The organism is Halomonas litopenaei (assembly GCF_017303055.1).
In the GTDB taxonomy this organism is placed as follows: Bacteria; Pseudomonadota; Gammaproteobacteria; order Pseudomonadales; family Halomonadaceae; genus Halomonas; species Halomonas litopenaei_A.
In genome coordinates, this window is sequence record NZ_JAEKJT010000004.1 from 346,030 (window position 1) to 403,700 (window position 57,671).

The 57,671-nt window shown below is 62.6% G+C and carries 45 protein-coding genes (2 of these 45 only partly in view); 31 read left to right on the forward strand and 14 right to left on the reverse strand.

Annotated features, from left to right (window positions below):
* From ccoG to fnr, 6 genes are all read left to right on the forward strand, one after another.
* Positions 1-41, forward strand: partial view of a cytochrome c oxidase accessory protein CcoG gene (ccoG, locus tag JF545_RS08950; RefSeq protein WP_242520755.1) — the end only. 1,387 nt of this gene lie to the left of the window's left edge; only the last 41 of its 1,428 coding nucleotides appear in the window; its start codon lies beyond the left edge, outside the window; it ends in the stop codon at positions 39-41.
* A complete protein-coding gene (locus tag JF545_RS08955; protein ID WP_206941396.1) occupies positions 41-565 on the forward strand; it encodes a FixH family protein in 525 nt (174 codons plus the stop codon). The genes ccoG and JF545_RS08955 overlap by 1 nt, the downstream gene beginning before the upstream one ends.
* On the forward strand, positions 565-3,018 hold the full coding sequence (locus tag JF545_RS08960; RefSeq protein ID WP_206941398.1) for a heavy metal translocating P-type ATPase: 2,454 nt from the start codon (positions 565-567) through the stop codon (positions 3,016-3,018). Before JF545_RS08955 ends, JF545_RS08960 begins: the two co-directional genes overlap by 1 nt.
* Positions 3,015-3,254 (forward strand): cbb3-type cytochrome oxidase assembly protein CcoS, encoded by a 240-nt coding sequence (gene ccoS / locus JF545_RS08965; protein WP_206941400.1) that lies wholly within the window; start codon positions 3,015-3,017, stop codon positions 3,252-3,254. The genes JF545_RS08960 and ccoS overlap by 4 nt, the downstream gene beginning before the upstream one ends.
* Before the next feature lie 9 nt (positions 3,255-3,263).
* Positions 3,264-3,950: a sulfite exporter TauE/SafE family protein gene (locus JF545_RS08970; protein ID WP_206941402.1), complete on the forward strand. Its 687-nt coding sequence runs from the start codon at positions 3,264-3,266 to the stop codon at positions 3,948-3,950.
* A gap of 158 nt (positions 3,951-4,108) precedes the next feature.
* Positions 4,109-4,849, forward strand: a complete 741-nt coding sequence (fnr, locus tag JF545_RS08975; protein ID WP_206941404.1) for a fumarate/nitrate reduction transcriptional regulator Fnr — start codon at positions 4,109-4,111, stop codon at positions 4,847-4,849.
* 278 nt (positions 4,850-5,127) lie between these two features.
* Here fnr and ttcA read toward each other — a convergent pair whose 3' ends face one another.
* The 6 genes from ttcA to JF545_RS09005 form a co-directional block, all read right to left on the reverse strand.
* Positions 5,128-6,051, reverse strand: coding sequence for a tRNA 2-thiocytidine(32) synthetase TtcA (gene ttcA / locus JF545_RS08980; RefSeq protein WP_224851979.1), 924 nt, complete (start codon positions 6,049-6,051; stop codon positions 5,128-5,130).
* Between the two features lie 169 nt (positions 6,052-6,220).
* The gene (locus JF545_RS08985) at positions 6,221-6,460 is read right to left on the reverse strand and encodes a hypothetical protein (protein WP_224851978.1); all 240 of its coding nucleotides are present in this window, start codon (positions 6,458-6,460) and stop codon (positions 6,221-6,223) included.
* Positions 6,461-6,548: 88 nt separating this feature from the next.
* A complete protein-coding gene (locus tag JF545_RS08990) occupies positions 6,549-7,172 on the reverse strand; it encodes a 3'-5' exonuclease (protein WP_206941407.1) in 624 nt (207 codons plus the stop codon).
* Positions 7,173-7,237: 65 nt separating this feature from the next.
* Entirely contained in the window at positions 7,238-9,052 is a 1,815-nt protein-coding gene (locus JF545_RS08995; RefSeq protein ID WP_206941408.1) for a DUF294 nucleotidyltransferase-like domain-containing protein, read from the reverse strand.
* 86 nt (positions 9,053-9,138) lie between these two features.
* Positions 9,139-10,932, reverse strand: a complete 1,794-nt coding sequence (locus JF545_RS09000) for a sodium:solute symporter family protein (RefSeq protein ID WP_206941409.1) — start codon at positions 10,930-10,932, stop codon at positions 9,139-9,141.
* 38 nt (positions 10,933-10,970) lie between these two features.
* Complete coding sequence (locus tag JF545_RS09005) at positions 10,971-11,228, reverse strand: DUF4212 domain-containing protein (protein ID WP_206941410.1); 258 nt, start codon at positions 11,226-11,228, stop codon at positions 10,971-10,973.
* Between the two features lie 382 nt (positions 11,229-11,610).
* Here JF545_RS09005 and JF545_RS09010 point away from each other — a divergent pair, with 382 nt between their 5' ends.
* A complete protein-coding gene (locus JF545_RS09010; RefSeq protein WP_206941411.1) occupies positions 11,611-15,555 on the forward strand; it encodes a hybrid sensor histidine kinase/response regulator in 3,945 nt (1,314 codons plus the stop codon).
* A 156-nt stretch (positions 15,556-15,711) separates the two neighbouring features.
* On the opposite strand, the gene JF545_RS09015 is transcribed toward JF545_RS09010, so the two are convergent.
* Together JF545_RS09015 and JF545_RS09020 are read right to left on the reverse strand one after the other, a co-directional pair.
* Positions 15,712-17,193 (reverse strand): protein adenylyltransferase SelO, encoded by a 1,482-nt coding sequence (locus JF545_RS09015; protein ID WP_206941412.1) that lies wholly within the window; start codon positions 17,191-17,193, stop codon positions 15,712-15,714.
* A gap of 147 nt (positions 17,194-17,340) precedes the next feature.
* Positions 17,341-18,015: a GntR family transcriptional regulator gene (locus JF545_RS09020; RefSeq protein WP_206941413.1), complete on the reverse strand. Its 675-nt coding sequence runs from the start codon at positions 18,013-18,015 to the stop codon at positions 17,341-17,343.
* Positions 18,016-18,223: 208 nt separating this feature from the next.
* On the opposite strand from JF545_RS09020, the gene dctP reads away from it, so the two are divergent.
* The 12 genes from dctP (at position 18,224) to JF545_RS09080 (ending at position 35,722) form a co-directional block, all read left to right on the forward strand.
* Complete coding sequence (dctP, locus tag JF545_RS09025; RefSeq protein WP_206941414.1) at positions 18,224-19,321, forward strand: TRAP transporter substrate-binding protein DctP; 1,098 nt, start codon at positions 18,224-18,226, stop codon at positions 19,319-19,321.
* A gap of 67 nt (positions 19,322-19,388) precedes the next feature.
* Positions 19,389-19,940 (forward strand): TRAP transporter small permease, encoded by a 552-nt coding sequence (locus tag JF545_RS09030; RefSeq protein ID WP_206941415.1) that lies wholly within the window; start codon positions 19,389-19,391, stop codon positions 19,938-19,940.
* On the forward strand, positions 19,940-21,289 hold the full coding sequence (locus tag JF545_RS09035) for a TRAP transporter large permease (RefSeq protein WP_206941417.1): 1,350 nt from the start codon (positions 19,940-19,942) through the stop codon (positions 21,287-21,289). The genes JF545_RS09030 and JF545_RS09035 overlap by 1 nt, the downstream gene beginning before the upstream one ends.
* A gap of 28 nt (positions 21,290-21,317) precedes the next feature.
* Positions 21,318-22,673: a malonyl-CoA decarboxylase gene (locus JF545_RS09040; protein WP_206941418.1), complete on the forward strand. Its 1,356-nt coding sequence runs from the start codon at positions 21,318-21,320 to the stop codon at positions 22,671-22,673.
* A complete protein-coding gene (locus JF545_RS09045) occupies positions 22,670-24,202 on the forward strand; it encodes a malonate--CoA ligase (protein WP_206941419.1) in 1,533 nt (510 codons plus the stop codon). Before JF545_RS09040 ends, JF545_RS09045 begins: the two co-directional genes overlap by 4 nt.
* A gap of 131 nt (positions 24,203-24,333) precedes the next feature.
* Positions 24,334-25,359 carry an AraC family transcriptional regulator gene (locus JF545_RS09050; RefSeq protein WP_206941420.1) on the forward strand — a complete coding sequence of 342 codons (1,026 nt, stop codon included), beginning with the start codon at positions 24,334-24,336 and terminating at the stop codon, positions 25,357-25,359.
* An 83-nt stretch (positions 25,360-25,442) separates the two neighbouring features.
* The gene (locus JF545_RS09055) at positions 25,443-27,266 is read left to right on the forward strand and encodes a GMC oxidoreductase (protein WP_242520756.1); all 1,824 of its coding nucleotides are present in this window, start codon (positions 25,443-25,445) and stop codon (positions 27,264-27,266) included.
* A complete protein-coding gene (locus JF545_RS09060) occupies positions 27,263-28,702 on the forward strand; it encodes a coniferyl aldehyde dehydrogenase (RefSeq protein WP_206941421.1) in 1,440 nt (479 codons plus the stop codon). Before JF545_RS09055 ends, JF545_RS09060 begins: the two co-directional genes overlap by 4 nt.
* 72 nt (positions 28,703-28,774) lie before the next feature.
* Positions 28,775-30,730 (forward strand): acyl-CoA synthetase, encoded by a 1,956-nt coding sequence (locus JF545_RS09065; RefSeq protein WP_206941422.1) that lies wholly within the window; start codon positions 28,775-28,777, stop codon positions 30,728-30,730.
* 59 nt (positions 30,731-30,789) lie between these two features.
* Complete coding sequence (locus tag JF545_RS09070) at positions 30,790-32,679, forward strand: DUF1302 domain-containing protein (RefSeq protein WP_206941423.1); 1,890 nt, start codon at positions 30,790-30,792, stop codon at positions 32,677-32,679.
* 67 nt (positions 32,680-32,746) lie between these two features.
* Complete coding sequence (locus JF545_RS09075; protein ID WP_242520757.1) at positions 32,747-34,771, forward strand: alkyl/aryl-sulfatase; 2,025 nt, start codon at positions 32,747-32,749, stop codon at positions 34,769-34,771.
* 87 nt (positions 34,772-34,858) lie between these two features.
* Positions 34,859-35,722 (forward strand): SDR family NAD(P)-dependent oxidoreductase, encoded by an 864-nt coding sequence (locus tag JF545_RS09080; protein ID WP_206941425.1) that lies wholly within the window; start codon positions 34,859-34,861, stop codon positions 35,720-35,722.
* 26 nt (positions 35,723-35,748) lie between these two features.
* Here JF545_RS09080 and JF545_RS09085 read toward each other — a convergent pair whose 3' ends face one another.
* Positions 35,749-37,056 carry a DUF2252 domain-containing protein gene (locus JF545_RS09085; RefSeq protein WP_206941427.1) on the reverse strand — a complete coding sequence of 436 codons (1,308 nt, stop codon included), beginning with the start codon at positions 37,054-37,056 and terminating at the stop codon, positions 35,749-35,751.
* 448 nt (positions 37,057-37,504) lie between these two features.
* Between JF545_RS09085 and JF545_RS09090 the strand changes: the two genes are divergently transcribed.
* A complete protein-coding gene (locus tag JF545_RS09090; protein ID WP_206941429.1) occupies positions 37,505-38,053 on the forward strand; it encodes a methylated-DNA--[protein]-cysteine S-methyltransferase in 549 nt (182 codons plus the stop codon).
* Positions 38,054-38,125: 72 nt separating this feature from the next.
* Here JF545_RS09090 and JF545_RS09095 read toward each other — a convergent pair whose 3' ends face one another.
* A complete protein-coding gene (locus tag JF545_RS09095) occupies positions 38,126-38,479 on the reverse strand; it encodes a DUF427 domain-containing protein (RefSeq protein ID WP_206941431.1) in 354 nt (117 codons plus the stop codon).
* A 749-nt stretch (positions 38,480-39,228) separates the two neighbouring features.
* Here JF545_RS09095 and JF545_RS09100 point away from each other — a divergent pair.
* Both JF545_RS09100 and chrA read left to right on the forward strand, forming a co-directional pair.
* Positions 39,229-39,951 (forward strand): hypothetical protein, encoded by a 723-nt coding sequence (locus tag JF545_RS09100; RefSeq protein WP_206941433.1) that lies wholly within the window; start codon positions 39,229-39,231, stop codon positions 39,949-39,951.
* A 281-nt stretch (positions 39,952-40,232) separates the two neighbouring features.
* A complete protein-coding gene (chrA, locus tag JF545_RS09105; protein ID WP_206941434.1) occupies positions 40,233-41,516 on the forward strand; it encodes a chromate efflux transporter in 1,284 nt (427 codons plus the stop codon).
* A gap of 107 nt (positions 41,517-41,623) precedes the next feature.
* On the opposite strand, the gene JF545_RS09110 is transcribed toward chrA, so the two are convergent.
* Positions 41,624-42,340 (reverse strand): DUF3581 family protein, encoded by a 717-nt coding sequence (locus tag JF545_RS09110; RefSeq protein WP_206941436.1) that lies wholly within the window; start codon positions 42,338-42,340, stop codon positions 41,624-41,626.
* 345 nt (positions 42,341-42,685) lie between these two features.
* Here JF545_RS09110 and nhaD point away from each other — a divergent pair, with 345 nt between their 5' ends.
* The 5 genes from nhaD (at position 42,686) to JF545_RS09135 (ending at position 49,982) form a co-directional block, all read left to right on the forward strand.
* A complete protein-coding gene (gene nhaD, locus JF545_RS09115) occupies positions 42,686-44,161 on the forward strand; it encodes a sodium:proton antiporter NhaD (protein WP_206941438.1) in 1,476 nt (491 codons plus the stop codon).
* Positions 44,162-44,470: 309 nt separating this feature from the next.
* The gene (locus JF545_RS09120) at positions 44,471-44,923 is read left to right on the forward strand and encodes a hypothetical protein (protein WP_224851969.1); all 453 of its coding nucleotides are present in this window, start codon (positions 44,471-44,473) and stop codon (positions 44,921-44,923) included.
* Complete coding sequence (locus JF545_RS09125; RefSeq protein ID WP_242520758.1) at positions 44,892-46,202, forward strand: hypothetical protein; 1,311 nt, start codon at positions 44,892-44,894, stop codon at positions 46,200-46,202. The genes JF545_RS09120 and JF545_RS09125 overlap by 32 nt, the downstream gene beginning before the upstream one ends.
* Positions 46,202-49,069: a bifunctional diguanylate cyclase/phosphodiesterase gene (locus JF545_RS09130; protein ID WP_206941440.1), complete on the forward strand. Its 2,868-nt coding sequence runs from the start codon at positions 46,202-46,204 to the stop codon at positions 49,067-49,069. The genes JF545_RS09125 and JF545_RS09130 overlap by 1 nt, the downstream gene beginning before the upstream one ends.
* A gap of 103 nt (positions 49,070-49,172) precedes the next feature.
* Positions 49,173-49,982 (forward strand): PEP-CTERM/exosortase system-associated acyltransferase, encoded by an 810-nt coding sequence (locus JF545_RS09135; RefSeq protein ID WP_206941442.1) that lies wholly within the window; start codon positions 49,173-49,175, stop codon positions 49,980-49,982.
* On the opposite strand, the gene JF545_RS09140 is transcribed toward JF545_RS09135, so the two are convergent.
* The 3 genes from JF545_RS09140 to nanR all read right to left on the reverse strand — a co-directional run bounded on the left by JF545_RS09140 (position 49,950) and on the right by nanR (position 53,029).
* Entirely contained in the window at positions 49,950-51,008 is a 1,059-nt protein-coding gene (locus JF545_RS09140; RefSeq protein ID WP_206941444.1) for a DUF3541 domain-containing protein, read from the reverse strand. The two genes, JF545_RS09135 and JF545_RS09140, sit on opposite strands and share 33 nt — an antisense overlap.
* 459 nt (positions 51,009-51,467) lie before the next feature.
* Entirely contained in the window at positions 51,468-52,289 is an 822-nt protein-coding gene (locus tag JF545_RS09145) for a trimeric intracellular cation channel family protein (protein WP_224908485.1), read from the reverse strand.
* A 32-nt stretch (positions 52,290-52,321) separates the two neighbouring features.
* Positions 52,322-53,029 (reverse strand): transcriptional regulator NanR, encoded by a 708-nt coding sequence (gene nanR, locus JF545_RS09150; RefSeq protein ID WP_206941446.1) that lies wholly within the window; start codon positions 53,027-53,029, stop codon positions 52,322-52,324.
* A gap of 163 nt (positions 53,030-53,192) precedes the next feature.
* Between nanR and JF545_RS09155 the strand changes: the two genes are divergently transcribed.
* The 4 genes in view from JF545_RS09155 to JF545_RS09170 are tightly spaced (at most 55 nt apart) and all read left to right on the forward strand, a layout consistent with a single transcriptional unit that may run on beyond the window.
* Positions 53,193-54,023, forward strand: a complete 831-nt coding sequence (locus tag JF545_RS09155) for a phosphogluconate dehydrogenase C-terminal domain-containing protein (protein WP_206941448.1) — start codon at positions 53,193-53,195, stop codon at positions 54,021-54,023.
* A gap of 39 nt (positions 54,024-54,062) precedes the next feature.
* Complete coding sequence (locus JF545_RS09160; protein ID WP_206941450.1) at positions 54,063-55,328, forward strand: ribulose-bisphosphate carboxylase large subunit family protein; 1,266 nt, start codon at positions 54,063-54,065, stop codon at positions 55,326-55,328.
* Positions 55,325-56,686 (forward strand): four-carbon acid sugar kinase family protein, encoded by a 1,362-nt coding sequence (locus tag JF545_RS09165; RefSeq protein WP_206941452.1) that lies wholly within the window; start codon positions 55,325-55,327, stop codon positions 56,684-56,686. The genes JF545_RS09160 and JF545_RS09165 overlap by 4 nt, the downstream gene beginning before the upstream one ends.
* A gap of 55 nt (positions 56,687-56,741) precedes the next feature.
* Positions 56,742-57,671: the 5' portion of a TRAP transporter substrate-binding protein gene (locus tag JF545_RS09170; RefSeq protein WP_206941454.1), read on the forward strand. It continues 123 nt past the right edge of the window; 930 of the gene's 1,053 nt are visible here — the first part of the coding sequence; its start codon is at positions 56,742-56,744; its stop codon lies off the right edge, out of view.

The window sequence follows — 57,671 nt, forward strand, 5'->3', positions numbered from 1 at the left end:
CGGTGGAACGCGAAAGTCGATTCATAGGAGTCACCCCCTGATGTCTTCGTCCGATCCCCAGGTGCCGCCCTGGTACAAGCAGTTCTGGCCCTGGTTTCTGATTGCTTTGCTGCTGTCGTCGGTCACCTTCAGCATGGTCTACCTGGCGCTGTCGATCCGCTATTTCGATGGCTCGGTACCGGACGACTATTACAAGGAGGGGCTGGCGATCAATGTTCAGCTGGAAAAGCAGCAGCGCGCCGAAGCCCTTGGGCTGGCAGCCGATCTGCGGATCGATGCCACCACCGGGGACGTGGTCGTCCAGCTGCTCGGCGAAGAGCGCCCCGAGCGCCTGCAGCTGGAGCTGAAGTTTCCCACCGATGGGGATCGCGACCGCCTGCTGACCCTGAGCCATACCCGTAGTGGGCAATATGTTGGCACCCTGGAGCGCAACCTTCGCTACCGCTGGTACCTGCAGCTCCAGCCATGGATCGAGGACGGCAGCGGCGATGATGCTGCATGGCGCTTGACCGGCGAGGCCGAATTCCCGCGAGACGGCACCATTCACCTGACGCCAGGTCTGTGATGCCGGCTACCGATACTCCGCGGTCCTGCTACCACTGCGGCGCCACGGTGGAAGCAGGAGCCCCCTGGTCGATCACCATCGATCAGCAAGCGCACCCCCTGTGCTGTCCCGGATGCGAAGCCGTGGCTCACGCCATTGTCGACGGTGGCCTCGATAGCTACTACCGCTTTCGCACCGCCATGCCTGAGCGTCCCTCGGCCACGCCCGCGGACGCCGAACGCTACCAGGTCTTCGATGACCCCGGCCTGCAAGCCCGATTCGTGCGCCAGCGCGACGGGCATCAGGTCGCCACCCTGGCGGTGGACGGCATCACCTGCGCCGCCTGCGCCTGGTTGATCGAGCATCGCCTGAACGCTCTCGATGGTCTGGCCAGCAGCGCCGTCAATCTGTCGCAACATCGCCTGCAGGTGAGCTGGGACCCGAGCCAGCTGACGCTGTCACGCATTCTTGCCGAGATGGCGGCCATCGGTTACCCCTCGCAACCCTACGAACCCGACCAGGCTCAACTGCGCCTCAAGCACCAGTCGCGCCAGATGGTTCGCCGCTTGATAGTGGCAGCGGTAGGCATGATGCAGGTGCTGATGTTCTCGATCCCCCACTACGTCGACAGCGGGGACCTCAGCGCCGATTTCGACCAGCTGTTTGCCTGGCTATCACTGGCGCTGACGACGCCTGTCGTGCTGTATGCCGCTCAACCGTTCTTCCTGGGCGCCTTGCGGGACGTACGCTCGCGCATACTCGGCATGGATGTTCCCGTCTCCCTGGCCATCGGTGGCGCCTACCTGGCGAGCTGCTGGTCGGTGGTCAGCCAATCGGGAGATCGCTACTTCGATTCGGTCAGCATGTTCACCTTCTTCCTGCTGTTCGGTCGCTACCTGGAATCCCGCGCCCGCGCCCACTACGGGCGCCAGGGCAACGTTCTGGCCAGCGCCTTGCCCAGCGCTGCAGTGCGCGTCGAGGCCAATGGCGACGAACGGGTCATTCCCGCCAGCAAGCTCGAACCGGGTGATCGCGTGCGCGTCAGTCCTGGCTCACTGATTCCGGCTGACGGCGTCCTGACATCAGGCGTGGCACAGATCGACGAGTCGCTGCTGACCGGTGAGTCGCTGCCCTCACTACGACGACAGGGCGATATCGTTCACGCTGGCACGCTGTGCATCGACAGCCCGGTGGAGCTCGACGTCCTGCGTGTCGGGGACGCGACCCGCGCAGCTGGCATCCTTGACCTTACCGACCGAGCCTTTGCCCATCGCCCGCGTATCGCCAAGGTGGCAGAGCAGGTGTCTCACCGCTTTGTCCTGAATCTGCTGATCATCACCACCCTGGTCGCCATGGCCTGGTGGTGGATCGACCCCAGTCGCAGCCTGTGGGTCACTCTGTCGGTACTTGTCGTCACCTGTCCCTGCGCCTTGGCACTGGCCACGCCTACCGCCTTGACCGTCGCCCACGGGCGTCTGCGTCGCGCCGGCGTGCTGGTCGCTCGCGCCGATGCGCTGGAAACCCTGGCCCGCCTCGACCGCATCATCTTTGACAAGACCGGCACCTTGACTCGAGGTCAGCTGCGCCTGGCCGAGCACCGACGCCTCACGGCAGACTGCCTTGCAGACATCGACCCTCGTCAGCTGGCCGCTGCGTTGGAAGTCGGCTCGGAGCACCCGGTCGCCCATGCCTTCCGGCCCTGGCGCGACGCCCGAGTCACGGCCAGCGACATTCGCAACGTCCCCGGTCAGGGCGTGGAAGGTTACGTGGCTGGGCAGTGTTGGCGCCTTGGACGCCCGGACTTTGCCCTGGCCAGCCAGCCCCCCCTCGACATACCAGGCGACGGCCTGTGGCTGCTGCTGGCATGCGAGGGGCAGGCTGTCGCCTGGTTCCAGCTACACGACCAGCCCCGCACAGACGCCGCCATGACCCTTGCGGCTATCCGCGAAGCGGGTATCGAGATCGAGATCCTGTCCGGCGATCGCCCCGGCAACGTTCAGCCCCTGGCCGATCAGCTGGGGGTAGCGCAGTGGCACGGCAACGCCAGTCCCGAGGACAAGCTCACATTGGTCCGCAAGCGTCAGCAAGCGGGAGAGGTCGTTGCCATGGTGGGAGATGGCATCAACGATGTGCCCGTTCTGGCCGGGGCGGATCTCGCCATTGCCGTTGCTGGCGCCAGTGACCTGACACGCACTCGCGCCGACCTGATCTTGCTCGGCGAGCCGCTGGAGCGTATCGTCCAGGCTATCCATAGCGCACGCCAGACGCGCCGCATCATTCGCCAGAACCTCGCCTGGTCAGTGCTCTACAACGTCGTCGCGCTGCCCGCCGCCGCGTTGGGCTTCGTGCCTCCGTGGCTCGCCGCCATCGGCATGTCGATCAGCTCGCTGCTGGTCATAGGCAATGCCCTTCGCCTGAGACGCGCGGCGCCGCCATCACCCTCACGTCTTGCCGTAGCGGCGCATGCTCAATGAACATTCTCTATCTGTTGATACCGCTGTCGCTGATCCTGTTGAGTCTGGCGGTATGGGCGTTTTTCTGGGCGGTCCGCAACGATCAATTCGACGATCTGGAGGGTCCTGCCTATCGCATCCTGTTCGAGGACGAAGACCCGCCGACATCGAACCCATCCAGAAAGCCGGCAAAAGAGACACCGGTCGATGACACAACAGCCGACGAACATGATTCCACGCCACCCCCTGGATCCTGAGCAGAACGCATGAACCCAGTAGGTCTAGACCTGCCGCCCGCGATGGCGGCTTTTGTCTTCGGGCTGCTTGGCGGAGCACATTGCATCGGCATGTGCGGCGGTATAATGAGCGCCCTGACCTTTGCCATTCCCCCGAGCATGCGCCACCCTGTTCGTGTAGGAATTTTACTACTTGGCTACAACTCGGGACGTCTGTTCAGCTACTGCCTGGCAGGCGCTATGGTCGCAAGCCTAGGCTCTGTGGTGGCGCTGGCACCGGGCATGCGGGACCTGCTGCAGGTGGTTGCCAGCCTGATGCTGATCACGATGGCGCTTTACATTGCCAACCTGTGGAAAGGGCTACGCTGGCTGGAGGCATTGGGCCAGCGCCTGTGGAGGTACCTGGAGCCAGCAGGACGTCGCCTGTTGCCAGTGGTCAAGCTACCTCAGGCGGTTGCACTCGGGGCCATCTGGGGCTGGCTGCCCTGTGGCCTGGTGTATTCCATGCTGGCATGGAGCATGGCCATCGCAGACCCTGCCCGTGGAGCACTACTCATGCTCTGCTTTGGCCTGGGGACGCTACCGGCACTGGTGACAACAGGGATTGCTGCGCGTCAGCTGCAGAGTTTGCTGGCACACCCTGCCACACGATTTATGGCAGCGGGCATGATTGTCGGTTTAGCTGTGTGGAATATCCTACAAATTGTAGGAAATTGACGATTATCATATCGCCGCCAGATTATTGAGGCAAAAGAGGTATATGCTCCTTTGGCCTAATATCTGTGTGTAGAATAGCGACAATAGCATGCAGCAAGGGAAAGCCAGTTTCCTACATGCTTTGCTCATCATAAACCCCAGACCCACAGGAGCTGCGAATGAGTCCATCGGCCCAAGATCGACGGCGCCCCATGCTACACGAGACTCGTTGCGAGTCCTGCAGCTTGAGCTCCCTGTGCCTTCCGTTGTCGCTGGAGACCGCTGACCTCGAGCGCTTCGATTCCATTATCCGCCGTCATCCTCCGATCAAGAAGGGCACTCGCCTGGTCGAGCAGGGAGATCGCTTCACGAGCGTCTTCGCGGTTCGCTCCGGTAGCCTCAAGCAGATCACCACCGAAGGTAGTGGCGAAGCGCAGCTGACCAACTTCTTCTTGCCCAGTGAACTGGTCGGCCTGGACGGCATCGACGACGGCAGATACCCCGGCAGCGTGGTGGCACTCGAGACCACGACCGTATGTGAGATTCCCTTCGATCGCCTTGACGCCCTGACCCAAACGCTGCCGGAACTACGCGCGCAACTGTTCCGCACCCTCAGCAAGGAGCTGCGCGAGGATCGCCGCATGATGCAGCTGCTGTCGCGCAAGACCGCTGACCAACGACTGGCCTGCTTCTTCCTCGGACTGTCGGACCGTTTCCGCCGCCGCGGCTACTCGCCGTTCAGCTTCCGCCTGTCCATGTCCCGGGCAGATATCGGCAACCACCTGGGACTAGCCGTCGAAACGGTCAGCCGCATTCTGGGGCGCTTTCAACAGCAGGACCTGGTGGCCGTCTCTGGACGGGAGGTCAATATCCTGGACCTCGCCTCACTGTCGAACCTGGCTGACACCGACGCCAGCTGATCCGCGGCGCTGACAGGGCCTGCGGCCGACAGCGACCGATAGACGTCGTGCCACGCCACGAGCCCAGCCCCCCTAGGTAGGGCGACGATATACCGACTCCATCAACAAAAGAGGCCGCATCCCAGGATGCGGCCTCTTGCTATCTTATCGGGACGAGCGTTCAGACATTGAAGAGGGCCACTGCGTGATGTAGCCCTAGCTCGCTTCGCGCTTCAGCAGTGCCTTTTCAGCAAGGCATGTTCAGCAGGGGCTCTTCAGCTGGGCTTGTTCAGGCGAGCTTAGTCGGCGTCAACGATATCAATACGCCGAGCCTGGCGATGCGCCTGCACGGCCTCCAGACCTTCAAAGTCGAACAGCTCCCGGTCCGCCAGCTGCGAGGGTGCCACGTTGGTCACGGCCTTGAACATGCTCTCCAGGCGCCCTGGGTGCTTGGCCTCCCACTCTGCCAGCATTTCCTTCACCACCTGGCGCTGCAGGTTGGGCTGCGAACCGCAGAGGTTGCAGGGAATGATCGGAAAGGCCATGGCATCGCTGTAGGCCTGGATGTCCGCCTCGCGGCAGTACGCCAGCGGCCGGATGACAATGTTCTTGCCATCATCGGACAGCAGCTTGGGCGGCATGGCCTTGAGACTTCCCCCGAAGAACATGTTGAGGAACAGCGTCTCGAGAATATCCTCGCGGTGGTGTCCCAGGGCAATCTTGGTCGCACCGATCTCTTCCGCAAAACCGTACAGCGACCCTCGGCGCAGTCGCGAGCACAGCGCGCAGGTGGTCTTGCCCTCGGGGGTCTTTTCCTTCACCACCGAGTAGGTGTCACGCTCGAGGATGTGGTAGTCCACGCCAATGCTGTCCAGGTAGTCCGGTAGCACGTGCTCGGGAAAGCCGGGCTGCTTTTGGTCGAGGTTGACCGCCACCAGGGAGAAGTTCACCGGCGCATTGCGCTGCAGGCTGCGGAGAATCTCGAGCATGGTGTAGCTGTCCTTGCCGCCGGACAGGCATACCATGACCTTGTCGCCTTCCTGAATCATGCCGTAATCGATGATGGCGTTGCCGGTCTGACGCCGCAGACGCTTCTGCAGCTTGTTGAACTCGCGCTTGGCCTTGGCCTGGGCGCGCTCGTCGTCAGCTGCCGGGGACGCGGCATCACGACGGTCGAGGACACGGGGATCAAACAGGGAGGCGGAAGCGGGCTGAGCAGACATGGGCAGGGCACATCACGGCTGAAAATGAAGACCCGCTAGTCTATCACTCACGTCCGCCACAGGCGAAGAAGTCAGCAACCACTCACCCCTGCGATTACGCTGGTTCACAACCGCATGTCCTGGGCCAAGGTGCTTTTGATTAGCCGCCCTGTGACAAGACGACCTGTGGCTAGACGACTTGTAGTGCCAGCAGATAGCGCGCCACCACACCAAGCAACAGCAGCAAGATGCCGAAGCGTTGCCAGGCGTGCTCACTCACCGTCAGCGTCAGACGCTTCTCCCAGAACTTGACCATCCCCCACAGGTCACGGGTGCGGCGATAGTACTGGCAGTAAGCCACCATCACAGCCAACAGGCCAAGCGATAGCAACGTCGGCTCAAGCAACATCATCAGACCATGAAGGCTCATGCAAAGATCTCCCCATTACGGTGACTGTTACGGCACCTGACACGCCGCTCGTCCCAGGTCACGCGTGGTGACAGCGGCGTGGATGGCATCATCGAGACGACTCGGCCAGCGCGTCGGCGTCCAGCCGCAAATGCATCAGTGCCGTAGTGACGGCATCACCCAATGCGGTATGCCGTCCCATGATCGGCACTCCCAGGCGCTCTGCCAATTGTTCGAAAGTCGGCTGCAGCTCAAGTTCGGGGTGGCTGCGCCGCATCCGCTTGCGGTACTGCTGCGCCACATCGATGGTGGCGTTAGGCAACGAGAAGCCAAACTCCGCCTTGAGATAGCGATCGAGCATGGCCAGGTCAAAGTCGATGCACCACCCCACCAGCGGACGGTTGCCGATGAATTCCAGCAGCGTCTCGAGGGCATCACGCACCGGCATCCCACCCTCAAGATCGACCCCACGCAGGCGGTGAATCTTGATGGAATCACCATCCAGGCTGGCCGGGGGCTCCAGCCGCAGATCAAGCGACTCGCTGGTCAACACGCGCCCATCGTGGATCCGCACTGCCGCAATCGACACCAGTTCGGCGCGACGCGTATCCAGGCCGGTGGTCTCGCAGTCGATGGACACCAACTCATCACCGGTGTAGGGATTGAACAGCCAGGCAAAATCGCCATCGGCTTGACGACGGCGGTCGGCCGCACGTCTGATCGCTCGCAGCATGGGGTACTCTCCTAAACGAAACCACTGACGCCAGGTCAGTTTTCCCTGAGGCGATGCCTCGACGCTCATGCATACTCCAGGTGATAACGATGGGACAGACTGCCCTTGAACTCCTTCACTAGATGAAGTGCCTCCCGCAACAGGTCACGCTCCAGGGAGTTGAGGGACTGCACCACCACGTTGTCGCTGGCCAGGAGATCATCGCGCTGGCACCTGAGCTGGGCCTTGAGCCTCAGCTCACTGAATAGTGACAGCGCCTCACCGAGGTCTTCCGCCACCTCTGCATCGAGGCGACCGAGCCTAGCCAGAGCGGACAGGCGATCGTGGGTCGAGGTCTCGCGCAGACCAGCATCCAGCGCCATGGTGCGAACCCCATGAACGATCGGGAAGATGCCCCCTTTCTTGATGTCGATGCCGTGTGCGGGCTTCTTGAGCGAGCCGAACAGCGTCAATGGCGTAGAGAACCGCAGTACCGCGCGGGCCAGATGGGTCAGCAACAGCGCGTTGCCCCTGGTCTCCTCGATCAACACATCACGCAGGCGGTCCACCAACGCCATGTCACCTGCCACGCCAGCGACATCCACCAGAATCGCCAGGCTCATCAAGCTATTGCCATCCGGTTCCGCGACCCATCGCCGAATACGCCCGCGCCACTGCTCCAGCGTTCCTGTCCATTGGGGATTGGACACCATGATATTGCCTGGGCAGCGCGGATAGCCCAGGTCCATCAGCACCTCGGTAAAACGACGACTGTCCGCGGCCAGGTCCGGCCACTCGAGGTCGTCCGGGAGAATCAGCGCGTTGTCCTGATCCGTCTTGAGGATCTGTTCGCCCCTGCCCTCACTTCCCAGCACGACAAGACAGACCCGGTCGCGCTGAGGGGCGGGCATCGAAAACTGCCATGCCTTGCCAATAATGCGACCGTTAAGCGCTGACAGCATGCCCATGGCAAAGCGCATGCGAATTCCCTGCGCCATCAGTGCATCGATCAGCTCAGGCGTGCGCTGGCTGGCCTCGTTCAGTTCCGCCAGGCTGTCAGCCTGCTCCACCTGAAGACTGACCACATAGCTGCGACTGGAGAAATAGCTCAGCACATCGGTCAACTCGACCACGCCTTCCAGCGCGCCTTCGTGATAGACCACCACCCTGGCCACCTTGTGGCGGGTCATCTCGATCAGCGCTTCGAACAGGTACTGGTCCCTGGTGACGCTCACCAGTGCCAGGCCAGCGATACCTTCCAGGGCATCGCCCCCTCCCCGCTCCTGCATCACCAGCGCATCGAGCAGGTCGGTCTTGGTCAGCATTCCGGGGCCTTCCGCGGTATCCACCAACAGACTGTCGGCGCCCTTCTCCTTCAGCGTGAGCACCGCCTGACGAATACTGATGGACGGGTCCACCAGCAGGGGTGGCCGCATGCATTCATGCACCTTGGCCAGCATGAAACCGGCCAGCGTCACGCCGCCATCGGAACGCCGCTCCGCCAGCAGCCGCGTCTTGCTGACCAGACGCTGGTGAAAGTAATCGGAGAAGTCCTCGGACTGTTCGCACAGCGAGAGGAACAACGCCCTGGGCATCAGGTAGCACAGGGTTTCCTGTTCGGCGACAAAACGATAGCGGCTCTGGCCGTTGATGACGCTGATCGCGCCAAACAGATCGCCACTGGTGTAGTGGCCGATACGTCCCCCGGTGGAGGACTCGTTCATGTCCAGTTCGGCGACTTCGCCCTTGTGAATCACAAAGACGAACTCGCCGGCCTGTCCAGCCTCGAGAATCACTTCATCCCGCGCGTAGTACGCCAGATCAAGCCCTGCGCGAATACGCTCGCGTCCGGCATCATCCAGCAGCGCAAAGGGAGGTTCTGTGACATTGATGTCGATCATCGTTCGCTCCGTGCTCAACCCCGGCTGTCCCGGGGCTGAGCAGGTTGGCGAAGAGGAGCCCACGGCGCTGGGCCCCTCGTCTCGTTCTAGTGTGCGTGGGCCACACCAGCACCTCTTGGCACCCGCACGTTCTCGACCAGTTCCTGGATGTGTTCCGGCGGAGCAGCAGTTGCCCGCGACACCACGAACGCCACCACAAAGTGCAGGATCATGCCGAGCGTACCGATACCTTCCGGCGAAATACCAAACCACCAGATCGACGGATCCGTGTTGATGAACTTGGTATAGACGATATAGGTAAAGGTGAAGCTGAGACCCAGCACCATGCCGACGATGGCCCCCTCGCGGTTCATGCGCTTGTCGAAGATGCCAAGCAGAATGGCCGGGAAGAAGGACGACGCCGCCAAGCCGAAGGCAAAGGCCACCACCTGGGCCACAAAGCCCGGAGGATTGATGCCAAAGTAGCCGGCCACCACGACTGCCACCGCGGCAGCGCCACGAGCAGCCAGCAGCTCTCCCTTCTCGCTGAGGTTCGGGTTGATCTGCTTCTTGATCAGGTCATGGGACACAGCCGCCGAGATGACCAGCAACAGCCCGGCCGCGGTCGACAGTGCTGCCGCTACACCACCGGCCGCCATCAGCGCGATCACCCAGGCTGGCAAGCCACCGATCTCGGGGTTGGCCAGCACGATGATATCGCGATCGATATACACCTCGTTGGCGCTGTCGGTGGGTGCATTGGTGACCACCCGCTGACCGTAGCTACCCGTGGAGGCTTCTTCCAGGGGACCGCTCTCGAAGGTGGGCTTGCCCTCGAACGGCGCGCCTGGCCCCATCTGCACCCTGCCATCGTCGTTCTTGTCGAGCCAGCCGATCAGGCCAACCGTCTCCCAGCTCTTGAACCAGCCAGGAACCTCCTCGTAGCTTGTCTCGTTCACGGTCTCGATGATGTTGGTGCGAGCGAATACCCCCACCGCCGGTGCAGTGGTATACAGCAAGGCGATGAACACCAGGGCCCAACCGGCGCTGACCCGCGCATCACGAACCCGCGGCACGGTGAAGAACCGCACGATGACGTGAGGCAGACCCGCCGTACCACACATCAGCGCAGCGGTGATGAAGAACACGTTGATCATCGGCTGACTACCGTCGGTATAGGGCGTGATACCGAGATCTGTCAGCAGGCCATCGAGACGATCAAGGATGTATTGACCGCTATCGTTACCTGCTGCATCAACGAAGGTCGCACCGAGGCCGGTCTGGGGCAGCACGTGACCGGTCATCATGATCGACAGAAACACTGCCGGTACGATGAAGGCGGTGATCAGCACGCAATACTGAGCCACCTGGGTATAGGTAATGCCCTTCATTCCCCCCAGTACCGCATAGAAGAAGACGATGACCATGCCGATGACAACGCCGAGGTTCACATCCACTTCGAGGAAGCGCGCGAAAACGATGCCGACACCTCGCATCTGTCCGGCCACGTAGGTGAACGAGACGAAGATGACGCAGATGACCGCTACGGTCCTCGCGATATTCGAGTAGTAACGGTCGCCGATGAAATCTGGCACCGTGAACTTTCCGAACTTGCGCAGGTAGGGAGCCAGCAGCATCGCCAGCATGACGTAGCCACCGGTCCAGCCCATCAGATAGACGGAAGCGTCATAGCCCAGGTAGGCGATCAACCCTGCCATCGAAATGAACGATGCCGCGGACATCCAGTCAGCTGCGGTCGCCATGCCATTGGCTGCGGGGTGAACACCTCCCCCCGCGACATAGAAGTCCTTGGTGGAGCCGGCCCGCGACCAGATCGCGATACCGATGTAGAGAGCGAATGACGCCCCTACAAAGAGATAGGTAAGCAGTTGTACATCCATGGAATCAATTCCCGTTCATTGACGTTATTTTGCGGGCTTCACTGTTCGTGGACGTCGTACTCTTCATCGAGTCGATTCATCTTCCAGGCGTAGAAAATAATCAGCACGATGAAGGTGTAGATGGATCCCTGCTGTGCAAACCAGAAGCCTAACTTGAAGCCAAAGAAGCGGATGTTATTGAGCACATCCACCAGGAGAATGCCGAAGCCATAGGAGACGACAAACCAGACGGCAAGACAGCCAAGAATGGTTCTAATATTTCGTTTCCAGTAGGCCTGTGCGCTCTTGTCTAGCATAAGGCTACCCTCAAGAAGTGGTTTGTTCGCCAAATGCCCTGTCAGGCAGAGCTAAAAGGCTCGAACAAAAGACTAGTCAAAAGGGCTTTTAGAGGAACGATAACTTTAGTCGAAAATCATAAATGCAGTGCACCATGTTATGAAAAATTTCTTTTAATTCAACAAAATAAAAACATTCAACAAATATTAGCCGTTGGTCTATCACTACAAAGGTGCATTCCACCTTAGTCGCGATTCTCTGCCTTATTTTCCGGTAATCGACGTTGGTCGATACCACAGAAATCCATCGAGTCTGTGATATTCGCCTCAAGAGACAGCCTGCGCCCCCTGCCTGGCGGCCTTCCGATACCCTAGAATGGCAGCTGACATCGAGGAGGTGCCCATGTTTGCCGGTTGGCTGTTGATCGTCGTTTCACTTCTCTACATTGCCGTGCTGTTCGCCATTGCCTGGCGCGGCGACCGGCGTGCCCGGCATCAGGGCGCAAGCCAGCGGCGCCCGCTGGTCTACAGCCTGGCTCTGGCGATCTACTGCACGTCGTGGACGTTCCACGGCGCCGTCGGACAGGCCGCCACCTCAGGCTGGTCGTTTGCCAGCATCTTTGTCGGTCCGGTGCTGACCTTGCTGCTGTTCTGGCCTGTCCTGGCCAAGATGGTGCGCGTGGCCAAGCATCAGAACATCACCTCGATTGCCGACTTTATCGCCTCACGCTATGGCAAGACCCAGTCCCTGGCTGCTTTCGCGAGTCTGGTCGCATTGATCGGCACGCTGCCCTATATCGCTCTTCAGCTGAAGGCGGTGTCGACCTCCTTCGCGGTGCTGACCGACGCATCCGATATCACACGAGCCCCGCTGTTCGGAGACACGGCGTTTTATGTGGCGGTGGTCATGGCGATCTTTGCCATCCTCTTCGGCACTCGCCATACCGATGCCACCGAGCATCATGAGGGCCTGATTCATGCGGTGGCCTTCGAGTCACTGGTCAAGCTGGTAGCCTTTCTGGTACTCGGCGCCTATGTGACCTGGGGGATGTTCGACGGCCTGCAGGACCTGCTCACCCGCGCCGATATACACTTGCAACTCCAACGCCAGCTGGCCCAGCAGGACTTCGGCCAGAGTTTCTGGGCCCAGACCTTGCTGGCGATGCTGGCCATTCTATGCCTGCCTCGACAATTCCATGTCACCGTGGTGGAGAACACCCACCGCGACGACGCCGCCCGCGCTCGCTGGCTGTTCCCGCTGTACCTGGTACTGTTCGCGTTCTTTGTACTGCCGCTGGCGGCGGCTGGCCTGACCACCTTTACCGGCACTGACGTCGCGCCCGATACCTACGTCCTGTCGCTGCCGATGGCAGCGGACCAGGGCTGGCTCACACTGCTGACCTTCATCGGTGGATTCTCGGCCGCCACCGGCATGGTGATCGTCGCGGCGGTCGCCGTCTCCATCATGATATCCAACGAAATCGTGATTCCCGCCCTGTTCCGCATGCGCTGGTTTGACACCAAGCCGCGGGACTACGGACGTCTGGTGCTCAGGGCTCGCCGGATCACCATCGCGGTGATCCTGGCGATGGCCTACGGCTTCTATCAGCTGATCGGTGAGTTCACCTCGCTGGCCTCGATCGGCATGCTCTCCTTTGCTGCTGCGGCGCAGTTCGCGCCGGCACTGATCGGGGGACTCTACTGGAAGCGTGGCAACCGTCTTGGCGTCATCGTCGGCATGAATGCCGGCTTCGCCATCTGGGCTTACACGCTGCTGCTGCCCGCCATGATCAACGCCGGCGTGCTCCCGGCTGACTGGCTCAGTGGCGGGCCGCTGGGGATTGCCTGGCTGTCGCCCACCTCGTTGTTCGGGCTGCATGTGGGCGATAACTTCACCCATGGCGTCATGCTGTCGCTGGGAATCAACCTGGTGGCCTACATCTTCGTGTCCCAGGTCACGCCCCAGCGCGTGGTGGAGCGCATTCAGGCCTCGCTGTTCGTGGACAGCGTCGAAACCCGTCAGACCTCGGTCAATCGTCCCTGGACCGGTGCCACCACGGTGGGCGACCTCAAGGTGCTGTGCCAGCGATTCCTCAGCGCCGGCCAGGTTGACCGTGCCTTCAGCGACTACGCCCGTCGCAACGGCAAGGCACTGGAAGACAGCGCACGAGCGTCCATTGACGTGATCCAGTTCACCGAACGTTTTCTGGCATCCGTACTGGGTGCGTCGTCCGCCCGTATCGTGGTCAATTCCGCCCTGCAGGGACGCGGCATCGGTATTTCCGACGTGATATCCATCGTCGATGAAGCGTCCCAGGTGCTGGAATTCAACCGCGCCCTGCTTCAGGCCACCATCGAGAACATCAACCAGGGCATCAGCGTGGTCGATCAGAACCTGCGCCTGGTGGTCTGGAATCAGCGTTACCTGGAACTGTTTCGCTTCCCGGACCATCTGATTCGTGTCGGCGCGCCCATCGACCGCATCTTTCGCTACAACGCCCATAATGGCGAATACGGCCCAGGTGACCCCGAAGAGCATGTCGAGCTATTGCTCGACAACATTCGCGAGGGACAACCACATCGCTACGTGCGCTACCGCCAGGACGGCAGCGTGCTGGAGGTCCAGGGCAATCCCATGCCCGGTGGAGGCTTCGTCTACACCTATCAGGACATCACCCAGCAGAAACGCACGGAAGAGGCGCTGATCCGTTCCGAGAACAACATCCGTATCTACACGGACAACGTGCCGGCATTGATCGCCTACTTCGACCGTGAGTGCCGCTACCTGTTTACCAACCGGGCCTACGAGCAAGCCTTCAGCATCAACCGCAACGAGGTGATCGGCAAGAAGGTCACCGACGTGATCCCGACCGACATGGCAGAGGAGCGCACGCCCTGGTTCAAGCGCACGCTGGCCGGAGAACGGGTCAGTTTCGAGGTCTCGCTGGACATCAGCGGTGAAGGGCTTCGCTACATGCTGGTGACCTACACCCCCCACTTCGGCGACAGTGGCGCCATCCTCGGTTTCTTCGCCCTGTACCAGGACATCACTGAACGCCGCCGAGCCGAGATTGCCCTGAAGGAAACCAACGAGACGTTGGAAGAGCGCGTGCGCTCCCGTACTCTGGCGCTGTCCGAGGCCAACTCGGCACTGCGCCAGGAAAACCGGGTCAGGGCCGAGGCGGAGCAGGCGCTGCGCCAGGCCAAGCAGGTGGCCGAAGATGCCAATGCCTCCAAGACCCGCTTCCTGGCGGCGGCCAGCCACGACCTGCTGCAGCCGCTCAATGCGGCGCGGCTGTTCACCTCGGCCCTGTCCCAGGACATGGGGGCCGAGGACATGAAGCGCACCATCGGCCACATCGACAGCTCGCTGCAGTCTGCCGAGGAGCTCCTCGGCACCCTGCTGGACATCTCGAAGCTGGATGCCGGGGCGCTGACGCCGCGTCGCAGCCACTTCGCCCTGACCGATATCCTGCGGCCCCTGCAGGCCCAGTTTGCGGTAATGGCCGAGGACCGAGGTCTTGACCTGAAGGTGGTGGGCTCACGCCTGTGGGTCGACAGTGACAGCCAGATGCTCAGGCGCATCATCCAGAATTTTCTGTCGAACGCGATTCGCTACACCCAGGAGGGCCGCGTGCTGCTGGGTATCCGGCGACGGGGCGAACGTCTGTTGATCGAGGTGTGGGACAGCGGCCCTGGTATTCCAGAGGCCAAGCAAGCGGAGATCTTTCAGGAGTTCCGCCGGCTGGACCAGGCTTCCCGACACAAGGAAAGCGAAAAGGGACTGGGACTGGGGCTGTCGATTGCCGACCGCATGAGCCGGGTGCTCGATCATCCCATCCGCGTGCGCTCCTGGGTCGGTATCGGCACCGTGTTCTCGGTCAGCGTGCCGCGGGTCGAGGCCAAGGCCGAGGTCGCCGAGTCGGACAGCAAGCCCTCACGCAAGGTCGCCAGCAAGCTCGATGGCAAGCGCATTCTGTGTATCGACAACGAGTCGCTGATTCTCGAGGGCATGAAGGCGATGCTGTCGGGCTGGGGCTGCGAGGTCTTCACCGCCACCTCCATCGGCGGCGCCAAGTCGGTACTGCGACACCTGGATGGCGATCCTGACGCCATCCTGGCCGACTACCATCTGGACAATGAAGTCACTGGACTGATGGCACTGGATGCCCTGAGCGAGCGCCTCGAAGGAGAAGTGCCCGGCATCGTGATTACAGCAGACCGTACCGAAGAGGTGGCAGAGGAGGTCCGTCGCGGTGGCTTCCAGCTGCTGCTTAAGCCAGTGCGGCCCGCGGCCCTGCGGGCGCTGTTGACGCGGACCCTGCAGGCCAGCCAGGCCCCTTCATGAGGTGCAGCAACGTGCAGGCAGCCTTGCCGCCGACATCCTTTACGGCGTTTGCCTGGACGCACAGCCCCCGCCCATGCGGCGCGGGGGCTGGTCTCACGTACAGATATTACCTACAGCGCCCAGGCACAGATCGCAGGGGCGAGTAGCAGCAAAATGTCAGGTACCACAGAAGGTTCTGAGCACGCGCTCGTCTCGCGTCGGGGGTGCCATCAGCCAGGCCTCGCTTGGCGCCTCATGGGGGCGCGTCACGGCGGCCAGCACTGAGCTAAAGACGCTCAGGTCATCGTCGTCCACCGCAGCCCGAATGGCCTTTTCGACCAGGTGGTTGCGAGGGATCACCAGGGGATTGGCTGCGCTCAGCCGCTGCCTCAGCGTTGGCGCGTCCGCACCCTGTTGCTGCAGCCGCTGGCGCCAACGCGGCAGCCAGTCGTCAAGGCGATGACGTCGCTCGAATCCTTCGGCCAGGGTCTCGTCACCATCTTCCAGCGCGGCCGACAGACGGGCGAAGCCAAGGGTAAAGTCGGCATTGCCCTCCTCCATTGCCTTGAGCAGGTCCTCGCCCAGGGCAAGATCATGGTCACCTGACTGGTCGTCTTGGCTATCGAGCCCCAGCTTGGCGCGTAGCACGGCGGTCCAGGCAGCATCATGCTGTTCGGCAAAGTTCTCGATCGACGCCGTGGCCAGCGCAACCGCACGCTCCTGGTCGTCATCGATCAACGGCAGTAGCGTCTCGGCCAGGCGCGCCAGGTTCCACTGGGCGATGGCGGGCTGATTGTCCCAGGCATAACGGCCTCGCTCGTCGATGGAACTGAACACCCGGTGGGGATGAAAGGCGTCCATGAAGGCGCAGGGCCCGTAGTCGATGGTCTCACCGGAGATCGCGCAGTTGTCGGTGTTCATCACTCCATGGATGAAGCCAAGCCCCTTCCATTGGGCGATCAGACTGGCTTGACGCTCCACCACCGCGTCCAGCAGCGCCAGCGCTCTGCCTCCTCCCGTACTCTCGGACAGATGTGGATAGTGACGCTCAATGCAGAAGTCCACCAACAGAGACAGGGCCTCGGTATCCCGCCGCGCGGCAAAATACTGGAAAGTGCCCACGCGGATGTGGCTGGTTGCCACCCGCGTCAGTACCGCACCCGGCTCCACCATCTGGCGCACCACGGAATCGCCGCTGGCCACCGCTGCCAGTGCGCGTGTGGTAGGAACCCCCAGGGCGGCCATGGCCTCGGATACCAGGTATTCCCGTAGAACCGGCCCCAACGGGGCGCGGCCATCGCCTCCACGGGAGAACGGCGTGCGCCCGGCTCCCTTGAGTTGCACCTCCCGCAGCGTGCCATCCCGGTGCGTGAGCTCGCCCAACAACAGGGCGCGGCCGTCTCCGAGTTGAGGCACGAAGTTACCGAACTGATGTCCAGCATAGGCAGTCGCCACAGGGCGGGCCCCCTCCGGCACCAGGTTGCCTCCCAGCACCTCGGCAAGATGGTGATCATCCAAGGCATCCAGGTTCAGCCCCAACGCCTCGGCCAGGGGGCGATTGAACGCCAGCAAGCGTGGTGACGACACCGGCGTCGGTGCCATCTCGGCTCGCATGCGATCCGGCAAGGACGCATAGTGCGCGGAAAAAGCGGGAAACATGACATACCCTCAGGCTAGCAATGACGCTGGGACCACCCTCGACCCCAGACGCGCCGTCGTCAAGCCTAGGACAGACGCTTCGTGGTGGAGAGGATCAGCAAGACAGGCCGCATTGTGCTTGATCATTGGCCAGGCTCACCAGCAGGATCAGCGATCCGCGGTGGCTTCAAGCTTGCGCACGCTGGATACGAAGTCGCTGAAACGCTCGCCCTGAATCAGCACGTGATCGCGCAAGATGCGCTCAGCGGCCTCCGCATCGCCAGCCGTAAGAGCGTCCAGCACAGCGCGATGCTCCTCCAGAGAACTCTGCATTCTGGAGCGCACCTGCAGCTGCAGCCGACGATAGGGTTTCAGCCTCTGCTTGAGCGACTGAGCCTCCTCGGACAGGAAGGCGTTGTGACTGGCCGCATAGATAATGCTGTGAAAGGACTCGTTCTCATAATAGTAGGCGTCGCTGTCGCCGGTCTCGCTGGCTCTTTGGCAGCCCTCGAAGGCGGCCTGCAGCGCCTCAAGTTCCTCCGGGGTCATGCGCCGGGCAGCAAGACGGCCACACATGCCCTCCAGCTCTGCCATCACCTCGAACATCTCGATCAATCGCTCAAGCCCGAGCCGTGCCACAAAGGTGCCCTTCTTGGGATAGACGGTCACCAGACCACTGGCTACCAGCTGCTGGATGGCTTCTCGCACCGGCGTGCGCGATACCTTGTAGGCCTCGCACAGGGCCTCGGGGTCCAGGCGCTCACCCGGCGCGCGTCGACCGTTGATGATGTCGTCCTCTAGAGAGTCTCTCAAGCGCTGAGCGTTGGAGGTCTTGTTGCTCATGTCATCATCCTCGCCGGCAAGCCTAACTCTGCCAGTTCATCGATTCATCGGCCCAACCGCCACCTTGGTCTAAGCCTGCCGCATTGACAGGAATATACCTGAGGGCTATTGATGTATACATCATAGCAAATGAAACATTTTTTACACCCTTTATCACCCGCCGTCCGCGGCACCCATCGCCACAATAACAACTCCTCAAGGAGACACCATGACACGCCACGCCTCCCCCGCTCATCCCGCTCGCTCGGCTGATTGCGATTGCACGACTCAGGACGCTCCCTCACTCCAGCAGGCTCGACCACGCTCAGGCACCAAAGCGCTGACGGTCGCCGCTTGCGTTGCGCTGTCGGCACTGGCCGTCAGCGCCTCGGCCAGCGCGGAAACCACGCTGCGGGTCTCTCACCAGTTTCCTGGCGGCCAGGGAGATGTCCGCGATGAAATGGTGCAACTGATGGCCAAGGAAGTGGAAGCTGCCGACGTGGACCTGGCCCTGCAGGTCTACCCCGGCCAGTCCCTGTTCAAGGCCAAGGAACAGTGGGGCGCCCTGGTGCGCGGTCGCCTCGACATGACCTCACTGCCGCTGGACTATGCCAGCGGGCGCCATCCTGAGTTCTCCGCCACGCTGATGCCTGGCCTGGTGCGCAATCATGAACGCGCCCAGCGACTCAATGACTCGGCGTTCATGGACATGATCAAGCAGGTCATCCAGGACGCCGGTGCGCGGGTGCTGGCCGATGCCTGGCTGGCCGGTGGATTCGCCTCCAACAAGCAGTGCATCACCTCACCTGACACGGTGGCGGGGCAGACCATGCGCGCAGCAGGCCCGGCCTTCGATGAAATGCTGGCAACCGCGGGTGCTTCCATCGCCTCGATGCCATCGTCAGAGATTTACACTGCCATGCAGACCGGTGTCCTGGACGGTGCCAACACCTCGTCCGGCTCCTTCGTGTCCTACCGCATCTACGAGCAGGTCAGCTGCCTGACAGCACCGGGGGAAAACGCCCTGTGGTTCATGTACGAGCCGATCCTGATCTCGGAGCAAAGCTGGAGTCGACTCGATGAGGCCCAGCAGCAGGCGTTGCTCGAGGCCGGTGAAAAGGCCGAGGCCTACTTTGCGGAACAGGCCGCCCAGCTGGATCAGACCATGGTGGACGTGTTCGAGGAAAATGGCGTGGACGTCGTGCAGATGTCCCAGGCGGACTACGATGCCTGGCTCGAGGTGGCCAAGGAGAGCGCCTACAAGAGCTTTGCCGAGAACGTGGACAACGGTCAGGCGCTGATCGACGCCGCCCTGGCCGTGGAATGAACCGAGGAAGGCGCGGCGTGATGCCGCGCCTTGCTGCTCGTTGTCGTCATGTCACCTCGGAGGCTCCATGTCCCATACTCACTCTCCCCCCCACGTCGAGGCCGCGACTGCTGCCTTATCACGCCGCCACAGCGCCGGACCCATCGGCGCGTTCTGTCGTGGCATGGACAGGCTCTCCATCGCCTTCGCCGTTGTCGCGGCGGCTGCACTGCTGCTGGGCGTGCTGGCCGTCTGTCATATGATCTTCGTGCGCTATCTGCTTGGCGAAAGCACCACCTGGCAGACCGAATTCGCCATCTTTTCGATCACCGGCGCCATGCTGCTGGGTTCCCCCTATGTGCTGCTCACCGGTGGCCAGGTGGCAGTCACCGTGCTGCCCGACGCCCTCAAGGGAGGCCTGAAGAGTGCCATGAACCTGGTCGCTGCACTGTGCGGCCTGGGGTTCTGTATCGCCCTGGCTTACGGCTCGTGGCTGTATCTGCTTGAGGCGTTCCACGGCGGCTGGACCACCGGCACGGTATGGAATCCTCCGCTGTGGCCAGCGCTCGTTCCGCTGGCCCTTGGCTCGACCCTGCTGGCAATCCAGTATCTGGCAGACATTCTGGGAGGAGCGCGCTGATGGACCCCGTCACCAGCGGTATCCTTATTGTCACCGCACTATTCGTGCTGATGGCCATCGGCACCCCCATCGCCTTCGCCCTGGGCGGGGTCTCATTGGCCGCCCTGGTGCTTGATCAAGGCATGGGCGAGCTGACCTACTTCGGCGAGACCTTCTTCGGCAGCCTGGCCTCATTCGGCTTCGTCGCGATACCCATGTTCATCCTGATGGGGGCGGCCGTGGCATCGTCCCCCACCGGACGAGACCTCTACCGTTCACTGGATCTGTGGCTCGGCAAGGTGCCCGGTGGGCTGGCCATCTCCAATATCGGCGCCTGCTCGATCTTCGCAGCGCTATCAGGTTCGTCTCCGGCCACCAGCGCAGCCATCGGCAAGCTGGGCATTCCCGAGATGCGCAAGCGCGGCTATCCGGATGGCGTCGCCGCGGGGTGCGTTGCGGCAGGGGGCACCCTGGGCATCCTGATTCCGCCTTCGGTCACCATGATCGTCTACGGGATTTCCACCGAGACGTCGATCGGCCGCCTGTTCATCGCCGGCGCCTTGCCCGGTGTCATGCTGGCGCTGCTGTTCATGGCCTGGACCCTTATCGCCTGCAAGCTGGCCGGTGGCTATCACGCCCCCAACCCAGTAGCGGAAGCCGCTCGCGAGCTCAAGGACAAGGTCGCCAGTAACGTCGAGCACAACCTCAAGGCACTGGTGCGGGTGCTACCCTTCCTGGTCGTGGTCAGCGGCATCCTGTTCGCCCTCTACGGTGGTGTCGCCACGCCCTCAGAGGCCGCCGGAGCGGGTGCCTTCCTGTGCCTGGCTCTGGCCATCGTGGTCTACCGCATGTGGCAGGTGAAGCCGCTCACCACCATCATGCGTGACGCGCTGCGGGAAAGCGTCATGATCATGCTGATCATTGCCTGCGCCGAGATCTTTGCCTATGCGCTGTCGTCGCTGTTCATTACCCAGACCGTGGCCGAGGCCATCGCCAGTCTTGAGGTCAATCGATGGGTGCTGATGGGCATCATCAACGTCTTTTTGCTGGTGGCCGGCTTCTTTCTGCCTCCAGTGGCAGTCATCGTCATGACGGCGCCGATTCTGCTGCCCATCATTCTGGCGGCCAACTTTGATCCCTACTGGTTCGCGGTCATTCTGACCATCAACCTGGAGATTGGCCTGATCACCCCGCCGGTAGGCCTCAACCTGTTCATCATCAAAGGGATAGCCCCAGATATCGCGCTCAAGGACATTCTGCTCGGTAGCCTGCCCTACGCTCTGTGCATGGTGCTGGGCATCATCCTTCTATGCATCTTTCCGGGCATTGCCACCTGGCTGCCGGACCTGATCATGGAAACCGCCGGCTGATCGGCTCGGCCCCAACGAGGTGTTTCTGATGAACTTCAGCTTTCTGCAGGAACTGTTGTCCAACATCACCCAGCGCGACGCCCTGCTGCGCAGGCGTAGCGATGGCCCACCGCTGGACCATTCCCAGGTCATCGACGCCTGTCATCGACTGCTGGCAAGCGACGGCGAAGCATCGAGCATTACCCTCGCCTGCCAGGCCCTGGATGCCTATGGGCGCCTGGGCGACGAAGAGAAGACCCGCTTCTTCCTGACCCTGACAGAGGAGTTCACCGCAGACCCCGACGCCGTGGATCGCGCCTACCAAGACTACCGTGTCGAGCGCGGCAACATGGCACTTCAGCGTTTGTTCGAGGCCTGCGAGCCCAGACGGCAGGAGCTGCTGCGTCGCCTCAACCTCACCACCGGCGGAACCCATGATCTGGTGCGCATGCGCGAGGATCTGCTGCCCAGGCTCAAGGACAACCCGGATCTCAGGGCGCTCGATGATGACTTTGCCCACCTGTTTGCCTCCTGGTTCAACCGGGGTTTTCTGGTCCTCAAGCGCATCGACTGGAACACCCCGGCGGCAGTGCTGGAGAAAATCATTCGCTACGAAGCGGTACACGAGATCTGCGACTGGAATGATCTGCGCCGCCGCCTGGATGCTCGAGACCGACGCTGCTTTGCCTTCTTTCACCCGGCCATCGGCGACGAGCCGCTGATCTTCGTCGAGGTCGCCTTGACCAAGGGTATGCCAGAACGCATCCAGCCGATTCTCGATGCCAACCACGAGGCCATCGAGGCGGAAGATGCCGATAGTGCCGCCTTCTTTGGCATCAGCAACTGTCAGGTGGGACTGCGCGGCATCTCCTTCGGTAACTTCTTGATCAAGCAGGTGGTGCAGGAGCTGAAGGCCGAGCTGCCCAGGCTCAAGCATTTCGTCACCCTCTCTCCCGTGCCTGGATTTCGCGCCTGGCTGGACGCCGAGCGCCAGCGGGAAGATGGCCGGCTGGACGATGACACCCAGACGCTGCTCAAGGAGCTCGATAGCGAAGGGTGGGAGGCAGACCCGGAGCGCGCCAAGACCCTGGGCGAGGCCATTCGCCCCCTAGCGGCCCACTACCTCACGAAAGAGCGCAACCCCAAGGGGCTGCCCCTCAACTCGGTCGCTCGCTTTCATCTCGGCAATGGCGCCGAGCTTCACCGCATCAACTGGCTAGGCGACACCTCTCGCCGCGGCCTGGCCCAGTTCGGCGGCCTGATGGTCAATTACCTTTACGTCCTCGATGACATCGAGGGCAATCACGAACGCTACTCCAGCGAAGGCAAGGTCGCCTGCTCTTCCCAGGTCAAGGACCTGCGTCGGCGAGCACGCAAGCATCTCAAGGGAGATCCCGTCACATGAACCACAACCTCTTTGCCACCTTTGAAAAACGCATGCACGAGCGTGGCGATGCCCCCTTCATCACCACCCGGGAAGGTCGGGATTACCGTTATTCGGACGCCCTCGACATGGTGGCACGGCTGGCTGGCGCGCTGGTCGAGCTTGGCGTCGGCCCGGGGGACAGAGTCGCCGTACAGGTCGACAAGAGCCCCGAGGCCATTTTGCTCTACCTGGCCAGCCTCAAGGTCGGCGCCGTCTACCTGCCGCTCAACACCGGCTATACCAGCGAGGAAATACGCTATTTTCTCGGCGACGCCGAGCCCGCGCTGTTCGTGTGCCGTCCGGCCTCACTCGACGCCGCCACTCAGGTTGCGTCATCCTGCGGCGACGTGCGTGTGGTGTCGCTGGGCACTGCCGCCGACGGCGGACTGATGGACGTGGTCGCCGCGGCCTCCCCCGTCACCGACTGCCTTGAGCGCGACGCCAACGATCTGGCCGCCATCCTGTATACCTCCGGCACCACGGGTCGTTCAAAGGGTGCCATGCTCAGCCACGGCAACCTTGGGTCGAATGCCGAGGCGCTGGTGTCTGCCTGGCGCTTTAGCGCAGACGACCGCCTCATCCATGCCCTGCCGATCTTCCACACCCACGGCCTGTTCGTGGCCTGCAACGTGATCCTGATGGCCGGTGCCAGCATGCGCTTCCTGCCCAAGTTCGATGCGGATGTGGTGTTCGAGGAAATGGCACAGGGCACCACCATGATGGGGGTGCCGACCTTCTATACGCGCCTGCTGAAGGACCCTCGACTCACCCGTGAAGCCACCGCCAATATGCGCCTGTTCACCTCTGGCTCGGCGCCGCTGACCGCCGACACCCATGAGGCCTTCGAGGCGGCCACGGGCCATGCCATTCTCGAACGCTACGGCATGACCGAAACCAACATGAATACCTCGAACCCTTATGACGGCCAGCGCATCGCCGGCACCGTCGGGATGCCCTTGCCGGGGGTCGAGGTACGCATTACCGATCGCGAAGGCAAGCATCATGACGCGCTGCCCCAGGGCGAGATTGGCATGCTCGAGGTGCGTGGCCCCAACGTGTTTCAGGGATACTGGCGGATGCCGGAGAAGACCGCGGAGGAGCTGTTGGACGATGGCTTCTTCATCACCGGCGACCTGGCGTTGATCGACGAGCGAGGCTATGTGCAGATCGTCGGACGGGACAAGGACCTGGTGATCTCCGGGGGCTACAACGTCTACCCCAAGGAGGTCGAGGGCCATATCGACGAGCTCGGCGGCGTGCTCGAATCAGCGGTCATCGGGCTACCCCACCCGGATCTGGGCGAGGGCGTCACCGCCGTGGTCGTCCCGGCAGAAGGCGCCACACCGCAGGAAACCGAGATCATTGCCGCGCTGGCCGACAAGCTTGCGCGCTACAAGCAGCCGAAGCGGGTGTTCTTTGTCGACAGCCTGCCACGCAACACCATGGGCAAGGTGCAGAAGAACCAACTCAGAGAGCGCTTCAAGGATACCTACGCGGCCAGCTCATAGGCGCCATCTGTTCCCCTATGCTCGTTCATTCATAACACCCCACAACGGCGCCCCATTGGGCGCCGTTGAGCGTTCGCGGGAGTCTCGGCGCCCATATATACTCACACCCACCAACGTTGTGGAGACCCTCCATGCAGCCTATGGTGCGTGCTGCTGCTCTGACCGGCTATCCGACCCTGCTCAGCGAGTTGGGAGGCAGTGCCCATCAGGCGCTGGCTCGCCTGTCCTTGCCTGGCGACTACCTTGACCGCCCCGACCGCCTTATTCCGGTGGCGACCAAGATCGACTTGCTCGAGCTGGGCGCTCAGCTCAGCGGCTGTCGCCATTTCGGCCTGCTGCTGGGACGCCACCAGAACATTTCCATGCTGGGCATGGTGGGTCTGCTGATTCAGCAGTGCGACACCCTGCGTGAGGCCATGGTCACCATTGCCGATCAGATCGGTCGGCATGTACAGGGCCTTGAGGTCAGACTGGAAGAGCGCGACGACCAGGCCCACTATCACTTCACCTATCGGGTTCCCGGCTACATCAGGCCATCACGCCAGCATAACGACAACACCCTGATGGGGGCCTACAACATCCTCACCTTCCTGTATGGCGAACCGATCAAGCTGCGCGCCGTCTACCTGTGTGGCGAAGAGCCCAAGGACCTGGAACCCTACACCCAGCAATTCCATGCCGCCCTGCGCTTCAACCATCCGGAGAACACCCTGGTCTTCGACCGGCATTGCCTTGACCACGCGATTGCCGGGGGCAGCCCCGCGCTGCGCAGACTGATCAACTCCTTGCTGCATCGTCACCGCTGGGACGATATCGAAAGCAAGGTGGAGTGGATCATCACCAACCTGCTGCCGCTGGATCAGGTCAGCCTGGAGGCGGTGGCCACGGCGCTGGATGTCCCACCGCGCACGCTGCAGGACCGGCTGCTCAAGCGAGGCCTCAGCTTTCAGCACTTGCTGGACCGGGTCCGCATGCGCAGCGCTCAGGTGTATATGCTGGACACCCACCTTAGCCTCACCGAGATCGCCGACCTGCTGGGCTATAGCCAGCTCAGCGCATTGACTCGCAGTTTCAAGCGCGTCATGGGCGAGAGTCCTGCCCAATGGCGACGAAAGCATAAGGCTGAAACGGCCAATATTGCGTCATTTGTCAAGTAACACGCGCCTTCGGTCAATCTGTGGCCTCCCGCCTTCACTATGCTCGGGCATGACAATAACGAGACGAGCAGGGGGACCCGGCCATGTCTGCCAGCGAGCAAGCGCACTTCGACTTCGACCAGATCATCATCGGCACCGGCTTCGGTGGTTCCGTCAGCGCCCTGCGCCTGTCGGAGCAGGGACATCGGGTCTTGATGCTGGAAAAAGGACGGCGCTGGAAGGACCAGGAGTTCTCGGATAACTCCTGGAATCTCAAGAAGTTTCTGTGGGCTCCCAAGCTTGGGCTGACAGGCAACCTGCAGATCAGCCTGACCCGCAAGATCACCGCCCTGCATGGCGTCGGGGTGGGCGGCGGCTCACTGGTCTACGCCAATGTCCATCTGATTCCCAAGGATGAGGTCTTTGCCGCCGAATCCTGGACCCGGGTGCATCACGACTGGAAAGATCGCCTGATGCCCTACTACGGGCTGGCCCAGCGCATGCTCGGGGTCACCAAGAGCCACTACGAGAATGCCGCGGATCACGCCCTCAAGGAAACCGCCAGGCGCATGGGCCGTGAGGCCACCTACCAGACCGTCAACACGGGTGTGTTGTTCCCTGAAGACCCCGCCGATGGCAGCGGTGCCGGACGTGGCGATCCCTACTTCTCCGGGGACGGCCCCACACGTAACAGCTGTCGCTATTGCGGTGGCTGCACCATGGGCTGTCGCCACAACGCCAAGAACACGCTGGTCAAGAACTACCTGTGGTTTGCCGAGCGTAACGGCGTCGAGATTCGTGCCGAGAGCGAAGTCACCCGTATCGAGCCGCTGGCCACCGATCGCGGAGAGCGTGATGGCAGTGCCGGCTACGAGATCACCGTACAATCCTCGACCGCCCGCTTCGCCAAGAAGCCCTATCGACTGAGGTGCCGAGGGCTGGTGCTATCCGCCGGGGTGTTCGGCACCATCCCCCTGCTGCTCAAGGCCAGGGATCAGGACAAGACTCTCCCCCGGCTATCGTCGCGGCTGGGACGGGAGGTGCGCACCAATTCCGAGACCCTTATCGTCAACACCGCCCGGTTTGCCGATGGGCAGGGCCAGCCCCAGGAAATCTGCCATGGCCCGACCATCACCTCGATGTTCGACCCTGACGACGAGACCCGCATCGAGATCAACCGCTTTCCTCGCTACGGTGACGCGACCTTTGCCCTGCAGAGCGCCGTGCCGCTGACCGACGCCCAAGGCCAGGTGCCACGCTCTGTCAGCATGTTGATCAACATCCTGCGCCAGCCGCTCAAGACGCTGCGCATGCTCAACCCGGTGGGCAAGTCCCGCCACTCGATCATCTTTCTGGTGATGCAGACGCGGGATACCTACGTCCACCTGAAAAGCCATCGTCCCTGGTATAGCGCCTTTGCCCCAGGCTGGTCGGTCTACCAGGACAAGGGCGATCGGGCCCTGACCAACTACTTTCCCATCGCCCACAAGGCCGCTCGGCACTATGTCGCCGCCGCTGGCGGCGGCGATGCCGGCAATGTGGCTACCGAGGTCCTGTCCGGTGCTCCCAGCACGGCTCACCTGATGGGCGGCGTCGCCATCGGTACCGATGCCGACAACGGGGTGGTCGATGACCGTGGCCACGTCTTTGGCTATCACAACCTGCGCGTCATCGACGGCTCGCTGATTCCCGGCAACCTGGGGGTCAACCCGTCGCTGACCATCCTCGCCCTGGCCGAGTACGCCTGGGCCAACGCCCCTGTGTTTGATCAGGCGCGGGCCGCCAGCGTTCGGCGCGTCCATTTTTCAGCTCCCCTGCCGGGTTCCAGCTCATCCCTGGACGGTAGCGGGGACCTGCACGACCTCATCGCCAGCGACGGCGCCAGCCCTTCCCCTACGACGAGCGAACACGCCGGAGCCGACCTATGAACGCGCCACTCGCCTCCCACGACGATGCGACCCAGGATGACCTGAACGCGGCCTTCACCCTGCAGCGGCAGGCCTATTTGGCAGACCCTGTGCCCGACTATCAGGCACGCGTGCAGCACCTGCGCGCCCTGGCCAGGATGATCCAGGACCACCAGGAGGCCATTGTCCAGGCGATCAGCGACGATTTCGGCAATCGCGCTCGGGAAGAAACCCTGTTCTGCGAATTTGTGGTGGTACTCAGCGACATCAAGGATGCCATCAAGCATCTCAAGTCATGGATGCGGCCCCAGCGTCGACGGGTCGATCACAGTCTCTACTTTGGCGCCCGCAACAGGGTCATCCCTCAGCCGCTGGGGGTGGTCGGCGTGCTGGTACCCTGGAACTTCCCGCTCAACCTGAGCCTGGCCCCGCTGATCGGCATCTTTGCCGCCGGCAATCGCGCGCTGGTCAAGATGTCGGATCGCTCGCCTCGCCTGACCCAGCTGCTGATCGATATCTGCCCAAGCTACTTTGCCGCGGACAAGCTCAGATTCTTCGCCGATGATGGCATGCTTGGGCCACATTTTAGCCGGCTGCCCTTCGATCACCTGGTCTTCACCGGCTCCACCGCCACCGGACGCAAGGTGATGGCCAACGCCGCCGAGAACCTGACACCTGTCACCCTGGAGCTGGGGGGCAAGGCTCCGGCGATACTCGCCCCGGATTTTCCATTGGAAGAGGCTGCCAGACGGCTGCTGTTCGTCAAACTGCTCAACGCAGGTCAAATCTGCACCACGGTGGACTACCTGTTTGTGCCTGAAGGGACGCTGGATGCCCTGGTGGATGCTGCCAAGGCCATCGTTCACCAGCGTTACCCCGACCTGGCAAGCCCGGACTACACCTCGATCATCGACGAGACCTCCTATCAGCGTCTTCAGGCCACCCTGGACGATGCCGAGGCCAAGGGCGCGCGAGTCATTCGACTGTCACAACAGGGCAGTGATCCGGCCACGCGCAAGTTCGCCCCCCACCTGGTGCTGGACGTGGCCGATGACATGCAGATCATGCAGCGCGAGATCTTCGGCCCGCTGCTGCCCGTGATGACCTACCGCGAGCCACAGGAGGTCATCGACTACATCAATGCTCGGCCTCGCCCTCTTGCGCTCTATCCCTTCTCCCGGGACACGGCTCTGGTGGATCGCTATATCGAGCGAATCCAGTCGGGAGGGGTCTCGGTCAATCATGCCTTGCTGCACGTCGGCCAGCATGACCTTCCCTTTGGCGGCATCGGCGACAGCGGCATGGGCCACTATCACGGGCGCGATGGCTTCATCACCTTTTCGAAACTGCGCCCGATGTATCGCCAGGGGCCCTTCGACAGCATGAAACCGCTGATACCGCCCTACACCAAGACCACCCACAAGGTCCTCAAGCTGATGCAATGGCTGGCGCGCTAGGGATGACCCCATGCAGCGCAGGCTTGTGATGACGGTATTACCTGCCCCGTCGAAACGATCTGGAGCCCCGACATGACCACCGCTGGCATCCCTGAGCTGCCCTCCTACCTCGCTCACATCCAGGGCTTCCCGTTGATCCGGGACCGAGGCGACATCGAGGTCATCGAGCAGACGCCCTGGGAATCCCTGGGCCTGCCCGAAAGCACGCTAGATGTGATTGCCGACAGCGCTCGCCGAATGCCCGACGCTGTCGCCCTTCGCTTCGTCATGACGCCCGATGACGACAGCAGCCACTGCTATCGCTACCGCGACTTTCTCGCCCGCACCCTGCAGGCGGCCAATGCCTTTCATGCCCTTGGCATCGACCGGGACACGGTCGTCTCGTTCCTGCTGCCAAGCCTGCCGCAGACCCACTTCACCCTGTGGGGGGCGGAAGCCGCAGGAGTGGTCAATCCGATCAACCCGATGCTCGAGCCCGAGCACATTGCCGGCATCATGAAGGCCGCGGGCACCCGCGTTCTGGTTGCCCTGGCCCCCTTTCCCGGCAGCGACATCTGGGCCAAGGTCGAGGCCATCAGGGACCAGGTCCCTACCCTCACCAAGGTCCTGTATGTGGACGCGGCGCAGTTTCTGCCCGAGGCAGAGGCCGTCGCCTTGCGTCAGACGCTGCCACTCCCCGATGAGGACTGGTGTGCCGACTTCGACGCCTGCCTCGAGCGTGCCCCTGATGACCACCTGGTCAGCGGACGCCGGATTCGTGCCAGCGACCGTGCCTCGTTGTTCCATACCGGGGGCACCACCGGGCTGCCCAAGCTGGCGCCTCACAGCCACGCCAACGAGGTGGCCAACGCCGCCATGATGCAGATGCTGTTCCGCCATGCCGATGATGCGGTGATCCTGTGCGGGCTGCCGCTGTTTCATGTCAACGCGGTGCTGATCACCGGGCTAGGCCCGCTGATGATCGGCGCTGAGGTGCTGTTGGCAACGCCGGCAGGCTTCCGCACGCCAGGGCTGGCCGAGGGCTTCTGGTCACTGGTGGAGCGTTACCAGGTCACCTTCTTCAGCGCGGTCCCGGCGATCTACTCACGACTGCTTGAGGTGCCCTTTGGTGACGCCGATGTGTCCAGTCTCACCAGCGCACTCAGCGGTGGTGCGCCCTTGCCCCGAGCGGTTCACGGGCACTTCGAGGAGTTGACGGGGATCGTCCTGATCGAGGGCTTCGGCATGACCGAGGGCACCTGCGGCAGCATGGCCAACCCCCTGGCAGGCGAGCGCCGCACCGGGTCCGTCGGCCTGGCCCTGCCCTACACCGGCGCCAGGGTGGTCACGCTGGACGACCACGGCCGCTACCTGCGTGACTGTGAGGTCGACGACATCGGCACCCTGGTGATCCGAGGCCCCAACGTCTTCGCTGGCTATCGCCAGCCTGAACAGAACCGTGGCATCTGGGTCGAGGAGGGCTGGTTCAACACCGGTGACCTGGCCCGCCAGGATCGGGATGGCTACATCTGGATCACCGGCCGCGCCAAGGACTTGATCATCCGAGGCGGCCACAACATCGACCCACAGCTGATCGAAGATGTCCTCTACCGTCACCCCTCGGTACAGATGGCTGCCGCAGTGGGCAAGCCCTGCGACCGGGTCGGTGAACTCCCGGTGGCCTATGTCAGCCTGCAGCCAGGTCGAGAGGTCGGCGAAGAGGCCTTGCTCAGTCACTGCCAGGCGCACCTGGCAGAGAAGGCCGCGATCCCCAAGAACATCTGGTTCATGGACACGATCCCGCTGACCGCCGTGGGCAAGGTGTTCAAGCCTGCGCTGCGCCAGGATGCGGTCGCACGGGTCTACCAGTCGGTCGCCGATACTCTGCTCGGCGCGGGGGTGGCCCGGATCAGCGCTCGCCAGGACGCCGCCCTTGGGCTGGTCGCCGATGTCCAGCTGCCCGACAACGTTGACGCCAGCGAGCTTGAACAGCGACTGGCAGCCTACCCGATTCCCTGCCTGTGGCGTCGCTATCCTGCCCGGGAATAGCCACGACATGACGGTATCGCAGCTCCCATAACGATAACGACAAGACCAAGAGGCGAACCATGCCACTCACTTCTGCAGCGCATGCCAGCGGCATGCGCCGGACGGCCCTGTGCCTGTCCTTGGCCACCCTGCCGGGCCTCCTGTGCGTCCCTGACGCTGACGCCCTGGAGGGCGACGTCGGCGAGATTCACGCCAAGCTTTCCGGCTCGCTCAGTGTCGGCGCCATCTGGCGTGCCGAATCTTCCGACCAGGACTTTCTGTTCCAGGGTAACGCCGAGGCAGCCGACCCTGGCGCCACTGGCTACAACCCCACGGGGGCACGCAACATCGATGATGGTCGTGCCAACTATGCCGATCGCGAGCTGGCCTCCACACCGGTGATCCTGGCGACCCAGCTGGATCTCGACTATCGCAACGTCGGGGCTCGGATTGCCGGCAAGGCCTGGTATGACATCCACCAGCAGCACCACAGCGTTCCGTTCGGCAGTCTGGCCAATGGCTACGAGCGCAACGAACCCCTCGATGACCACCGCTTTCATCGCCTGTCACGCTTCAAGGGCACGACGTTCACCGAAGCCTACGTCTACGGGGACTTCGCCCCTGCGGGCCACGATCTCCACCTGACCCTCGGCGATCAGTACCTGCCCTGGGGAGAGAGCAAGTTCTTCATCAACGGGGTCAATACCATCAATCCCTACCGCCCGGCGGCGCTGCGCATGCCGGGCGACAACCTGCGCCTGGCGACCACGCTGCTATCGGCAGAGCTGGCCCTGACACCACGCTGGGAGCTGGGGGCCTTCTACCAGCTCGACTGGGACAAGTCGGTGCTCGATGGCTGCGGCACCGCCTTCAGTTCTTACGACTACATCGCCGATGGCTGTGGTGGTGCGGTCCCCCGGGGGCCCAATGACCGGGCAGGCTACCAGGGAGATTTGTATGTCGACCGAGGCCCGGACGACACGCCGGAGGATGAAGGCCAGTTCGGCCTGCGCCTGAGCTACTCGCCCAGTGCGGATACCACCTTCTCCGGCTACGCCATGAACATCCACTCCCGCCGCCCCTACGCCAGCGTCATCTCCGACAGCTACACCGGCACCGATGACAACGGCCTGTCGCCGGGCTGGCGTCCGCCGACCGACTCAAGCTATGACCGCTCACGCAACATGCAGTACTTCGCTGACTACCCAGAGGATATCCAGGTCTTCGGGTTGGGCTTTCACACCAAGTTCGGTCAAGCCACGCGAGTGTTCGGCGAGTACAGCTTTCGTCATGACCAGCCGTTGCAGCTGGCCACCGCAGACCTGATCGCGGCCTTCATCGCCGATCCTGAATTCCTGTCCGGCGCCATTGGCCAGGACATCACCCTGGCTCAGGCCGCCCGCGACACCGCAGCAGGCGATGTCTTTCGAGGTTTTGACCGCTACGACGTGTCCCAACTGACCCTGGGCGCTATCCAGCCGGTACCGGACGTGTTGGGTGCCAAGGCGCTGGTGCTGGTGGGCGAAGCCGGCATGAAGTATGTCCACGACCTGCCAAGCCTGGACGAGCGTCGCTATGCCAAGGGCGATTTGTTTGGCACCGACCTGGCCCAGGGCAGCGAAGCGGGTTGCACCATCGCGACCGCCAACCCTGCCTACAAGGGTCGCGGCTGCTCCGGGGACGGCTACGCCAGCGATTTTTCGTGGGGCTATCGTCTGCGCGGTCAGCTGATTTACCCCAATGTGCTGCCGGGGCTGACGCTGACGCCCTACGCCCTGTTTGGCCATGACGTTTCCGGCTGGTCCTATGACCTCAACTTCGTCGAAGACCGGCTGTTCGGCAGCCTTGGCCTGCAAGCGGACTTCCAGGAGCGCTACCACGCCGAGGTGAGCTGGAGCGGCAGCGGCAACACCCCCTATGCAGATACCGACTTTGACTATCTGACGGCGAGCCTCAGGGTCGACTTCTGACCGTTGGCGCCAGCACTCAGGACCACGACAACCATCACCCTACACACGACCAAAAGAGGATATCGTCATGATGTCTCGCTCCCTGCGCCGCACCCTGCTGGCCTCAGCCGTTGCCTTCGCCAGCTACATGCCCTGCGTTTACGCGGCGGACGCCATTGCACCCAAGCCCGCCAGTGATGACACCATCGCCGCCCATCAGGCCGTGCTGGACTCTCTCGATTTCTCTGACCGGGCCGACTTCGACGATGCCGGACGCGGACTGATCAAGGCCACGCCGGATCTCAAGATCCAGGCTGACGACGGTCACGTGGTCTGGGACGTCGCGGTCTACCAGGAATTCCTCAACGGCGAGGCGCCCCACAGCGTCAACCCGAGCCTGTGGCGCCAGGCGCAGCTCAACAATACCCCCGGTCTCTACGAAGTGGTCGATGGCATCTACCAGGTGCGCGGCTTCGATCTCACCACCATGAGCGTGATTCGTGGCGACACCGGCTGGATCGTGATCGATCCGATGACCATGACAGAGCCCGCAGAGGCCGCCATGGCACTGGTCAATCAGGAGCTTGGCCAACGACCTGTCACTGCCGTGATCTACACCCACTCTCATCCCGACCACTTCGGCGGGGTCAAGGGGGTGATCAGCCAGCAGCAGGTGGATGCGGGGGAAGTAAGGGTCATCGCCCCCGAACATTTCACCGAACACGTCGCCAGTGAGATGGTGCTGCTGGGCAACACCATGAGCCGACGTTCTCAGTACATGCACGCCATGGGCCTGCCGAGAGGGCCTCGTCAGCAGGTCGACAACGGCCTTGGCAAGGGCGTCGCCAGGGGCACCTTCACCCTGATCGAGCCCACCGAGGAGATTACCGCCAGCGGCCAGACGCTGACCGTCGATGGTGTCGAGATCGAGTTCCAGCTGACGCCCTCCACCGAAGCCGATGCCGAGATGATGTTCTACTTTCCCCAGCACCGCGCGCTGATGGCGGCAGAGAACCTCAACGCCTCGATGCACAATATGCTGACACCACGCGGCGCCAAGGTGCGCGATGCCCTGGCCTGGGCCGGTGCCCTGGACGACACCCTCAGCCTGTTCGGGAATCGCTCGGATGTGGTGTTCACCTCCCACTACTGGCCGCGCTGGGGCCAGGACAATGTTCGCAACTACATCGAGAAGCAGCGCGATGCGATCAAGTACCTGCACGACCAGACCCTTCGGCTGGCCAACCTGGGCTACAAACGCGATGAAATTGCCGAGGCAATCCAGCTGCCGGATAGCCTGGCGCAGGAGTGGTTCAATCGCGGCTACTACGGCACCGTCACCCATAACGTGAAGGGCATCTACCAACGTTACCTGGGCTTCTGGAGCGGCAATCCCGCCACACTGAACCCGCTGCCTCCGGTGCCGGCGGGACAGCGCTATGTCGAGGCATTGGGTGGCGCCGACGCCGTGCTGGCCCTTGGCCAGTCCGCCGTTGAGCAAGGCGACTACCGCTGGGCGGCGATGCTGCTCGATCATCTGGTGCAGGCCCAACCGCAACTTGCCGAGGCCCGTGAGCTACAGGCGGACGTCTTCGAACAGCTCGGCTACCAGACCGAGTCGGGCCCCTGGCGCAACATCTACCTGACCGGAGCCCGGGAACTGCGCAACGGCATCGACACCGCCAATGCGGTCACCACCGCCTCCCCGGACATGATCGCTGCGCTGCCGATCGAGCAGGTCTTCGACCTGCTGGCGGTTCGTCTCAATGGTCCCCGCGCAGCCGCCACGCGCCTCGCTATCGACTGGCACTTCAGTGACAGCGATCGCCACTACCGGTTGAGCCTGGCCAACGGCGTCCTGCGTCACCGTCGCGACGCCACCGGTGATGACGCCGATCTGAGCCTCACCCTGTCCCGAGATGTGCTGAACCGTGTGTTGCTGCAGCAGACGTCCCTGGGCGATGAAATCGCCGCAGGGCGTGTGACCCCACAGGGTGACCTGCAAACATTGCAGACCCTCTTTGCCCTGATGGATACCTTCAGCCCCACCTTCCCGATTGCCACTTCCGCCACCCCCGCCAACGCCTCGGAGGCTGCTTCTGCCAGCCACTAGCAGCGTAATGACAACGCAATAACAGTCACGAGGTGCGAACGCCCGGGCGGTCACCCGGGCCTTCATTTGGCAAGCAGGAGAGAGAGCATGTTCAAGCAACGTCATATCGTCATCACCGGAGGCTCCTCCGGGCTTGGGCTGGCACTGGCCGGCAGACTGCTGGATAAAGGCGCCCGCGTCACTCTGGTGGCGCGCCAACGGGCGCGTCTGGAAAGCGCCCAGCGTTCACTCATCGCCGCACGGCCCTCCGCCGTGGTCGAGATTGAGGCTCTGGACGTGACCGATGCGGCCGCTACACGCAGCGGCATGGACGCCATTGCCGCCAGAACAGAGGGCATCGATGGCCTGATCAACTGCGCCGGCATCCTGCGCGAGGGCTACTTCGAGACCTTGACCGACAACGACTTTCGCGAGGTCATGGAGGTCAACTACTTCGGACCGCTCAACGCCACCCGGGCGGCATTGCCCCATCTGGTCGCCGGCAGCAACAACGACACCAGCACCGGCGCGCCCACGGCCTGGCTGATCAATATCGCCTCGGTGGCTGGCCTCACGGGCGTCTTTGGCTATACCCCCTACTGCGCCAGCAAACACGCCCTGGTGGGTTTGACCGAATCGCTCTACTACGAACTCTCGCCGCGTGGCATTCGCGTCCAACTGGCCTGCCCCGGCGAATTCGACTCCCCGATGGTGGATCAGCTCGAACAGGGCCGCACCCCGGAAAACCGCGCCCAGACGCTGTCCATTCCCAAGGCCAGCGTCGACGCCATCGCCGACGACATCATGGCTGGGCTGGCCCAGGGCGACTTCCTGATCGTGCCGACCCGCAAGGCGCGCCTGGCGACCCTGGGCATGCGACTGCTGCCGAGCCTGTCGCGCAGGCTGATGAGGCGCACCGTCGAACGGGTCTATCAGGGCCCCGACGACGGCCTGCAGCGACAGATCGGTTAGGTCGTGCGCCTCAACGCTGGCGAGGGTCAGGTGGCTGCGGCCTGTGCTTCCACAAAGGTCTGATGGTCCTGAGCCACGCAGCGGGCATAGCTCAGGGACAGGGTACTCACCATTTCCACGACGCTGTCCAGCTGACCGTCAACCTGGCGACCGACCGCACGGGCAAAGCGCCCAGGGTCGTCAGGCGTGAGCGCCGCTGCTCCGCGTAGATGCTCCCGAGCCAGAATCGCTCCCCACTGCTTCACCAGCTGCCGATACGCCTTGCCGCTGTCGAGCTTGTGGGTCGGAAAGTCCTCTTTGTAGGGAGACCGCTCACGCACCGAGAACACCTTGTCGCCCAGGTGCAGCCACCCCAGATAGATGTCGGGGTGTTCGGCAATGGCTCGAAAGGCGGCGGCGTGACGGGCGCCTTCGTGGGGAAAGGTGGCTTTCCAGGCTCGCTTGCCCGCGCTGCTCATGAGTACTAGCCCCGCTGGCCCCGGCTGCTCCTTGACGTCGAGAATGACATCGTCGTGCTCGTGATCCTTGCCTCCCTCGATCAATACGTAGAAGCGCTCGAGGCCCAGCGACCCGGTACCGGCATCGATCCGCCTGGCGGTATCCTTGACGGAAAAGTGCGCGTCCTCCGCGTCACTCAGCTCACCTTTCAGGGTACTGCGGTACTCTTCATTGATGGCCTTGCGCAGCTGACTATCCAGATGGGCAGGCAAGTTGATCAGCTTGCCTTCACGCTGCAGCCTGCGCCCGGTTTCCTCCTGCACGGTCCACTTGTCGAGCATCTTGGCCCGACTTTTCTTGCGTTCCACCTTCTGCATGAAGGGCTTGAGCGGCCCCTTGGCGGTATCGACACTGACATGCCCCGGCGACTCTCCCGCGCGATACGTCGCCAGGGTCTTGTGGTAGCTGAGCACCAGATGCTTGAGACCACGCCTCAATGTCTTGCGCGAGACGCCATTCTCCTCGGCATCCAGCACCAGGCTGATGGACAGGCGCCACAGGTCATACTGATAGTCCCCGATCAGCGCATCGTCGAAGTCGTCCATGCCATATCGCACGCGATCGTCATGGTGGCCATAGGCGCCGAAGTTGTAGGCGTGGGCATCGCCCTGCAACCATGTCTGCGTGTCCACCTGGCCACCGAAGAGAGAGAAGCGCCAGTCGTGCCAGACATCCGCCCAGTAAAGATGATTGGTGCCCCGAAAGAAGGCGTAGGGAGACGCCGCGATCTTGGCGTACTTGGTGCGCTGGTCATCCGCATCAAGGTGCGCGTTGGCCGTGTGGATGGCCTCCATGACCTGGCGCGGTCGATGGTGGCGAGTCAGGGGAAGTGACATGCCAGTCTCCTCGGCAGCTGACAGACGTCATCGGCAGACGATGCCGTCCAGTGAGTTTTCAGAGAGTGCCGCTTTTGGCCAGTCCTGGCCTCAAGGCGCGAATAGACGCGTCATCAAGCATACCTTTCGGGAGCCGGACATGCCGTCTCACCAGCCAACGCCGACCAGGCGCCGGGGCGACACGCTCGACAACCCCATCGTCAATGGTTGGCGGCACCTGCCCGCAGAGGACAGAGGCACAACGCACCGCGCTCGCCCATGGCTGGCGTAACGTGGTAATGATGAGGAGACGGCGGACGTCGAGGGGCAGGCGGTCTTCGTAGAAAGCGCGATCCCGAGGTATGGCGGGCCAGTAACGGTCATACCGGGCGGCCTGGGCATTACCTCAATGGGGATGACACCCGCCCCTGACACCGTCATCTTTTACGGCCACTGTGGAGACTCGATCATGCCAAGGCGCGCAACGCCCATCCAGGCTGACCCGCAAACCCGTTACGCCGGCTTTGCTGGCATCGACGTCTATCATCCTCCCGCCAGCAGCGCTCTGGGCGCTGTCGTCATCGCGGCAAGCGCCCGGGGCATCGCCAGAATTGACTTTATGGAGAACGCCGCGGCAGCGACGAGCACGCCCCGCGCCACGCCCTTGACGGAGGTCTGCCGTGAACAGCTGACAGAGTTCTTTGCCGGACAGCGTCAGCAGTTTGATCTACCGCTCGAGCCGCAGGGCACCGAGTTTCAGCGCCAGGTGTGGCAGGCACTGGCCGCCATTCCCTTCGGCGAAACGCGAAGCTACGGACAACTTGCCGAAGGCCTGGGACGCAAGGGTGCCCAGCGAGCGGTGGGGGCGGCCAACGGGCGCAATCCGATTTCGATCGTGATTCCCTGCCATCGGGTCATTGGCAGCGACGGCAGCCTGACCGGCTATGCTGGTGGGATGGGGCGCAAGCAGTGGCTGCTCGCCTTCGAAGCGCAGGAAGTGCCGCTGACGCTGTGCTGAGGGCAGCTAGCATAGACTCCGCCAGCCCGCCGCTCAGCGGACAGATATCACCTTGCCGGACGGAGAAAGGTCTCAGGACTCGACATTGGCAGACGCGATTCGCGGATCGAAGACCAGGTGCGCACGAATAGCCTGGACGTCATCCAGCGGGTGCTCGTAGCTCCACACAGCATCCTCATAGCGTTGCCCATCGACATCGACATGGAAGTAGCTGGCATCCCCCTTGAAGGGACAGTGCGTGCGCGTCTCGCTGGGCGTCAATCGTGTCATGTCCACATCAGCCCGAGGAAGATAAAGCCTCGTTGGATAGCCAGGTTCGTTCAACTCGAGCGCGTGCAGGGTGTCGGCGACCACCTCGCCATCAATATCCACTCGCACGCGAGTAGTCAGGGGATAGATCGCAATACGCTGTCGTGGTGCATCCATCGGCATTCTCCTGTGATTGATTAACCCGCAATCCCGCTGGCCAAGTGACGCCTCGCCGTCTTCCACTGGTAACTCACCGGGTGCCCTTCATCGACCGTGCCGATACCCGTATACGTGTGTTATCTCGGCGGTGCCACGCCTTTCGTTCTGACTATCACTAGAGCCTAGTACTGAGGATCATTAGAGCTTAGTGCTAACGGTGATTAGAGCCTAGTTCTGCCCGTCATGAGACCGTGTCCACGATGACTGCCATGGTCGCGGGCTCTGTAGGGACTATCTCGCTGCTATTGGGTGCTTTCTCAAGGAAAAAACTTACGTTCTCACGCAGCTATCCTACTGCGAGCGGCCCTGTTGACGTCTTTTTCTTGAGCTTCCCTCACCCCAGAATGAGAGGGGGCCGCTAGTGTCAGCCGCCCTTTTCATCACACCATCGCATCACACAATTGCATCACCCTATCGCTTCACACTATCCCGCTCTTTTCGGCAGATTATCATGCTGTGAGAATTCAACTCGGTCCGCGTTATGCTGCCTCGGTCGTGGTTCCCCCGACGTTTCCCTATTGACCAAAAATCAACGAAGACTCATTTAGTGGAATCCAATGTCAGGGTTTTCTATCCTAGGCCCTCGTGGCGCCATTTTCGGGCCACGAATCTGGCACTACCTGACGCGCTCAGGCGCATTCATGACGATAACATCTGGCGCATTTCAGCCGGTCAGACCCACCGGTGCGCCGCCCAAGGAAACTTCCATGCCCCCGTTCGCCCGCACATCGCTTGCCCTGGCCCTGCCTCTGCTGACCGCCGCCTGCGCCAGCATGTCCACCAGCAAACCCGCTGTCGCTCAATCCCTCGACTGGACCGCGACCCCCGTCTACACCACCCTGACGCTGTCTGCCGGCTTCCAGCCCGATCCCCAGACGGTCAGCGTCATGGCTGGCGGCGATACACGTGCAAGCGTTGTCAGTGCCGACTGTGCGGGCTTCGTCAATCCCGCTGCTCCGGACGTGGACATCAATTACACCGCCGGCAGCTATCCGCTGAAGATCGCCGCCAGCGCCTCCAGCGATACGACGCTGGTGGTCTATGATCCTGCCGGTATCTGGCACTGCAACGATGACGCCAGTGGCACCAATCCCGCCATTGTGTTGCCCAATCCGGCAAGCGGTAACTACAACGTGTGGATCGGCACCTATGAGTCGGGCGGCCGACTGGTGCCGGCGGAACTGCAAATTTCCGAGTCTGTGAGTTCGAACACCGCTGCAGCCAGTGCCTCTGCCAGTGCCTCCAACGATTACATTGGTGGCGATATCGAGTGGGGGGATGATGGTAGCCAGTGGAGCAATGACGGTGAGTGCGATGATCCGCGCTTCCTGGGCCCAGGCGCTGCCGCCGGCAACATCGACGCCGACCGCTTCCACGACGCCAGCGACTGCCGCAGCCTGTACGAACAGGGCCAGCTCTACTTGCGTTAAGAGACTTGTGCCAAGCAACTTGTGCTAAGAGAGTTCAGACGCGCGGATGACGCCTGCCGCCCTTCGCGTTCAGGACTCACCGCGTTCGGCCCTTTGCCCACGGGGTGCATGCGAAGTGCTACATGCCTTCACATGCACCTCATTTCGCGGCGGGTCCTGCGGTGGTGCCATGGAGATCCATCGCGACCAACGAGACTCTGCGTGTGTTTACCACATGGGCCTTCATCGCATGGTCATGGGAAGACGATACGCTGAACCGACCTTTTTCCTTCGGTGAACCCATGCACCACGATCGCCCCTCTTCACGCCGCCGCTCTTCACACGGTCGCGGTCCGGATCACACCTGTCCGGACCACCCGTGGCAAGATCATCCTGCTCCAGGGTATCGGGAAATTTTCCTGACGTTTCTTGGCCTGGGGCTGACATCCTTTGGCGGGCCTGTCGCTCACCTGGGCTACTTTCGGCAGGTCTTTGTCAAACAGCGTGGATGGCTTTCGGATACCGCTTACGCGGAGCTGGTCGCGCTGTGTCAGTTCTTGCCGGGCCCTGCCAGTAGCCAGGTGGGGCTGGCCATCGGGCTGATGCGCGGAGGACTGACGGGGGCGCTGCTGGCCTGGCTCGCCTTCACCCTGCCTTCTGCACTGGCGATGATGGCATTTGCACTGGGTGCTGGCAGCATGGACGGCGCCATCGGCGAGGCGCTGATTCATTCGCTCAAGCTGGTGGCCGTCGTCATTGTCGCTCACGCGATCCACGGCATGGCGCGTCAACTGTGTCCCGACCTGCCCCGTGCAGGCATTGCGCTGGCTGCCCTGGCGGTCATGCTCGCCATGGGTGGCATCAGTGCACAGGTGGCCGTCATCCTGTTCGGGGGCCTGTGTGGCATCTGGTGGCTAAGCGCCGACGCTCCGCCGGGCTCTACCACTTCCCTGGCGGCGCCCCTCGCTGGCTGGGTCAGTGCGCTGGCACTTTTGCTTGCCGCCGTGATGCTGGTGGCCTTGCCTATCCTGGCGGCAGGCACCGACGCGCTATGGGCCGACCTTGCCGACAGCTTCTACCGGGCGGGGGCTTTGGTCTTTGGCGGCGGCCACGTCGTGTTGCCGCTACTCGACGCCGAAATGGTGGGCAAGGGGCTGGTGTCTGAAGCGGACTTCGTGGCGGGGTACGGCGCTGCCCAGGCAGTCCCGGGGCCTCTGTTCACCTTTGCGGCCTATCTGGGCACCGTGGCGGGAGGCATGAGCCTATGGGCCGGTGCTCTTGCGCTGGTCGCCATCTTCCTTCCTGGCGCCCTGCTGGTGGTGGGCCTGCTGCCACTGTGGCAGCGCTTGGGCCAGCACGCTCGTTTGAGAGCGGCGATGAAGGGAGCCAATGCCGCCGTCGTCGGACTGCTCGGTGCGGCCTTCATCGATCCTATCTGTCGAAGTGCGATCGATTCGCTGGTCGACATCGCCACCGTGGCGGCAGGTTTTATTGTGCTGAAGCGCATCCCTGTGTGGGCGCTGGTGCTTCTGTTTCTGGCCCTTGGTCTGGTTCGGGGATCATGGAGCATGCTGCTGCAGGGGTAGTCCAGCAGCACGCTGGCTCTGGCTCTGGCTTTGGCTCCGACCCTGGTGTCACTCGGAACATCCCCCCGTCCCAGCGCATCCTCTCCCATCGCTGAGGGCAACCGCCCTCAGCAGGTCACGCCCGCGTGCTCCTGCTTGAGGCGATAGAAGTCCTCGACGATCTCCTCCATGGCGCCAGCGTCGTAGGGGCAGAGCCCGCTCACCACCAGCTTCTTGCCACCACGCCCAATCACCTCACCCGCCGCCTCAATGGCAAAATCGAGATGCACATCGCCACGCTTGCCAATCACTTCCAGCCGCGAGTCAAGCAGCCGCAATGCAGGCATCTGGGCATCCAGTCGATCCAGCGAGAAGCCCATGCTGTCGTAGATCACCAGCGGACGCTTGGGATTGAACATGACGCCGCAGTCTTCCATCAGCGGCTTCAGGTAGTGAGGGAAATTCTTGCCCGAAAAGGCGACATAGCAGCGCGTGAAGGCTTCGACCACCTGCTCGTCGAAGGTCACCTCACCACGCCGCTCTACCTCGAGGTAACACTTGCCATCACCGTCCTGCACCCGGATGACGCGATCACCATGCTCGATGAAACTGAGCGGGCGGTCGGCGCCCACCATGGCCAGGAACCGGAAATTCATGTGCTGCGACAGACCAAATCGCTTCAATACCAGGGCGAACAGCAGATCTCCGGGGACACAGAACCGACGGGCGCCCGGCGTGTGGATCGGATTGAAGTCACCGGCGATACACTTGGCAAAACGGCTGGCCTGTTCGGCGGACACCAAGATGCAATCGTCGATACAGGAATGATACTCATCAAGAAACATGGGACGGACGCCTGGCTAAAACTGGAGTGGGAAAGGCCGGCTCAGCCCTTCTGGCCCGCATGATGCCATAGATCCCCATCAAATGAGCAGGTCCGCGAATGCTTCAACCGATCCACGTCAGTTGCGCCAGCGTCGCGTTTCTTGTCCTGCCCGCCACTTCATGACACTTCTTTGCCGACATGTGACCCCTTATGGCTGCATCGGCTACCTCCAGGTCACGGCACCAACGCCCCCTACCAAAGGTGCAGCACAGCGCGCCTTTGGCAGCATATTGCGGTGCAAAACGCTGTGATAGGCTCGATGGCGATTTCTCCATCTTTCATTCATTTTCAGGATGCCATCGTCATGTACACGACTGATATTGGCTTACGACGACCACGTCGCTGGCCGCTGCTGATCGCCATGCTCCTGGCGGGCCTCACACTGGCAGGCAACAGCCTCGCTGTTACCGGAGAGCTTGATCTCACCAGCTCCACCACTGGCTTCATTGCGGTCGCCATCTTCGTACTGGCCTATGCACTGGTCATGGCCGAAGAAAAGCTGCACATGCGCAAGTCCAAGCCAGTATTGGTCGCTGCGGGCTTGATCTGGGCGCTGATTGGCTGGACCTACGTTCAGTCCGGTATGCCTGACGCGGCAGAGCATGCCTTCCACGTCACCCTGCTGGAATTTTCCGAGCTGATGCTGTTCCTGCTGGTGGCGATGACCTACATCAACGCCATGGATGAACGCAGGGTATTCGACGGGCTGCGCTCGTGGATGGTGCAGAAGGGGTTCAGCTATCGCACTCTGTTCTGGCTGACCGGCGGCCTGGCGTTCGTGATTTCCCCCATCGCCGACAACCTGACCACCGCGCTGCTGATGTGTGCAGTGGTGACGAAGGTGGCGGAAGGCGACAAGAAGTTCATCAATCTGTGCTGCATCAATATCGTGGTGGCGGCCAACGCGGGAGGGGCCTTCAGCCCGTTCGGCGACATCACCACGCTGATGGTCTGGCAGGCCGGACTGATCGAGTTTCAGGAGTTCTTCGACCTGCTGCTTCCCTCGCTGGTCAATTTCCTGGTGCCGGCGGTGGTCATGAGCTTTTTTATCCACAACCGTACCCCGGACAGCCTGGAAGAGACGGTCGAACTCAAGCGTGGCGCCAGACGGATCATTGTGCTGTTCCTGCTGACGGTAGCGACTGCCGTGGCCTGCCATACCCTACTGCACCTGCCGCCGGTGCTGGGCATGATGACCGGGCTCGGCTACCTCCAGTTCTTCGGCTTCTACCTGCGCAAGAGTCTGCCGAAGTCGTTGGACCGCAAGCGCACTGCCTATACCCAGAAAGGTGACTGGAAGAAGCTCGAACAGCTCGGCAGTGTGGTGCCCTTTGACGTCTTCAACCGCGTGGCGAGGGCCGAGTGGGATACGCTGCTGTTCTTCTACGGCGTCGTCATGTGCGTCGGTGGCCTGGGCTTCATGGGCTATCTCGGTCTGCTCTCCGACGTGATGTACCAGCAGTGGGATGCGACCTGGGCCAATATCGCGCTGGGCATCATCTCGGCGGTGGTCGACAACATTCCCGTGATGTTTGCGGTGCTGACGATGGAGCCGGACATGTCCCACGGCCACTGGCTGCTGATCACGCTGACCGCAGGCGTCGGAGGCAGCTTGCTGTCGATCGGATCTGCTGCAGGGGTCGCATTGATGGGCCAGGCTCGCGGCTACTACACCTTCATGGGCCACCTGCGCTGGGCGCCGGTGATTGCCCTGGGCTACGCCGCCAGCGTTGCCGTGCACCTGTGGCTCAACCAGGCTAGCTTCGCCGTTTCAGGCTGAACCCGCTATCCGAAGCGAGGACCAACGCAGGTGCTGGGAGCGCTTGCGTTGGTGGCATAAACTCTTTGCTACCTCTCTTTTGCCGCACATTGGCTCTCCTTAGGATAAGCTTGTTAAAGCACAATACAGACGCATGACATGCGTAAAGACATAAGGCTATCCGCTCTTGCATGGCGCTGCCGTCGCCTATACCGCGCAGGCGCCATGACGCAAGGAAGCCAAGCAGGGAACTCAGACCTTTATGACACCGTGGATGCCACTCTCCAGGCGACATCTGCCCGCTAGCGGGGCGATCGAGAGGCTGCATTGATGCGCAAGGCTGCTCTTCGCCTCCTGTTCTGCGTATGTACGGCTCTGCTGACAGGAGGGCTCGTCGGCACGACCGCGTGGGGAAAGCCCCCGACTGACGTCGCCGTCATCGCACACCCTGGCGTCGCCCTGCAGGAGCTGGACCGAGACACGCTCAGGGCGATCTTTGCCATGCGTCTTCGCACCTGGCCCGACGGCCATGCGGCGGAAGTTTACGTACTGGCCAACGACGACCCGGTTCACGGGGCCTTCGTCAAACAATGGCTCTCCGTCTATCCCCACCAACTGCAGTTGGCATGGGACCGCATTGTATTTTCCGGCACTGGCCAGGCACCCCACCGCGTGCGCAGCCAGCGGGACATGATTGACACGGTGGCGTCCACCCCAGGTGCCATCGGCTACATCGAAAGGGAGTACCTGGATGAGCGCGTCCAAGCCATCAGCAGGGATTAGCGAAGCGCTATCAGCTTGCCGCGAGCCATTTTCGCCTGGCATCCACGGCGGCCACTATCATGCCACGGGGCGAGAGCCTCAACGCCATGGCCTACTCCGCGTATCGCCGGCCCGGCTAGGCCTGTTGGCGACGCTGGTGCTGGCCTGCCAGGCCAAGGCACATGCCAGCCCGTTGGATACGGTTCAGGTTCATGGTTTCCTCAGCCAGGCGCTGGTCATCACCGACGACAACAACATGTTTGGTGACAGCAGCGACAGCGGCGGCAGCTGGGACTATACAGAGCTGGGCATCAACGCATCGATTCGGCCCACGGAGAACCTGCTGCTCGCAGCACAGGCATTGAGTCGTCGCGCCGGAGGGATCGACAATGGCTCCATCGAGCTCGACTACGGAATCGCCGACTGGCAGCTGCTGTCCAACACAGAGCGCACTTTCGGCGTGCAACTTGGGCGCTTCAAGAACCCTTTCGGCTTCTACAACCAGACCCGTGACGTTGCCTTCACTCGCCCCAGTATCCTGCTTCCCCAGTCGATCTACTTCGATCGCACACGTTCGCTGGGACTTTCCGCCGACGGCCTGAAGCTCTATCACGAAGAGCGCATCAACGATGGCGTGATTCATACCCAGCTCGGGGTCGGCCAGGCTCAGGTCGACGATGACGTCGAAGAGGTCCTCGGCCTGGATGTCCTGCCGGGCTCCTTCGACGCCGATACCTCGCTGGTGGGTCAGGTCCGCTATGAACATGATGGTGGACGCATGGTGTTCGCCTTGAGTGCCGCGTCCGTCAAGGCCGACTATGACTCTCCCGGAGCCTCTCCCGGAGACGGCAAGCTGGACTTCCAACCCTGGATATTTTCCGCGCAATACAATGCCGAGCAATGGAGTCTGACGGCGGAGTATGCCCTGCGCGATGTCGAGCTGGCCGGGTTCAATGCGTTCGAGGACAACAAGAACCAGGGCGAAAGCTGGTACGTGCAGTACCGTCGCCGTTTTCTCGACGACTGGCGCTGGCTGATTCGCTACGACAGCCTGGTCAACGACCGCGATGACCGTAACGGCAACGACTACGAACGCGAGGGCCGTGGGCCGAGCTATTCCCAGTACGCCAACGACTGGACCTTCGGGTTGCAGTGGCAGCCCCATAGCCGCGTCATGCTGGCGGGGGAGTACCACCACGTGGACGGCACTGCCTGGCTACCGGTGCAGGACAATCCGGACCCGCGTGATACAGAGCGCAGCTGGGACATGTGGCTCTTTCAGCTGTCGTTGAGGTTCTGATGTCACGTGCTTCCGATAGCCGATCCCAGCGCTTGCGCCTGGGCTTGACCTGGCGTGTGGTGACGCTGACCAGCCTATTGCTGGTCGCCCTGGCGGTGCTCTTCACGTACCTCTCCTACACCAACCTCACGCGGCAGTTCACGGCCTCCCGCCAGGAACAGATCGAGCGCCAGCAACGAGAGCTCGAATTTGCCATCCGCCGCTCGGAGAACGGCTTGCAGCAGCTGGCGGGACTCATTGCCGCGTCTCCTGACCTGGGTCCCGCACTACGCCGCCCCACTCTGCCCTCGTCGGCTGCCGAGCTGTCACCGGATCTGGCATCGCTGTGGCCCTCACTGCAGCTGGAAGCCGGCGTTGAACGCATGCTGGTGTACGACGACCAGGCTGGCCAGGTCATGGCGCTGGGAGGCGAACCGGACCAGCAGGCGCCCTCTCGCTACACGCGCTGGATGACCACCGTCATGCGTGAGGAGCGCCCCTTATCCCCTCTTGAGTGTGCCCCCCAGTGCCGCCAGTATGCCGTGGTCCCCATTCTGGCCGATGGCGGCAGTTCCGGAGCTTTGCTGCTATCGCGTTCCCTGGCCGACGTGACCCGCCAGACCCGCGATATCTCGACCAGCGAGGTGGCGCTGATCAGCCTTGTGGCCAGCGACGACCAAGGGCCAGGCACCCAGGCCGAGCGACAGCTGCCTGACTGGCAAGGGCGCGTGCAGGCCGTGACCAATGCGCCCCACAGCCTGGCGCTGCTCAGGCAGGCAAGTCGCAAGCGCTCGCTCGAGGACCTGGCGCGAACGCCACTGCGCATACAGCAGGACGGTCGCCATCTCGAGCTGTCGGCTGTGCCGCTGACCTCATCCTCCGGAACACGTGCGCCCGCCTACTTTGTGCTGATGTCCGACATCACCACGCAGATTCATGCCATCCAGCTGGACACCCGCACCCAGATGATCGCGAGCCTGTTTGGCTGGCTATCGGCTGAACTGCTGCTGCTGGCGATTCTGCTGCGGCCCATGGCCCGCCTGCGCCGCGTGGCCTCGGTGCTGCCATTACTGGCTCGAGGCGGCTTCTCCCAGGCGCGTGATGCGCTGCCGCTGGCGCCACGCCGCCTACCGGACGAGATCGATGTGCTGGAAGCCAGCACACTGACCCTCGCCGACCATCTCGAGCGCCTGCAACAGCAGGTCAGCCAGCGTGGTGAAGAGCTGGCTCGCCGGATCGAGGAGCTGGCCCGGGAGCGAGACTTCATCAGCAGCCTGATCGATACCGCCCAGGTCTATATCCTGACCCAGGACGAGGAAGGACGTATCGACATGATCAACGCCTACCTCGAACAGCAGCTGAGGTGTCCGTCTCGCGAACTGCTGGGACGCCGTTTCGACGACATCTTCGATGCTGCGCTGGAGGCCACCACGCCAGGCTCGTCCCGACTGCAGGAGGAGCGGACCCTGACCCTGCCCGATGGTGAGCTACGCACCATCATCTGGTACCACAGCCCCCTACTGGGCCGCGACAGCACGTCTCTGGCACGGATTTCGGTCGGCCTTGATATCACTGAACGCAAGGCGGCCGAGTCTCGCCTGACCTGGCTCGCCGAGCGCGATCCGCTCACAGAGCTCTACAATCGACGCTTCTTCCTCGAATCCCTGCGGCGTGCACTGAGCCGTGGCGAACACGGTGCAGTGATGCTGCTGGATCTGGACCAGTTCAAGGAGGTCAATGAACTCAGCGGTCATCACGCAGGCGACCGCATGCTGCACACCGTGGCCCGCTTGCTGCAGCAGGAGTATGCCCACCGCGGGGTGATCGCACGTCTCGGGGGAGATGAGTTTGCGTTGCTGCTGAATGGCGTGGACGAGGATCATGCCATACGCATTGCCCAGCACCTGAACCAGCTGTTCGAAAGCCTCGGCTTTGTTGCCGAAGGCCGCCGCCACAGGATCACTGCCAGCATAGGCATCGTCCCCTTCCCCAGTGAAGGGGCCACACCTGCAGACCTGATGGCCAGCGCCGACGTAGCCATGTACAAGGCCAAGGCCAGCAACCTCCAACGCTGGCACCTGCTGGCCACGCTGGAGAACGCTCGTGACGAGTTGAATGAGCGCGTCTACTGGGTAGACCGTATCCGCCGTGCGCTGGTCGACGGCGACTTTGTGTTGATGGTGCAACCCATCGTCAAGCTTGAAGACCGCTCCATCCGTCACTACGAGGTGCTGCTGCGGTTGCGTGATGACGATGGCAGCCTGATCTCTCCCGCTCGCTTTATCCCGGTGGCAGAGCACTCCGGTCAGATCGTGGCCATCGATCGCTGGGTGCTGCACCACTGCGTGCACGCCCTGGCGCGCCTTGACGGCATCAGCCTGGCGGTGAACCTGTCTGGCCAGTCACTGCATGACGAGGGTCTCAAGCAATTCCTGGCGGACTTGCTTGAGACCAGCCAGGCGGATCCCCACCACCTGGTGCTGGAAGTCACCGAAACCGCTGCCGTGACCGACTTTTCGACGGCACGAGGCGTACTGCAGAGCGTTCGCGACCTGGGCTGCCGTACGGCGCTGGATGACTTCGGGGTGGGCTTCTCGAGCTTCCACTACCTGGGTCAGCTGCCCGTCGACTACATCAAGATCGATGGCTCCTTCATCCGTAGCCTGGCCACCAGCCCCGATAGTCGTGTGATCGTCAAGGCGGTTTCCGACATTGCCACCGGCTTCGGCAAGCAGGCCGTCGCCGAGTTTGTGGATCAGGAGGCCCTGATCCCTCTGCTGTCGTCTTACAACATTGCCTACGGCCAGGGCTATCACCTGGGCCGCCCGGTGCCGTTCGAAGAGGTCTTCGACTTCAATCCAGTGAACAATACGCACCACGGGAAATAGTGCATATTAAAGGGACCTTAATAACAAGGGGAGGAGCGCATCTTGAGCGGGTATGCCACCTCCCCGCGACAGGCAGGAACCGACAACAGGGAGGTCACCGTCCATGCCAGCAGATGAGGCGCACAGTTCGACGCAGCGGCAACGCTTGCTAGAGCAATTTGCCGATCAATTTCGCGTCATTCTTGTACGTACCGCCGAGGACCGTGAGCGGGTCTATTCTCTGCGCCACGATGTGTTTCTACGCGAGCTGAACTACGCGTTGCCTGGCAGCCATGACGCCAATCAGGAGCACGATGACTTCGACGACCAGGCCTTGCACTGCCTGGTCGAGCACCGGGCCAGTGGACTAGCTGCCGGGTGCGTGAGACTGGTGTTTCCGCCGCCGGATCGCCCTGACCACCTGCCCGTCATCGATGCCACTCGACATGTATTCAGCAACCGAGAGCTTCACCCCCAGCAACATCAAGGCCGCGACGTCGCAGAGATCTCGCGCCTGGCCATATCACGGCTCTTCCGAGCCCAGGCAGCGGACGAAGACATCCAGCTCGCCCAGTTCCCGCCAGAGGAGCGTCGCGCCTTTCCGCTGATCGTCACCGGCCTGTTTCTCAGTGCCCACGCGCTGGCGGGACTGACCTCTCGTCGCCATCTGTATGCCTTGATGGAACCGCCGCTGGCAAGGCTTTTGACCTTATCCGGGTTTCGCTTCCAATCCGCCAGCGACACCATTCAATACTGCGGCGTCAGGCGCGCCTACTATATCGACAATGATCTCGCCGAGCGCGAACGCAACCCCCTGCTCGACCCTCTCTACTACCGCCTGCGTGACTCACTGAGCCGCCAGCTGCCCGCCGCTGCGGAGCCATCCCACGGCCCCGGAGGGTTATGGTACCGATCCTTCGACTGCCTCTCGTGAGCCTGTCTCGCGTAAGCCTGGCTCACCTGCCCCACAGGCCACTGCGGCATCTCCTTCTTCCAGTGTCAGGAAAGGTCCCGGGTAAAGACTACCGGTCCAGCCCAGGGTCATGATGGCCAGCACATTGCGATGCTCTCCACTGGCCAGATCGAGGCTGCCGTCGGTGCCTGGCAGGATTCCCGTGGAGGGATCACGACGCTCCAGCAGGATGGCATGCAGCGTATCCACCAGTGGGTGATCCGCACGTCCCCCGAGCTGCAGCGAGAGCGCGACCTCGGCCACGATATCCGTCTTGACCTGGGCCAGTGCAGAGGACTGGGACACCAGTGCTTCCACCGCCCAGTCGACCGACCGATGTTGGGCAGTGCGCTGATAGTAGCGACTGGCGGCGATCACAAAATGCGTCAGGCCGTAGAGCCAATTGTGGTAGTAGGCGGAAGACAGCTCGGCGATCCGCTCCTCCGGGTACAGCGAGCGAAAGGCCGACGCCACGTCGTCACGTAGATCGACGATACCCAGCTCAGCGAGAAACGTCGCCTGATTGGCGACCTGGGCCGCATAGACAGAGATAACCTCGGGGTCGGTCAGGAAGGCGTGCCAGTCGACCTCGTCAAGCGCCCGCTTGAGTGACGCGTACTGGCCGGGAGGCAGACCCTCCAGCAGACCGTGATACTGAGCCTGGGTCAGCCGAAACAGGATTCCCATCGGCAACATCATCTGTGGATAGTCCGCCAGCATCGCCTTACGCCGCCGCTGCTTGGCCCGAGTCTCGGGATAGCCCTCGAGCAACTGGCGATTACGTGAGCGCAGCGCCGCAGGATCCTCCACCGTGGCGGCGTCACGCGCCAGCTGTTGCAGCAGGCGCTGGGCGTACTGACGATTCCAGCAAAGATAGGCGGGATCGCCGGTCAGTCGCCACAGTCGCTGTGCATAGTGACGCTGCTTGTCATTGGGCAGGGATTCCAAGGCTCCATCGTAGCTGGCACGAATTTCCCCCGCCGCCTGGCGCGAGCGGGCCTCCAGCACACCTGCCTCATGGACAGGGACCAAGGCGTAGGCAGGTGCGTGGCTAGCAGGTGAATCGTCAGCAACGCGTGTGGATACATCGCCAGCGTCATATGCCGACGCAGGGGCCGCCCAGGCTAACCCCACCAGCACCACATACAGCAGCCTGCGCTGCAGTCGCCGACACCTCTGCCACTGTCCCATTGCGCGCCCCCTTGCCCCGGTAACGTCGGCACACCACCTGTGCACGCCATACGGCGCTTTTCAGACAGGCGGTGCGTTTCTGGCAAGATAGTTGATCACGCCGTCAACGACACTTGCCTAGGGTTTGTACGAAAAGTCGACGAGCGAAGGTTAGACAAGGCAAAAATCGGTGAGAAAGCGCAGTTTACAGGGGGTAAATGAGCATTTTGACCGGGCTGGCGTACCAGCTGATTTTTAACGCCGTATTACCGAGCGCAGGCACTTTTCAGACAAGCCCTAGTGGCCGTCGTCCTCATCAGGCCACAGCCGTGCCGCCTTGCGACGGGACACCAGGCGAACGCGCATCTTGGGGCGTGCCGGTGCAGGACTCAAAGGCGCTTGAGGGGCAGCCGTAGAGGCATCGCGCCGTTGCTCGTGCGCTAACGAAGCTTCAGCCGCTGAGGACGTGTCATCTGGGGGGGAGGCTGACGCAGACGGCTCGATCACGACCCACGCCACCAAGGGCAGCGCCAGTTGCCAGCGGATGGCGGCAAGCCTCAAGCCTAGGGTGGTGGCCAGGGACAGCACGATCCCCAGCATTGGCAGCTCGAGTCGAGTTAACACCACATATACGACCCCACCGGCAATGGCGGCGGTGGCGTACACCTCGCGACACAGCACCATGGGCACGCGACGCGCCAGCACGTCTCTGACCATGCCGCCCGCGACACCGGTAAACAGCCCCATCAGAACAGCGACCAGCCCCGAGGTGTCCAGCAGCAACGCCTTGTTGGCGCCGATGATGACAAACAGCGCGAGGCCGAAGGCGTCTGCTACCGGCAGGACCACCCGGTGGAGACGGTGGATGTAGTGAAAGCCCACCAGGGCGCCCATGACGGTGGCCAGAATGACCCAGAGATAGACAGGATCACGCACCCAGAAAACCGGAGCCACACCGAGCACCAGATCGCGCAGCGTGCCTCCGCCCACGGCGGTGACGGCGGCCAGCACCAGCATGCCGATGGGATCCATGCGCGAACGGCATGCCAGCAAGATACCCGAAAGCGCGAACACGACGGTGCCCGCCAGATCAAGCGCATAGACCAGCTGTGTATCCACTCCTTAGATCCCCTGACATGATTGCCCAACCATCAACTCGGAGCGTACACCGAGCGCGCCCGCTCCAGATGCGCCTGCATCTCGCGAATGGCGGCCCCTTCATCGGCCTTCTTGAGTGCCGCCAGGATGCGCTCGTGCTCTTCCAGCGTCACGTGCTCGCTGCCCTTCCAGTGAATCAGCGAGGTGTGAAACCGGGCCAACCATTCGAACATGGCGCGACTGACGGCGACGAAGATGGGGTTCCCGGTAGACTCGGCGATGGCGACGTGAAAGTCCATATCCGCCGCGATGAAGGCCTTGATGTCTCGGTTGAGCGCGCGCCTCTGCTGGGCAACCAGCGCTTCGAGGCGCGCCAGGTCCTTCGGTGCCAGCTTGCGCGCCGCCCTCGCCACCATGCCGACCTCAAAGAACTTCCTGGCCTCTTTCAGGTGGTCCAGCGTTGCCGGCTCAGTCGCCAGCAGGTGCATGGCGGTCAGTTCGATCTGCGCCAGCATGCCGTCGGCGCTGGGGGTCAGTACCTTGGGCCGCTGCCCATGGTGAATCGCTACCAGGCCGAGACGTTCCAGAGCCTGCACGGCCTCCCGAATAGCCGGTCGCCCTACCCCAAAGGACTCCATCAGCTCACGCTCGGAGGGCAGGCTGTCGCCTGGCGCATACGCTCCCTCCAGCAGCTGTTGATACAGCCGGTCAAACACCTCGTCGGACAACTTGCGGCGAGAAATCTTCAACGAGTCGCTCATGGCTCATTTCCTGCACTGTCTGGGCTCGTGGATCGCCTCCATGACGGGGCGCGAGCGTGACACTCGACCAAGGTCGTGTTTGACACTATCGGTCACTTATATTGTCATCATACCAGTTGCACGACGACTTGCCTCCTTCCTCATTCGAACAGGTTACCTGACCATGACCAGCATTGCCTTGATCGGCGCCGGCGGCAAGATGGGCGCCCGCCTCTCCCGCAACCTCTCGTCCTCGGACTTTGAAGTGCGTCATGTGGAAGTCAGCGAGCAGGGGCGCCAGCGCCTTCGCGATGAGCTGGGGATCGAGTGCGTCGACAGCGGCGAGCAGGCGGTGAAGGGGGCAGATGTGGTCATCCTGGCCGTGCCCGATACATTGATTCAGAAGATTGCCGCCGACCTTTCGCCGTCCATCGCTCCTGGCACCATGGTGATCTGCCTGGACGCCGCTGCACCGTTTGCCGGTCACCTGCCGGATCGTGACGACCTGGTCTACTTCGTGACCCATCCCTGCCATCCGCCGATCTTCAACGACGAGACCACGCTGGAGGCCAAGCGCGACTATTTTGGCGGCAGCCATGCCACCCAGCACATTGTCAGTGCCTTGATGCAGGGTGACGAACAGCATTTTGCCCTCGGCGAGTCCGTGGCCCGCACCATCTACGCTCCAGTCGGACGCAGCCATCGGGTCAGCGTTGAACAGATGGCCCTGCTTGAGCCCGGTCTGTCCGAGACCGTCTGTGCCACACTGCTATCGGTGATGCGGGAAGCCATGGATGAAGTGGTCGCCCGAGGCGTCAGCCACGAGTGCGCGAGAGACTTCCTGCTCGGCCACCTCAATATCCTGGGCGCGGTGATCTTCGACGAGCAGCCAGGTGCCTTCTCCGATGCCTGCAACAAGGCCATCGAGAACGGCAAGCCGATGCTGATGCGGGACGACTGGAAGCGTGTCTTCGAGCCTGACGCCATCGCCGACAGCATTCAGCGCATCACCTGACGCCCACTCCCGCGTCCCGCTGATCAAGGAGCCCCTGGCATGAGCCGTATCGAAGCCCGCTATCTGATCGAGACTCCGTTCAACGTGGCCCATGCCTGCGACGTCATGGCCGGGGAGCAATCCTGCGGCACCTTTACCCGGCTGGCCGCGGAGACCGACGAGTTGCGCGAGCGCCATGCCGCCAGGGTGGAATCCATCGAGCTGCTCGACAGCGTCACGACGCCGTCCTTGCCCATGCCGACACGCCCCCAACCCGACGGCACGCGCTATCAACGGGCTCGAGTGACGCTGTCCTGGCCGCTGGAGAATCTGGGGCCTTCGCTGACCACGCTGATGGCCACCCTGGCCGGCAACCTGTATGAGTTGAAGGAATTCTCGGGTCTCAGGCTCGAGAGCGTCCAGCTGCCGGATGCCTTTGCCGGAGCGTATCCTGGCCCTCAATTCGGCATCGCCGGCACTCGACAGCTGACCGGGATTGGCCAGGGCCCGCTGATCGGCACCATCATCAAGCCCAGCGTGGGACTGGACCCACAGGCCACTGCCGGCGTCGTCCAGCAGCTGCTGGATGGCGGGATCGACTTCATCAAGGACGACGAGCTTCAGGCCAATGGTCCCCACAACCCATTGGAGGCTCGCGTCGATGCCATCATGCCGCTGGTCCATGCCCATCAGCAGAAGACCGGTCGCAAGGTCATGGTGGCGTTCAATATCACCGGCGAGATCGACGACATGCGTCGCCACCACGACCACGTGCTGGCCGCTGGCGGCAGCTGTGTCATGGTGGCGCTCAACGCGGTGGGTCTGGCCGGCGTCAGCCACCTGCGCCGTCACTGTCAGCTGCCGATTCATGGCCATCGTGCCGGCTGGGGCATGTTCAGTCGCGACCCACTGCTGGGGATGGACTTCGCCGCCTGGCAAACGTTCTGGCGCCTGGCGGGGGCCGACCACCTTCATGTCAATGGCCTGGCCAACAAGTTCTCGGAGTCTGACGCAAGCGTTGCCGCCAGTGCCAGGGCCTGCCTGACCCCACTGTTTCCCGCTGCTGGCCCTGCCCATACGGTGATGCCGGTGTTCTCCTCCAACCAGACGGCCTGCCAGGCGATCGATACCTGGCGTGCCATGGGCGGCTCCAGCGACATGATCGTCACCGCTGGGGGCGGCATCATGGCACATCCCGGCGGTATTGCCGCCGGCGTCAGGAGCCTGCGTCAGGCCTATGATGCAGCCGCCCAGGGGGTTTCCCTTGCCGAGCATGCGCGCGAGCACCGCGAACTGGCCCAGGCCTTGGAGACCTTCTGCCCATGAGCGAGCTGCTGCTGAGCTACTACGGTGACGATCTGACCGGCTCCACCGATGCACTGGAAGCCCTCGCCAGCCACGGCGTGCTCAGCGTGCTGTTCACCCGCCGCCCCAGTGACGAGCAGCGAGCGCGCTTCGCCCACTGCCAAGCCCTGGGGCTCGCCGGCACCAGCCGCAGCGAATCCAATGAGTGGATGCGCCGCGAGCTCAAGCAGGCCTTCCACTGGCTGGCCCAGCAAGGCGCCGAGCTGACCCACTACAAGACCTGCTCGACCTTCGACAGCAGTCCCGAGGTGGGCAGCATCGGCTGCGCCATGGAAGTGGGCCGCAGTGTCTTCGGTGACAACCCGATTCCGCTGGTGGTCGGCGTGCCACAGATGCGCCGCTACACCGTCTTCGGCGAACTCTTTGCCGCCTACCAGGATCAGGTCTATCGGATTGACCGACACCCCGTCATGGCGCGTCATCCGGTGACCCCCATGCGAGAAGCCGACCTGCGCCGCCACCTGGGGGAGCAGACAGCGCTGTCGATTGGACTGATCGCCGCGCCAAGCCTGACTCACCCAGATATCGACGACCATGTGGATGAAGCGATGGCGGCGTCATCCGCGGTGCTCTTCGACGTGCTCGAGCCACACCACCAGCAGGCGGTGGGCTACCAGCTGTGGCGGACGCGCCCTGGTGTCACAGGGACCTCTGGTGGCGGCCTCGTGGTGGGCTCTTCAGGGGTCGAATACGCCCTGCTGCGCGAATGGCAGCGCCAGGGCACGCTAGCGGGGCCAGCAGCATTTGCACCGCTACCCTCGGTGGATCGGATTGCGGTGGTCTCTGGCAGTGTCTCGAGTACCACGGCTCGGCAGATTGACTGGGCCCGACGGCACGCCAACTTTCACACCATTGAAGTGGATGCCAGGCGCCTGGCCGATCCAGTCTCCTGCCAGCAGGTCATGGCCAGCGCGGTGAGCGAGGCCCTTGAGGCATTGAACAAGGGGCGCAGCATCATTGTGCATACCGCCATGGGCCCCGACAGCCACGACGACAGCCTGACGGCGGAATCCAGCCGCCACCGCCTCGGCAAGTCATTGGGCGAGATGCTCAGGCGGCTGGTCGATGACCAGGGGCTGAGCCGCGTCTGTGTGGCGGGTGGCGACACATCGAGCCACGCCATCGCCGCGCTGGACATCCACGCCCTGACCGTTCGGCTGCCGCTGCCGGACACCCCAGGCTCGCCGCTATGCCAGGCTCACAGCGACGATCCTCGCTACCACGCCCTGGAGGTGGCCTTCAAAGGCGGCCAGATCGGGGGCGACGACTACTTCGAACGCCTGCGGCGGGGCAGCCACATCGCCGACCACGAGCATTAGTCCGGTCGTGCCAGCGCACGGCCACCAAGCGTCATCCCGCAAAGAGGAAACAACAATGACGATGTCCCAACGCCACGCTCTCTCGCTTCATCCTGCTCAACAGCGCTCTCGCCCGGCACTTCTCGGCACCACGGCGCTCAGGCCATGCCTGCTGGCGGTGGCCACCGCCCTGTTCTCGCTACCGGCACTGGCCGCCCAGACCATCACCGTGGGCCACACCACGTCGGACAGCTCGCACTACTCAGAGGGCATCGATGCCTTCAAGGCCACCCTGGAGGAGCTGTCCGGGGGAGAGTTCACCGTCAATGAGCAATCCTCCGGCGCGCTTGGCGGCGAACGCGCCATGATCGAGGGGCTGCAGATCGGCACCATCGATGCCGTCGTCACCTCCACCGGCCCCCTCGGCAACTTTGTGCCGGAGACCTATGTGCTCGACCTGCCGTTCCTGTTCAAGGACTACGCCCATGCCCGCTGCGTGCTGGATGGCGAGGTGGGCCAGGACCTGCTGGACAAGATCGGCGAACATGACCTCGTGGGACTCGCCTGGACCGAAAACGGCTTCCGCCACATGACCAACAGTCAGCGTGATATCAACACTCCGGAAGACGCCCAGGGGCTGAAGATTCGCACCATGGAAAACGAGATGCACATGGCCGCGTTTAACGAGATGGGCGTGCACCCCACGCCGATGGCCTTCCCGGAGCTGTTTACCGCACTGCAACAGGGCACCGTCGACGGCCAGGAAAACCCCATTTCGGTGATTCTCACCGGTAACCTGTGGGAAGTGCAGGACCGTCTGTCGCTGACCGGCCATGTCTATTCGCCGGCCATCATGCTGGCCTCGCCAATCCTGTGGGACGGCCTCACCGACGAACAGAAGGGCTGGTTCATGGAAGCCGCCCACGCCGGTGCCGAAGCGACCCGCGCCATGGTCTCCCGACTCGAGACCGAGGGCGTGGAAGAGCTCAAGGCCAAGGGCATGACC

Excerpts from the sequence above, each read along its gene's own strand:
- JF545_RS08955 (WP_206941396.1), top strand. The coding sequence starts at position 41 with ATGTCTTCGTCCGATCCCCAGGTGCCGCCCTGGTACAAGCAGTTCTGG.
- JF545_RS08960 (WP_206941398.1), top strand. The coding sequence starts at position 565 with ATGCCGGCTACCGATACTCCGCGGTCCTGCTACCACTGCGGCGCCACG.
- ccoS (WP_206941400.1), top strand. The coding sequence starts at position 3,015 with ATGAACATTCTCTATCTGTTGATACCGCTGTCGCTGATCCTGTTGAGT.
- JF545_RS08970 (WP_206941402.1), top strand. The coding sequence starts at position 3,264 with ATGAACCCAGTAGGTCTAGACCTGCCGCCCGCGATGGCGGCTTTTGTC.
- fnr (WP_206941404.1), top strand. The coding sequence starts at position 4,109 with ATGAGTCCATCGGCCCAAGATCGACGGCGCCCCATGCTACACGAGACT.
- ttcA (WP_224851979.1), bottom strand. The coding sequence starts at position 6,051 with ATGTCTGCTCAGCCCGCTTCCGCCTCCCTGTTTGATCCCCGTGTCCTC.
- JF545_RS08985 (WP_224851978.1), bottom strand. The coding sequence starts at position 6,460 with ATGAGCCTTCATGGTCTGATGATGTTGCTTGAGCCGACGTTGCTATCG.
- JF545_RS08990 (WP_206941407.1), bottom strand. The coding sequence starts at position 7,172 with ATGCTGCGAGCGATCAGACGTGCGGCCGACCGCCGTCGTCAAGCCGAT.
- JF545_RS08995 (WP_206941408.1), bottom strand. The coding sequence starts at position 9,052 with ATGATCGACATCAATGTCACAGAACCTCCCTTTGCGCTGCTGGATGAT.
- JF545_RS09000 (WP_206941409.1), bottom strand. The coding sequence starts at position 10,932 with ATGGATGTACAACTGCTTACCTATCTCTTTGTAGGGGCGTCATTCGCT.
- JF545_RS09005 (WP_206941410.1), bottom strand. The coding sequence starts at position 11,228 with ATGCTAGACAAGAGCGCACAGGCCTACTGGAAACGAAATATTAGAACC.
- JF545_RS09010 (WP_206941411.1), top strand. The coding sequence starts at position 11,611 with ATGTTTGCCGGTTGGCTGTTGATCGTCGTTTCACTTCTCTACATTGCC.
- JF545_RS09015 (WP_206941412.1), bottom strand. The coding sequence starts at position 17,193 with ATGTTTCCCGCTTTTTCCGCGCACTATGCGTCCTTGCCGGATCGCATG.
- JF545_RS09020 (WP_206941413.1), bottom strand. The coding sequence starts at position 18,015 with ATGAGCAACAAGACCTCCAACGCTCAGCGCTTGAGAGACTCTCTAGAG.
- dctP (WP_206941414.1), top strand. The coding sequence starts at position 18,224 with ATGACACGCCACGCCTCCCCCGCTCATCCCGCTCGCTCGGCTGATTGC.
- JF545_RS09030 (WP_206941415.1), top strand. The coding sequence starts at position 19,389 with ATGTCCCATACTCACTCTCCCCCCCACGTCGAGGCCGCGACTGCTGCC.
- JF545_RS09035 (WP_206941417.1), top strand. The coding sequence starts at position 19,940 with ATGGACCCCGTCACCAGCGGTATCCTTATTGTCACCGCACTATTCGTG.
- JF545_RS09040 (WP_206941418.1), top strand. The coding sequence starts at position 21,318 with ATGAACTTCAGCTTTCTGCAGGAACTGTTGTCCAACATCACCCAGCGC.
- JF545_RS09045 (WP_206941419.1), top strand. The coding sequence starts at position 22,670 with ATGAACCACAACCTCTTTGCCACCTTTGAAAAACGCATGCACGAGCGT.
- JF545_RS09050 (WP_206941420.1), top strand. The coding sequence starts at position 24,334 with ATGCAGCCTATGGTGCGTGCTGCTGCTCTGACCGGCTATCCGACCCTG.
- JF545_RS09055 (WP_242520756.1), top strand. The coding sequence starts at position 25,443 with ATGTCTGCCAGCGAGCAAGCGCACTTCGACTTCGACCAGATCATCATC.
- JF545_RS09060 (WP_206941421.1), top strand. The coding sequence starts at position 27,263 with ATGAACGCGCCACTCGCCTCCCACGACGATGCGACCCAGGATGACCTG.
- JF545_RS09065 (WP_206941422.1), top strand. The coding sequence starts at position 28,775 with ATGACCACCGCTGGCATCCCTGAGCTGCCCTCCTACCTCGCTCACATC.
- JF545_RS09070 (WP_206941423.1), top strand. The coding sequence starts at position 30,790 with ATGCCACTCACTTCTGCAGCGCATGCCAGCGGCATGCGCCGGACGGCC.
- JF545_RS09075 (WP_242520757.1), top strand. The coding sequence starts at position 32,747 with ATGATGTCTCGCTCCCTGCGCCGCACCCTGCTGGCCTCAGCCGTTGCC.
- JF545_RS09080 (WP_206941425.1), top strand. The coding sequence starts at position 34,859 with ATGTTCAAGCAACGTCATATCGTCATCACCGGAGGCTCCTCCGGGCTT.
- JF545_RS09085 (WP_206941427.1), bottom strand. The coding sequence starts at position 37,056 with ATGTCACTTCCCCTGACTCGCCACCATCGACCGCGCCAGGTCATGGAG.
- JF545_RS09090 (WP_206941429.1), top strand. The coding sequence starts at position 37,505 with ATGCCAAGGCGCGCAACGCCCATCCAGGCTGACCCGCAAACCCGTTAC.
- JF545_RS09095 (WP_206941431.1), bottom strand. The coding sequence starts at position 38,479 with ATGGATGCACCACGACAGCGTATTGCGATCTATCCCCTGACTACTCGC.
- JF545_RS09100 (WP_206941433.1), top strand. The coding sequence starts at position 39,229 with ATGCCCCCGTTCGCCCGCACATCGCTTGCCCTGGCCCTGCCTCTGCTG.
- chrA (WP_206941434.1), top strand. The coding sequence starts at position 40,233 with ATGCACCACGATCGCCCCTCTTCACGCCGCCGCTCTTCACACGGTCGC.
- JF545_RS09110 (WP_206941436.1), bottom strand. The coding sequence starts at position 42,340 with ATGTTTCTTGATGAGTATCATTCCTGTATCGACGATTGCATCTTGGTG.
- nhaD (WP_206941438.1), top strand. The coding sequence starts at position 42,686 with ATGTACACGACTGATATTGGCTTACGACGACCACGTCGCTGGCCGCTG.
- JF545_RS09120 (WP_224851969.1), top strand. The coding sequence starts at position 44,471 with ATGCGCAAGGCTGCTCTTCGCCTCCTGTTCTGCGTATGTACGGCTCTG.
- JF545_RS09125 (WP_242520758.1), top strand. The coding sequence starts at position 44,892 with ATGAGCGCGTCCAAGCCATCAGCAGGGATTAGCGAAGCGCTATCAGCT.
- JF545_RS09130 (WP_206941440.1), top strand. The coding sequence starts at position 46,202 with ATGTCACGTGCTTCCGATAGCCGATCCCAGCGCTTGCGCCTGGGCTTG.
- JF545_RS09135 (WP_206941442.1), top strand. The coding sequence starts at position 49,173 with ATGCCAGCAGATGAGGCGCACAGTTCGACGCAGCGGCAACGCTTGCTA.
- nanR (WP_206941446.1), bottom strand. The coding sequence starts at position 53,029 with ATGAGCGACTCGTTGAAGATTTCTCGCCGCAAGTTGTCCGACGAGGTG.
- JF545_RS09155 (WP_206941448.1), top strand. The coding sequence starts at position 53,193 with ATGACCAGCATTGCCTTGATCGGCGCCGGCGGCAAGATGGGCGCCCGC.
- JF545_RS09160 (WP_206941450.1), top strand. The coding sequence starts at position 54,063 with ATGAGCCGTATCGAAGCCCGCTATCTGATCGAGACTCCGTTCAACGTG.
- JF545_RS09165 (WP_206941452.1), top strand. The coding sequence starts at position 55,325 with ATGAGCGAGCTGCTGCTGAGCTACTACGGTGACGATCTGACCGGCTCC.